The sequence below is a fragment of the Streptococcus infantis genome, from assembly GCF_964243025.1.
GTDB classification, from domain to species: Bacteria; Bacillota; Bacilli; order Lactobacillales; family Streptococcaceae; genus Streptococcus; species Streptococcus infantis_N.
The window spans coordinates 230,686-277,377 of sequence record NZ_CAXTDJ010000001.1 but is presented as its reverse complement, the minus strand read 5'-3'; the positions used below and the strand labels follow the sequence as shown (position 1 = coordinate 277,377).

Here is a 46,692-nt window from a genome sequence, read left to right as displayed (position 1 = left end):
ACAAATGGGAAAAAATTAACGGTTCATGGTATCGTTTTGATGAAACTGGTATCATGTTAAGCAAAACCATTTATAATGGCTATCTTCTTCAGACTAGCGGTGCTATGGTTGAAAAAGATTGGGTAAAAATTGATGAAAAGTGGTACTATGCCACAGAATCAGGAAAAATTATCCGCAACAAATGGGAAAAAATTAACGGTTCATGGTATCGTTTTGATGAAACTGGTATCATGTTAAGCAAAACCATTTATAATGACTATCTTCTTCAGACTAGCGGTGCTATGGCTGAAAAGAACTGGGTAAAAATTGATGAAAAGTGGTACTATGCTACTGATTCAGGTAAAGTCGTTCGTAATAAATGGGAAAAGATTAATAGCTCTTGGTACTTATTTGACAAAGACGGGGTCATGTTGAGTAGTCAATGGAAAGATAAATACTACCTAAAAGATAGTGGCGCCATGGCTCAAAACGAATGGTTCTTTGATAAAAAATACAATAGTTGGTTCTACTTAAAATCAGATGGTTCTTATGCTGAAAACCAATGGCAAGGGTCCTACTATCTCAAATCATATGGTTATATGGCCAAGAATGAGTGGATCTTTGATAAGAGTTACAATGCTTGGTATTATCTAAAAGAAGATGGACTATATGCTACTGGAACACTCAAAATCAATGGGAAAAATTATAGCTTTGAAAATAACGGGAAGTGGATCTCTAATCCATCTAGTTATTATAAAGTAAAACCAATAACAGCCTATGTTTATAGTGCTTCTGGAGCTAGACTTAGCTATATTTCTCAAGGTACTATAGTTGCTGTTTCTGACACAGAATCTCAAGGTGACAGACTCCCAGTCCAAATTTCTGGACTTTCAGGTTTTATGAATAAGAGTGACCTTGTAGCTGTTAACACTAATAATGAGTTTATCCCTCATTACACAAGCGATGGTCGTTATCTTTATCACGAGTTATCACCTTATACCAGTATTCGTGTAGCACCTCATAGTTCATCGATGGCTATTGGTACAAAATACTATTCAGCAGATGGCGTTAACTTTGAGAACTTTAAAGTTGAGAACCCATTCCTCTATAGAGACCTAAGAAAGCCAACCAATTATACAGCAGCTGAACTAGATAAGGTTTATTCTCTTATGAATATTCAGGGTAGCCTCCTTGCAGGTAAAGGAGAGGTCTTCAAAGAAGCGGAGAAACGTTATCAGGTCAATGCACTCTATCTCATGGCTCACAGTGCTCTAGAAAGTGCATGGGGACGTAGTCAGATTGCTAAGGATAAGAATAACTTCTTTGGTATTGCTGCCTATGATACAACTCCATATGATTCAGCAAAGAGTTTTGACAATGTCGATAAGGGAATTTTGGGGGCAGCTAAATGGATCCGAGAGAATTATATTGATGAAGGTAGAACCCATCTTGGTAATAAATCATCTGGAATGAACGTTCTATACGCTTCTGACCCATATTGGGGAGAAAAGATTGCAAGTATCATGATGACTATCAATAGTAAACTTGGTGAAAAGGACTAAAATATTTTAAAATCGATGACTCTAAAATGGTTATCGATTTTTATTTTTAATCATACAAAAAGGATTTACTTTTTAAAAGTAAATCCTTTTTGAGCTTCTAATCAAACCTAATCTCTAATTTAGAATTAGTCTTTTTTTGATTTATGTAGAAATGCTACCAAAATAATGGATGAAATTAAAGTTACAAAACCAATGATAGTAACTAATGTTCCTTTACCTTCTCCAGTTTTAGGAAGTCCAGGTTTTTCTTCTGTTGTTGTGTTTTCAGTTGTTACTACTGTACTTGGTCCTTCAGTTGTTGTTGTAACAGTTGTAGGAGCTTCCGTTGTTGTCGTAACAGTTGTAGGTGCCTCAGTAGTAGTTGTTACTGTTGTAGGAGCTTCCGTTGTTGTCGTAACAGTTGTAGGAGCTTCTGTTGTAGTAGGCGCTTCTGTTGTTGTAGGAGCTTCTGTTGTAGTAGGCGCTTCTGTCGTTGTTGTAACAGTTGTAGGTGCCTCCGTCGTTGTTGTAGTTGTCTCTTCTTTTGAATTCACAATTGTTTTTGTTACAGCGTGATCAGTTCCAAAGTCTTCAATATTTACGACAGTGTCAGCATCTTTAATAACGAATCCTGCAGGAGCTTCTGTTTCTGTCAAAATATATTTATCTTTTAATAATGCATTAACAGTAATATTACCATTTTCATCAGTTTCGTATTCACCAATTACTTGATTGTTTGCTTCACGTACTACTTTAAATTTAGCGCCTTTGATAGGTTGGTTAGCGTCATCTACTTTATGGATATTGATTGAGTAAACATAACCAAGACCAGCACCACCAGCAATTTGAACTGCAGCACCATTAATTATGCTGTTACTTTCAATACCAACACCTTTAAGAGTTGCTTCATTTTTCAATAACTCACCATCAACAGGGTCATAATTTAGACGAACGTTATAAGAAATACGATATTGGTCTTCTTCTGTAATGTCCCCTAATTCGACAACGAAAGATTTTCCATCTTCACTAACTGTAATCTTGTGTTGGTCTGTCACATCAACGCGGTTTGAGAATACCCATTCACCAGTTTCGAAAGAGAATTTACCTTTGATAACCTTAATGCTATTTTTTACATAAGAAGCATTTGTAAATTGCAAGTGGTCCTCAATCGTTACACCTTTGATGTTTTGTTTTGTACGATTGACTGAAATAGTATATTGGACCTCTCTTTTATCACCTTCATTAACCCAACTAGTCTTTGTTAAAACTTTTGGATTTCCGTCTCCGATACCAGCAAATGAAACTTTACCACCAATTTTTGTTTCTTTGTTAATGGTGATTTCTACCGGAATTTCACCTTTTTGTGGGTGTTTTTTGAAATCTATACGAGCGTAAAAGAAGAAAGATCCGCTTGTATCAGAGTGCTTTTCGACATAATCTGTATAAGTTAAAGAAATGGACTTGTTATCTGCATTCACTTTGGCATGTGCGATAATTTCATTTGTATTGATATCTTTAACATCGAATGATTGTGAAGTAATCATCAAAGCATCCGGTACAGATATAACAGTAGTATCTCCTGCTTTGACATTTTTTCCAGCTAAATCAAAATCTGCATTGATTCGGAAAGTTGCCCACTGTTGCAAGTCCCAGTCGAGAACTCCACCTTCATTATTTGATACTTTAACATTTTGGATTGTATCCACAAATTTCCCTGATACTGAAACCTCAGGAGTTTCAGCAAAAGTTTTATTCAAACTAAAAACGAAAATAGTCGTCAATACGCATATCAAAAATGAGAAAATACTAAACTTTTTCTTTTTGTTCATCATATACATCCTTCTTATAAATTTAAGATAGTTTCTAAATATACTATAAAGTAGCGTCAATCACTAATTGAAAGACGAGTTAGTCATATAGGTTCATTTTATAGACAAACTTTAACCAAGCCTCCTCCTAGTCTAACACTAAAACTTCCCTACAACGTGAATTATATCACAATGAAGAATGTAAGGCAAATAATAATATAAAATAGTAACATATTTCCGACAAATTTCTAAAAAAATAAAAAGATTGTTCATTTTTTACAAACTTTTTAAACAATTTAACCTACACTGAGTTAAAAATTTAGTTAGGATATGAACTAAGTTTCAGAAATAAGATGTTCAATATGATATACTTAGAGCTAAGGATTGTGAAGATATTTTAACAACCATTATTTGGAAACTTTAGGATACTATACTTATGACTTATAATTTTCTACTTTTCGACCTCGACCATACCTTGCTCGATTTTGATGCTGCCGAGGATGTGGCCTTAACGCAACTTTTAAAAGAAGAAGGTGTTACCGATATTCAAGCCTATAAAGATTATTACGTTCCAATGAACAAGTCTCTCTGGAAGGATTTGGAGCTTAAAAAGATTACAAAACAAGAACTAGTCAACACACGTTTTTCAAAATTGTTTTCGCATTTTGGAATTGAAAAGGATGGCGTATACTTAGCTGAACGTTATCAGTTTTATTTAGCTCAACAGGGGCAGGTATTTTCTGGGGCCATGGAACTCTTAGATAGCCTTATTGATCTTGGTTATGAACTCTACGCTGCCACCAACGGGATAACTACAATTCAGACAGGTCGTCTGGCTCAATCAGGTCTGGCTCCCTATTTCAACCAAGTCTTTATTTCAGAGCAGTTGCAAACTCAAAAACCTGATGCACTATTTTATGAAAAAATTGGTCAACAGATTGCTGGATTTGATAAAGAAAAGGCCCTGATGATTGGAGATTCCCTAACAGCTGATATTCAAGGTGGCAATAATGCTGATATTGACACCGTCTGGTACAACTCACATCATTTAGAAAATAAAACGAAAGCTCAGCCGACTTATGAAGTTGACTCTTATCAGGCTCTGCTAGAACTCTTAGATAAACTGTAAAAAGTGGTTTCCATAGCCACTTTTTGCTATAATAGAGGCAGTAAAAACGAAGGAGTTGGCTATGCAACACTCATCTTGGCACGCCTTGATTAAGGAGCAATTACCGGAAGGTTATTTTGGGAAAATCAATCACTTTATGGAACAGGTTTACGCTCAAGGAACTGTATATCCTCCTAAAGAAAAGGTTTTTCAGGCTCTTTTGACAACTCCTCTAGAAGAGGTTAAAGTGGTGATTCTTGGTCAGGATCCTTATCATGGTCCTGGTCAGGCTCAAGGTTTGAGTTTTTCTGTTCCAGATAATATCCCAGCACCTCCTTCCTTGCAAAATATTCTTAAAGAACTTGCTGCTGACATTGGAGTTAAATCATCCCATGATTTGACAGCTTGGGCTGAGCAGGGAGTTTTACTTCTCAATGCTTGTCTTACAGTTCCGGCAGGACAGGCAAATGGTCATGCTGGGCAGATATGGGAGCCTTTTACAGATGCTGTAATTAAGGTTGTTAATAATCTTGATAGACCAGTAGTATTTGTTCTCTGGGGTGCTTATGCACGTAAGAAGAAGGTATTGGTAACAAATCCTCAACATCTGATTATTGAATCAGCTCACCCGAGTCCTCTTTCCGTTTACAGAGGATTTTGGGGTTCCAAGCCTTTTTCCAAGGCCAATACATTCTTAACAGAGACAGGACAAGAGCCGATTGATTGGCTTAGATAAGGAGAGAATAATATGCCCCAGTTAGCGACGATTTGCTACATTGATAATGGAAAAGAACTGCTCATGCTTCATCGCAATAAAAAGCCTAATGATGTCCATGAAGGAAAATGGATCGGTGTAGGTGGAAAGTTAGAGCGTGGAGAAACTCCACAAGAATGTGCGGCCCGCGAGATTTTAGAAGAAACAGGATTGAAGGCTAAGCCAGTTCTTAAAGGTGTAATCACCTTTCCTGAATTTACACCAGATTTAGACTGGTACACCTATGTGTTTAAAGTAACTGAGTTCGAAGGTGAGTTGATTGACTGTAATGAAGGGACTTTAGAATGGGTTCCTTATGATGAGGTTTTAAGCAAACCAACCTGGGAAGGAGACCACACCTTCGTAGAGTGGCTTTTAGAGGACAAACCCTTCTTTTCAGCTAAGTTTGTCTATGATGGTGATAAATTATTGGATACCCAAGTGGATTTCTACGAATAAAGGAGAAAGCAGATGTTACTAATCAAAAATGGTCGAGTAATGGATCCTAAGTCTGGTTTGGATCAAGTGTGTGATGTCTTGGTTGAAGACGGTAAAATTGTCAAAATTGCACCACAAATTAGTGAGAAAGATGCAGAGATCATTGATGCAACTGGTCTTGTAGTTGCACCCGGCTTGGTTGATATCCATGTTCATTTCCGTGAACCTGGTCAAACTCACAAGGAAGATATCCATACAGGAGCCCTTGCAGCTGCTGCTGGTGGATTTACAACTGTAGTTATGATGGCTAATACCAATCCAACCATCTCAGATGTTGAGACTTTGCAGGAAGTACTTCAATCTGCGGCAAAGGAAAAAATTAATGTTAAGTCTGTAGCAACAATTACCAAGAACTTTAATGGCCAAGACTTGACTGACTTTAAGGCGCTTTTAGAAGCTGGAGCCGTTGGTTTTTCTGATGACGGTATTCCTCTTGAAAGCAGTAAAGTTGTCAAGGAAGCCATGGAGGAAGCCAAAAAGCTTAATACCTTTATTAGTCTTCATGAGGAAGATCCCGGTCTGAATGGTACGCTAGGTTTCAATGAAAACATTGCTAAAGAACACTTCCATATTTGTGGCGCTACAGGAGTTGCAGAGTATGCAATGATTGCACGTGATGTCATGATCGCCTATGCAACCAAGGCTCATGTTCATATCCAGCACTTATCCAAGGAAGAAAGTGTTAAGGTTGTGGAGTTCGCTCAAGGTTTAGGAGCAAATGTAACTGCAGAAGTAGCACCCCAACATTTCTCTAAGACTGAAGCGCTTCTCTTGACTAAGGGAAGCAATGCTAAGATGAATCCACCACTTCGCTTGGAGTCTGACCGCCGTGCAGTTATCGAAGGACTCAAGTCAGGTGTCATTTCAGTAATTGCGACAGACCACGCGCCTCACCATGCTGATGAAAAGAATGTCGAGGATATCACCAAAGCTCCTTCAGGTATGACAGGACTGGAAACTTCATTGTCACTTGGTTTAACTTACTTAGTCGAAGCTGGTGAGCTAAGATTGATGGAATTATTAGAAAAAATGACTGTAAATCCAGCAAAATTGTATCATTTTGAAGCAGGTTATTTGGCTGAAAATGGTCCAGCTGATATTACCATTTTTGATGATAAAGCTGACCGAATTGTAGACACACATTTCGCTTCTAAAGCAGCTAATTCACCATTTATCGGTGAAACTTTAAAAGGGCAGGTAAAATACACTATTTGTAATGGACAGATTGTTTATAAAAACTAGATGAAATACTGCTCTATAAAATTTAAATTTAGAGAGAGTCTGTATGTATCCAACCCATCATTTTAAAGACAAGTTCATTTTATTTCTTAAGATTTTCTTCCCTATTTTGGTTTATCAATTCGCAAATTATTCGGCTTCCTTTGTCGATACAACCATGACCGGCCAGTATAATACTATTGATTTAGCTGGTGTATCAATGGCTACTAGCTTGTGGAATCCTTTCTTTACTTTTTTAACAGGTATTGTTTCTGCCTTAGTTCCTATAGTTGGGCATCATTTAGGACGTGGGAAAAAAGAAGAAGTGGCTTCTGATTTCTATCAGTTTCTTTATCTTTCGCTTGGCTTATCCATTTTTCTATTTGTTTTAGTTTTTCTGGTTGCTCCTCTAGTTCTAAATAATATGGGATTAGAAGCAGCGGTAGCAAATATAGCAGTTCGTTATCTATGGTTTTTAGCAATAGGGATTATTCCTCTCTTACTCTTTAGTGTAATTCGTTCGTTACTGGATGCACTTGGATTAACAAGGTTGTCCATGTATTTGATGCTTTTATTACTCCCTCTCAATAGTGGTTTTAACTATTTATTGATTTATGGTGCCTTTGGTTTTCCTGAGTTGGGAGGAGCAGGAGCGGGACTTGGGACCTCTATGGCTTATTGGGCCTTGTTGGGTATATCTATACTAGTCCTTCTTAAACAAGAAAAATTAAAAGAACTACATTTAGAAAACCGACTACCTTTAGACAGGAATAAAATAAAAGAAGCGATAAAACTGGGGTTACCTATTGGTGGAACTGTATTTGCAGAAGTTGCTATTTTTTCAGCCGTTGGCTTGATTATGGCGAAGTTTTCATCCTTGATAATAGCTAGCCATCAGTCTGCCATGAACTTTTCATCTCTTATGTACGCCTTTCCTATGAGCATTTCAACAGCGATGGCTATTGTTGTTTCTTACGAAGTTGGTGCTAAACGTCTAGGGGATGCTAAAAAATACATAAAAATTGGACGACTATCAGCTATGGCATTCGCAATTTTAACACTTTCTTTTCTGTATGTTTTTAGAGAAAATGTTGCCAGTCTCTATGGTCATGATCCAGAGTTTATTCAACTAACTGCTAGTTTTATGACTTATAGCTTATTTTTCCAGTTAGCTGATACATTTGCGGCACCATTACAAGGGATTTTACGAGGCTACAAAGATACTGTCATACCTTTCTACCTTGGTCTCCTTGGATACTGGGGAGTTGCTATCCCTCTTGGTTTGTTTCTAGATTATTCAACAAATCTCGATGCTTATTCATATTGGATAGGTCTTATCGTAAGTTTAGTTGTCAGCGGATTACTCTATCAGTGGCGTTTACAAGTTATTATGAAAAGATTCAAATAATTTGTTGAAAATATCCATGGAAATCAGTTTGTGAAATAGCCGTTTTACATAAAGAAAAGTCTTGATTTCATTGACTTTTCTTTTTTTATATTGTGAAAAAATATCAAGCATAATCTTTGACTATAGTTAACCTATAAGTTAGAATAGAACTATAAGAAATTAAACTTAGAAAGGCAAGATTATGTCAACTTTAGATAAAAATCTTTTGCTTGAGATGTTCCGTAAGATGGAAGAAATTCGTCGTATGGATTTAAAAATTGCTCAATTAGTAAAAAAAGGTAAAGTGCCAGGTATGACGCACTTTTCTGTTGGTGAGGAAGCTGCAAACGTTGGGGCTATGTTAGCTCTAAACGAAGACGATCTCATAACATCGAACCACCGTGGTCACGGACAAGCCATTGCTAAAGGAATCGACCTTAATGGTATGATGGCTGAAATCCTTGGTAAGTATACTGGAACTTGTAAAGGTAAAGGTGGATCAATGCACATCGCCGACCTAGATGCGGGTAACCTTGGTGCTAACGGTATCGTAGGTGGTGGTATGGGAATCGCAGTAGGTGCAGCCCTTACTCAACAAATGAAAAACACTGGTAAAATCGTTGTCTGCTTCTTTGGTGATGGAGCGACTAATGAAGGTGTATTCCACGAAGCTGTTAATATGGCTTCAATTTGGAATCTTCCGGTAATTTTCTACTGTATCAATAACGGTTATGGTATCTCTGCCGATATTAAGAAAATGACAAATGTCAAGCATATCCATGAGCGTAGTGCTGCTTACGGTATTCCTGGAATGTTTATCGAAGACGGTAACAATGTTATCGATGTCTACGAAGGATTTAAGAAAGCAGTTGACCATGTTCGTTCTGGTAAAGGTCCTGTCTTGATCGAAAGTGTAACTTACCGTTGGCTTGGTCACTCATCATCAGACCCTGGTAAATATCGTACACGTGAAGAAGTCGATGAGTGGAAAGAAAAAGATCCAATCGAAAACCTTCGCAAGTACCTTGTTGAAAATAAAATTGCTAGTGCAGAAGAACTCGAAGAAATTCAGGCTCAAGTCAAGGAAGCAGTGGAAGCATCTGTTAAGTTTGCAGAAGAAAGTCCATTCCCTCCACTAGAATCAGCTTTTGAAGATATTTACGCAGACTAAGGAGAAGTAGAGAAATATGGAAACAAAATTAATGTCTTTCCGCGATACCATTATCCTTGCAATGTCTGAGGAAATGCGTCGCGATGAAAATGTACTCTTGATGGGTGAAGATGTCGGTGTCTTTGGTGGAGACTTTGGTACATCTGTAGGTATGCTTGAAGAATTTGGACCAGAACGTGTTCGTGACTGTCCGATTTCCGAAGCAGCTATTTCTGGAGCAGCTGCTGGTGCTGCTATGACTGGACTTCGACCAATCGTTGACATGACTTTCATGGACTTTTCTGTTATTGCCATGGATAATATCGTCAACCAAGCAGCTAAAACTCGTTACATGTTTGGTGGTAAAGGTCAAGTACCAATTACAATCCGCTGTGCCGCTGGTAACGGAGTAGGTTCTGCAGCACAACACTCACAATCATTGGAATCATGGTTCACTCATATCCCAGGATTGAAGGTTGTAGCTCCAGGTACACCAGCTGATATGAAGGGACTTCTTAAGTCTTCTATCCGTGACAACAACCCTGTTATCATTCTTGAATACAAATCAGAATTTAACCAAAAAGGTGAAGTTCCTGTTGATCCAGACTATACTATCCCACTTGGTGTCGGAGAAATCAAACGCGAAGGAACTGATGTAACAGTAGTAACATACGGTAAAATGCTTCGTCGTGTTATGCAAGCAGCTGAAGAATTGGCTGAAGAAGGCATCTCAGTAGAAGTAGTAGACCCACGTACTTTGGTTCCACTTGATAAAGACATCATCATTAACTCAGTTAAGAAGACTGGAAAAGTAGTTCTTGTCAACGATGCCCACAAGACAAGTGGTTTTATCGGTGAAATTTCAGCTATTATCTCAGAATCAGAAGCATTCGATTATTTAGATGCACCTATTCGCCGCTGTGCAGGGGAAGATGTACCAATGCCTTACGCACAAAATCTTGAAAATGCAATGATTCCAACAGTTGAAAGCATCAAAGATGCAATCCGTAAAACTCACAACAAACAATAATACATAAAATAAATTATGTAAAAAAATAATCAGACGAGAAGCTTTGTATCTAATAGATGCAAAGTTCTCTACGTCCTTGATATCTTAGATTAGAGCACGGGCTAAAAGCTCGGAAAAAAGATAAATCTCCTTGACTTCATCGAAGTCTACGTTGATTTCCTATTTTTCGGTCGCTTTTAAACGCCCTTTGCATCATAAATAGAATAGGAGAGGTCATGGCTGATGATAAGCTAAGAGCGACTCCTGCAGCTAGAAAATTGGCGGATGATTTAGGAATTAATCTCTACGATATTTCTGGCTCAGGCGCAAACGGTCGTGTCCACAAAGAAGACGTGGAAACATTTAAAGACACTAATGTGGTTCGCATTTCACCACTTGCAAAACGAATTGCCCTTGAACATAACATTGCATGGCAGGAAATCCAAGGAACTGGTCATCGTGGCAAGATTATGAAGAAGGATGTTTTAGCTTTCCTTCCGGAAAATATTGAAAACGATACGATTAAGTCACCTTCTCAGATTGAAAAAGTGGAAGAAGTTCCAGATAACGTAACTCCTTATGGAGAAATCGAGCGTATTCCAATGACACCGATGCGTAAGGTTATTGCTCAACGTATGGTTGAGTCATACTTGACTGCACCAACCTTCACGCTTAACTACGATGTCGATATGTCTGAAATGCTTGCCCTTCGTAAGAAAGTTCTTGATCCAATCATGGAAGCAACTGGCAAGAAAATTACTGTTACAGACTTGCTTTCACTTGCGGTTGTTAAGACTCTTATGAAACACCCATACATCAATGCTTCATTAACTGAAGATGGTAAGACAATTATCACTCACAACTATGTCAACCTTGCGATGGCTGTTGGAATGGATAATGGATTGATGACACCAGTTGTTTACAACGCTGAAAAACTCAGCTTGTCTGAGTTGGTAGTTGCATTTAAAGACGTTATTGGACGCACCTTGGATGGTAAATTAGCTCCTAGCGAATTGCAAAATTCAACCTTCACCATCAGTAACTTGGGAATGTTTGGTGTTCAATCATTCGGTCCAATCATTAACCAACCGAACTCAGCAATCCTTGGGGTTAGCTCAACAATTGAGAAACCTGTTGTTGTTAATGGTGAAATCGTGATTCGTCCAATTATGAGTCTTGGTTTAACAATTGACCACCGTGTCGTAGATGGTATGGCTGGTGCTAAGTTTATGAAAGACTTGAAAGCTTTAATTGAAAACCCAATCTCAATGTTGGTTTAGAGAATTTATTTTTAGAAATATAGATAAAGGAAGTAAGATATGGCCTTAGAAGTAATTATGCCAAAAGCCGGCGTGGATATGACAGAAGGACAAATCGTCCAATGGAATAAAAAAGTCGGAGAATTTGTAAAAGAAGGAGAAATCCTTTTGGAAATCATGACTGACAAAGTCAGCATGGAATTGGAAGCAGAAGAAGACGGTTACTTGATCGCTATCCTGAAAGGGGACGGCGAGACTGTTCCTGTTACTGAAGTTATCGGTTATCTTGGTGAAGAAGGGGAAAATATCCCAACAGCTGGAGCAGCTGCACCAGAAGCTAGTCCAGCACCTGCAGCAAGTGCTTCGAACGATGATGGTAAGAGCGATGATGCTTATGATATCGTTGTTATTGGTGGTGGACCTGCTGGCTATGTATCTGCTATTAAAGCAGCTCAATTAGGTGGTAAGGTTGCTCTTGTTGAGAAATCTGAACTTGGTGGAACTTGCTTAAACCGTGGATGTATCCCAACTAAAACTTACCTTCACAACGCCGAAATTATCGAGAATATCGGTCATGCAGCAAATCGTGGTATCGTAATTGAAAATCCTAATTTCACAGTTGATATGGAGAAACTTTTAGAAACAAAATCTAAAGTTGTCAATACCCTTGTAGGTGGTGTTGCAGGACTTCTTCGTAGCTATGGAGTTGATGTTCATAAAGGTATCGGTACTATTACTAAAGATAAGAATGTCTTGGTAAATGGTTCTGAATTGCTTGAAACTAAGAAAATCATCCTTGCTGGTGGTTCAAAAGTAAGCAAGATTAACGTTCCTGGAATGGAATCATCACTTGTTATGACTAGTGACGATATCCTTGAAATGAATGAAGTACCAGAAAGCCTCGTTATCATTGGTGGTGGAGTTGTCGGTATCGAACTCGGACAGGCCTTCATGACATTTGGTTCAAAAGTTACTGTTATCGAAATGATGGACCGTATTGTCCCAGCAATGGATGCTGAAGTATCTAAGAACCTCCGTTTGATTCTTGAGCGTAAAGGTATGACTATCTTGACAGGTACTAAACTTCAAGAAATTATTGAAGAAGATGGCAAACTCCGTATCAAGGTTGAAGGAAAAGATGATGTCATCGCAAATAAAGCCCTTCTTTCAATCGGTCGTGTTCCAGATCTTGAAGGAATCGGAGAAGTTGAGTTTGAGTTAGACCGTGGTCGTATCAAGGTTAACGAGTACATGGAAACCTCTGTTCCTGGTATTTATGCACCAGGTGATATCAATGGTACTAAGATGTTGGCCCACGCTGCCTTCCGTATGGGTGAAGTAGCGGCTGAAAATGCCCTTAAAGGAAATCACCATGTTGCTAAATTGAACTTGACTCCTGCAGCTATTTACACACTTCCAGAAGTAGCAGCAGTTGGTTTGACTGAAGAACAAGCTCGTGAGAAATATGATGTCCAAATCGGTAAATTCAACTTTGCCGCAAACGGACGTGCAATCGCATCAGATGCTGCTCAAGGATTTGTTAAAGTCATTGCAGACAAGAAATATGGTGAAATCCTTGGTGTTCATATCATTGGTCCTGCAGCTGCTGAATTGATCAATGAAGCGTCAAGCATCATCGAAATGGAAATCACTGTTGAAGAAATGCTTAAGACAATCCACGGTCACCCAACATACTCTGAAGTTATGTACGAAGCATTTGCTGATGTTCTTGGAATGGCTATCCATTCACCTAAGAAAAAATAAAAATAGATAGACTAGACTGGAATTATTTTTCCAGTCTCTATCGTATTAGAAGGTATCTTATGAAATACATTATCAATCATTCAAACGACACTGCTTTTAATATCGCTTTAGAGGAATATGCTTTTAAACACCTTTTGGACGAGGATCAAATCTTCCTTCTTTGGATTAACAAACCATCTATCATTGTAGGTCGTCACCAAAACACCATCGAAGAAATTAACCGTGACTATGTACGCGAAAACGGTATCGAAGTAGTCCGTCGAATCAGTGGTGGTGGAGCTGTTTACCATGATTTGAACAACCTTAACTATACCATCATTTCGAAAGAAGATGAAAACAAGGCCTTTGACTTCAAGAGCTTCTCTACTCCAGTTATCAATACTTTGGCTGAACTTGGTGTTAAAGCTGAATTTACAGGCCGTAACGACTTAGAAATCGACGGTAAGAAATTCTGTGGAAATGCACAAGCCTATATCAATGGCCGTATCATGCACCATGGTTGTCTTCTCTTTGACGTGGATTTGTCAGTCCTAGCTAACGCACTTAAAGTGTCTAAAGATAAGTTTGAATCAAAAGGGGTTAAATCAGTCCGTGCTCGAGTAACTAATATTATCGATGAGTTGCCAGAAAAGATCACTGTTGAAGAATTCCGTGATTTACTTTTGGAATACATGAAAAAAGAATACCCTGAGATGACTGAGTATGTCTTCTCAGATGAAGAATTGGCTGAAATCAATCGTATCAAAGAAACTAAGTTTGGAACTTGGGACTGGAACTATGGGAAATCACCAGAGTATAACGTCCGTCGTGGAACTAAATTCCCAAGCGGTAAGGTTGAAATCTTTGCTAATGTTATTGAGTCAAAAATTCAAGACATCAAGATTTACGGTGACTTCTTTGGCATCGAAGACGTAGCAGCAGTAGAAGATGTCCTTCGTGGCATTAAATACGAACGTGAAGATGTTCTTAAAGCACTTCAAACTATTAACTTAGGCCGTTACTTCGCAGGAATTACTGCAGAAGAAATTGCTGAAGCTGTTGTTGAATAAAGTAAAAGATATCCATGTTAAATGGATATCTTTTATCTTAGACTTGATATTCAAAAATAATGAGAGTAGAATAAAGAGGAAATCTGAACAAAAAAGGGGATCATATTCGATGATGAAAATTCCAGTGGAAAATCTTGGTCTATTTGAACAGTTAGATCGTATAGTAGTGGCTTTTTTTAGCAAGCAACAACCTCCAAGTCCATATGATTTGAATATCAGTATTACACAAGAACACCTTGACCAGAAAAAGCAAGAGCTAGAACCATTAGGCTATCAAGCTGTCCAACTACCATTAGGAATGGCTTTAGATAATGTCATCCAGCAACCTCATTATAAAAGTTTAATCATTGGTGGTCTTGCTCCTGAGGAAATCATCGTAAGCAAAGAAGCGTTAATGCCAATGAAAGACATTGTTGATTGTTTTTGTATTATGTATGCTGCAGCTAATAACCGCCTTGAAAATAGTAAAGCTTATGAATTAATGAAAGATAAAACGGTCTACTTTATTGGAAAACTTCTTACTGACATTCCTCAAAAAGGTGATGAATTTGCTTATATGGGTATTAATCGTACAGCTAGTGACGGTACGCCATATGAAGCTGTTAAATGTTTTTTAACGAAAGAAAGTGCTGAGAAGTACAATGAAGAAAAAAGACCCGTAACCCCTGCGAATCTGGCTTATATAAAGTCATTTTGGGGAAAGCCAGTCATAATTGAGCCACACAGAAATTATTGGATCGAATTTTTATAGAAAGAATAAAAGAGCGTAAAAATCTACGCTCTTTTTCTAACATAAAAATAGTTTACATAATTCTCGTTATGTAATATCACAAACTATCCAAGGCATTCTTTTGCTCATCATTAATGATATGGGTATACAAGTCGGTAACTTGGGTGCTAGCATGTCCTAGCTGGTGACTGACCAGAACCTGTGATTTGGTCGCATCATAGAGACGAGTTGCAAGGGTGTGGCGTAGTTTGTGGGGCGTCACGCGGACTTTAAAGTCTTCCGAATACTTAGCCACCATTTTTTCAACGCTAGAAGCATCAATACGGTTTGGAACACCTCGATACAAGGTTAGAAAGAGGGCTGTATCAGTCTTTTCTGTCTTGTAACGTTTGTCTCGAATGGCAAGATATTGCTCCAGATAAGGCTTCGCAAAGGCAGCAACATTGACTGAGTCGCGTTTTCCACCTTTTCGAATGACATCAATCACCATCATCTTGAGATTAAGGTCTCGAAGATCCAAATTTACTGCCTCAGAGAGACGGACGCCAGAGGCAAGAAGGAGTGCTATAATGGCTAAATCTCGCTCTTTATTCTTATTAAATGAAGATAGGGCGCGATTTGAGAGAGTTTTGGGGTATTCCTCATCGATATAATTTAAAAATCCCTCTGTTTCATCCCCTAAAAAGAGCTTTTGCTTGATATTTTCAGCTCGAGCCGCCAAGGTTTCTTTCTTTTTCTTAGTTGCAACCTTCTTCATAACATTGCGATAGAAATAAGGTTCCCCGTGCTCGTTTTCCACCTCCTCAGTCAAATACTTATAAAGGCTAGAAAGTGCTGATAAAGTTCGATTGATTGTTGTCTGAGAGACACCTTGCTTAGTTGTATTGGCGTTGAGCAAAGGACGTTCACGTAAGTAAAGAATAAAAGATTCCATGTCTTTCTTAGTCATGTTCTCAAGTACATCTAAAGGTATATTTGCCATGGTGTCAGCATTCGATATACCAGATTCTAAAACCCAGCTGAAAAATCGATCGTATTCCTTCAAGTATTCGTACAAGGTTGTAAAACTGTAGGGAACAGCTAGTTTTGATTGATAGTATTCCAGGACATACCAAGGCATAACTTGTTTGAGTTTATCGATACGTTCTAATAAGATTTCGCGTTTCATGTTTTTTCTCCAAATCTTTCTATACTAGTAGTATAGCATAGCCAGATATATTTTTCAAGAAAATTATAGTTTTTCGGAAAGATGTTATAAGTGTTTGATAAATTCTAGAAAAAAAAAGACCTGATTCTGCAATCATAAGAAACAGGTCTTTTGTGTGTATGTAATCCGGCAATATGTTTATATTTCAATTTCTCTAAAATATTGCAATTGCCATTTTTGTGTTGCTCGAGCTGTTGTATTTAAATTTGAGCACCAAGGAGGATAAAATCGCATAGACATTTTTCCATTGCTATCTTTTGTCGACAGAATGTTTTTACGAATAGCCACCTCGTTTGGAATAATGAATAGTCCCCTCTTATCATTATCAATGATAACGATTATAAGTTCATTTCCTAAGTCCTCATTGGTATAAGGAATGTTCTTGTTGTTTTGGTCTTTTTTCCAAAAAACTGTAAAATATCCTTCTTTTTTTGGTGTTCTTTTTGCCAAGCGGCATCTTTTATACCCTTGCTCTTCCTTTATATTGATAAGAATACCTTCGTATTTTTCATTGTATTTTTCTTCAATGAAATCAAAATCACCATAAAGATTATATAAAACATCGAGTATTTTCATTATGATGTACGTCCTCCTTAGCAAATAACTTTTCCAAAGAATAATACTGTTTCCAACAAAATCAGCTACCGACTATGCATATCTTTTTTATGTACTACCATATAGCAGGATAGCAAGATGACGAAGATTTTAAGCAGGTAGGTTTCGTATCGATCAGTGTCTATGGTTAGCTGAGACAAGACGTTAATGATCGAGTGTGTCATAACGCAAATCCAGAGATTCTTTGTTTTGATATAAAGAGCTGAGAGTATGAAAGAATTCGTCAGCAATCCAAATAAAAACGGTAGAATTTGCAGAGTTGCTAGGGAACCATCAATGTAAAAAAACAACAGATGCCAAATCGCCCAGCTGAAAAAGGTTAGGATTGTTGAGTAAAAATATGGCAACTTTTCTTGTAAAATTGGTTGAAAAACATATCGCCATCCAATCTCTTCTATACCGCCAAAGACAATAAATTTGAAGAACATCAAAAATGGGAGATACCAGCTAAATTCTACTATTTGCCCACCAAACATTAGAAAAGAAAAATCAAGGACAATAAGGAAAAAAGATAATAAATAATGTTTGTAACTGGTATGAATGTTAAAAAAATCGTTAACGATTTTCTTAAAAGGAATATGAGAATAGTGATTTGCAACAATTATTCCCCAAAGCGTTGAAGAAATCCCACCTAGAATGATTCCTAAAATAGTTAATAGATTGGAATGAATAGAAAAATGATTCAAGAGAAAGAAAAGGAGACAAACTGATATCATTTGGCTAAATGTGCCTAGCAAATATACTGCAATTGCCTTATTTCTTTTCATTGAGAATCCTTTCAATAATATTTTACGTAAAATAAATTATGTAAATAGAGCTTATAACAACAAATCTTTCACTTTTCCAATTTCACTTTTTGGAATCACGAGATGAATCATATCACCTAGATACATCCTTGTAGATCCATTAACTGTCTTACTTTTACCATTATGTACTTGGGTTGTGATGAGTACGTTGTGTGGTAAATTGAGTTCATGTACTTGCTTACCAGCTATTTTGTCTGATACTGGAATTTCAATTAGGGTAATTTCTCCATCATTAGTTGCTGTTTCAGGTAACATTTTTTCTAGCATGGCTTCATAGACGGGCGCCCCTTTGAGCAGATCCATAACAATATAGGCAACTAGGGTCACCATACCTAAAGGCATGAGATTACGTATATCACCGACCATCTCAGTAACAAGAATCATAGCTGTCAAAGGTGCTTTTGAGATAGCACCAAAATACCCACTCATTCCAAGAATCACAAAGATAGGAAATTGCTGTTGGCTAACAAGGCCAAGATTGACACAAATAACGCCTACTAGAGCACCAAGTAAAGATCCTAAAGCCAAAATAGGTAAGAAAATACCACCTGGTAGTCCACTTCCGTAACTGATCATGCTCCAGATAAAGCGAATGATAAAGTAAATTAAGAGAATTTGGAAGCTAAAATCTTGTTCCGTTAATGATAAGACAACCTGATTTCCCCCACCAAGTATTTGAGGTAGGAATATTCCCACAGGAATAATCAGGATAAAAGCAAAAATTGGATGATAAGCTTTGTCAATGTGAACCTTTTTCCCAACCCAATCATATACTTTTTCGACATTCAGAACGGCTTTCTCATATAGATATCCAGAAACTCCAAGAAAAATCCCCATCACCAGATAAATCCAATATTGACTAAGACTCATTTGAGGAATATTATCAGGCATATCAAGCACAGGTGTTAAGCCAAAGATGAGAAGGGAAACAAAGTTTGCTACTAGACTAGCAGCCAAGGTAGAAACCCAGAAGAATCGTGAAAAATGGTGATAGACTTCTTCTACTACAAATAATAACCCCGCAATCGGTGCATTAAAGGCTGCAGCAAGACCAGCCGCAGCTCCGCTAGCAATCAAAGAACGCTCCTCAACAGGGCTAGACTTGAGCCATTTAGCAATTCCTTTTCCTCCAGCGGCACCTAGCTGAATACTGGGACCTTCACGCCCTAACATGAGTCCACTAGCAATTGCTAAAATACCAAGAATATATTTCTTCCAGAGGACACTCCACCAGTTGAGAGACATGAGACCTTTTAACTCGGCTTCAACTTGAGGAATACCAGAACCTTTGATATCTTTTTCTGACCGCGTTAACTTGGCACTAAGCCAGCATATGAAAAGATAAAGCAATAAAATAATCAATAGATTTCGAAGTAGATTTTCTTGCTCTTGATAAAGTCCTTGAACGATATGAAAGCCTTTTTCGATCAAAAATCGAAATGATCCTACAATAATTCCTACGACTAATCCGACAATAATACCTCGCCCTACTTGAGCTAAGATCGTACTGGACGCGAAAGCAAATTCTTTCTTGGAACTAAGTATTTCCGATTGTTCCTCCATAATTCTCTCCTTTAATTATCTTTTACTAGTTTCTGAGACGATCGTTTTAATCGGTTCAAAACTGGTGCGATGAATAGGTGTGACACCGTGCTTTTCAATTCCTTCTAAATGCTTAGCAGTTCCATAGCCAGCATTTTGAGCAAAATCATAGCCAGGAAATTCTTGGTCATAGTTAGCCATGATCTTATCTCTGGTAACTTTAGCTATAATCGATGCTGCTGCAATAGATAAGGAGTTGGCATCCCCTTTGATGATGGATGTCTGAGAAATCGGTAAGTCCAACTTCATAGCATCAATCAGAAGGTGTTGAGGTTTTGGTTGAAGTTGCGAAACAGCGTCATTCATGGCTAGTTTTGTCGCTTCGTAGATATTGACTTGGTCAATGACATGATTGTCCATAATCCCGATACCGATTGCTAGGGCATTCTCTTTGACAACCTGAAAAATCTCCTCGTGTTTTTTCTTAGGAATTTTTTTGCTGTCATTTAAACCTTTAATTTTACAATTTTGAGGTAAAATCACTGCAGCAGCAACCACTGGACCAGCTAGCGGACCACGTCCAACCTCATCTACACCTGCAATTAGAGATATCCCTTTACTATATAGATCTTTTTCATATCGAAGCATGGCTTCTAAGCGAAGATTTTCATCAATTTCTACTTGGATGGCCTTTTTACGCTTTTCAATTTCCTTTTGTACACCTGAACGAGAATCTTTTTCAAATTCCTTGAACAAGGGACTTTCAAGATTAGTTATCTTTGCTAATTCTTCTTTGATTTCTTTAATCGTTGCCATTGAGATCATCCAATGTATCTAAGGTATAGTTACCAAGTTTTCCATCACGAACTTCTTTGACAAAGAGGTTGTAAAAACGGTCGTAATCATCACGGAAACCAAGGATACGCGTCATATCCATGATAATTTCTGGAGCCTCATCGTCCAGATTCATTTGTTTAAATCGTTCTTGAAGCTTTTCAGGATAATGCGTTTTAAAGTAATTGAGACCGAAAATCGTTACCTCATCCATTGGAAGTAACTGATCCTTGATTGCTCCCGTAAGAGCTAGTTTGAGTGCAACAGTTTCATCTTCAAATTTTGGCCAGAGAATCCCTGGAGTATCCAAAATTTCTAAATCCTTATTGGTTTTAAGCCATTGCTGACCTTTTGTCACCCCAGGCTTGTTTCCAACTACAGCAATTTTCTTACCAGCTAAACGGTTCATCAGAGTCGATTTACCAGCGTTTGGAATCCCGATAATCATGGTACGCAAGGTCTCAATTTGAATTCCACGTTCTTTTTGACGAGCAATCTTATCTGCCATGAGTTTCTTAGCAGCATCCGTTACGACTTTTACTGTTATTTGTTCCTTAGAGTTAATAGCAAGTGTCTGAATACCTTGTGATTCAAAGTACTGACGCCACTCTTTTGTTAATACTGGGTCCGCAAGGTCTGCCTTGTTTAGAATCAATAGCCTTGGTTTGTCCCCGATGATTTTAGTCAGCATCGGATTTTGACTAGACAAGGGCAAACGTGCATCTACTAAAACTGTCACAAAATCAACAAATTTTAAATTTTCCTGGACCTGACGACGCGCCTTGGACATATGCCCAGGAAACCATTGAATAGTTGCCATTTTATTTCCTTTTCTTCATACAAACTTATTCTATAAAACATAGATGATTACTGACTATTTTACCATATTTTGGCTATTTTTGCAGATGAATGATATTTTAATAAAAAGGAAATCCCCCTTTACCAAGAGGAAAAGAGGGATACCATTCTTATTGATGAACAGCTTGTGCTGCCGTAATTAGAGTTAATTTGTAAACATCGTCAGAGTTACATCCACGAGAAAGGTCATTTACTGGTTTGTTAAGACCTTGCAAAACTGGTCCAACTGCAGCAAATCCACCTAGACGTTCTGCCATCTTGTAACCAATGTTACCTGCTTCAATACCAGGGAAGATAAAGACATTAGCTTGTCCAGCTACGTTGCTTCCAGGAGCTTTAAGAGCCGCAGTTTCAGGAACAAAAGCAGCATCGAATTGTAATTCACCATCGATTTCAAGGTCAGGACGCAAGTCGTGTGCGATTTTAGTTGCTTCAACAACCTTATCAACACTTTCGCCAAAACCTGAGCCTTTAGTTGAATAGCTAAGCATAGCAATCTTAGGTTCAATACCAAACATTTTAGCAGTGATAGCAGAGTTAATCGCGATTTCAGCTAGGGCGTCAGCATCTGGGTTGATGTTGATAGCACAGTCACCAAACAAGTAACGTTCAGTGCCACGAACCATAAGGAAGGCACCTGATGTACGGCTCACATTCGGACGAGTCTTAATGATTTGAAGAGCTGGACGAACTGTTGAAGCTGTAGAGTGAATAGCTCCTGAAACCATACCATCAACTAAGCCCATATAAACTAACATAACACCAAAGTAGTTAACATCGTTGATGAGTACTTCTCTCGCTTCTTCTTCTGTCATTTTTCCTTTACGACGTTCAACAAGTGAAGCTACCATATCTTCAAATTGTGGGTAATGTTCTGGATCGATGACTTCGTAACCCTCTGTAATTCCTTCGATTTCGAGATAGATTTTAATTTTGTCAGGGTTTCCTAGGAGTACAGGGATAACTTCTGTTTCTTTAACCAAACGCTTCGTTGCTTGTAGGATACGTGGTTCTTCACCTTCAGGTAGAACGATTCGTGCATTTTTACCAACTAGGTTGGCTTTCAAACTTTCAAAAACTTCCATGAGTTTTGACTCCTTTTAAGATAAATTATTATTTGATAACTGTGTAATAAGTGTGTCGAAATCATCCGGCAGTGGGCATTCTAGCTCTAACTGCTCTTCTAAGAAAGGATGATAGAACGATAAGTAATGGCAATGTAGAGCCTGGCGCTCGATGCCATGTTCTAAGCTTCCCCCATAAAGATCATCTCCAAGTAATGAAAATCCAATATGCGAGAAATGAACCCTAATCTGGTGAGTTCTCCCAGTGTGGAGACGAATATCAACTAAGTGAATATTCCCATAAGATGCCACGATTTGATAGGATGTATGGGCATATTTTCCACCCTTTGCTACTCGTCGAGTGATGATAGAATCTTCATCTCGGGCTATCGGAGCGATGATTTCTCCCTGAGGTTCCAGATGACCATCTCCCTTGACTAAGGCATAATAACGCTTTTCAATAGCCTTTTTTTGCAATTGTTTGTCTAATCTGGCATGCGCATAGCCGTGTTTAGCAAAAAGCATCAATCCAGAGGTATCTCTATCAAGCCGTGTCACAATGTGAACCTGCTGATTCTCATAATTTTGGTTTACATAGTAGCCCTTAATAAAGTTGGCAATGGTATTGGAATGATTGACACTAGGGATTGAAGCGACTCCAAAGGGTTTGTTGATAATCAAGAAATGATCATCTTCAAATAGAATATCTAGAGGATAATCAATTGCTTCAAGTGTCTCGAATCCTTCCTCTGGCGGAATATCAATGACGACTTCATCTCCGATATCTAAGAGATAGGTTGCATTTTGCGGATGCCCGTTTACTCGAATATCACCACCTCGAAACTTAATCTTGGCAAGTAACCCTTTTGAAACTTCATGTTTTTTCAAAAAGGTTTTGACCTTGACATGTTCGTCGGCAATAAACTGAAACCTCATTCGTCCACCTCACCAATAAAGGCATCTTTGACACGATTCCAAAAACTGGTGTGGCTTGGCGTGGCTACAAAATGAATCTTGTGGTGATCAATCTGATACTCTATTTTCTCAATATTTCGGAAAGAATAAATACTATTATCGATTGAGATTGTGTGATAGTCATTTCGAGTCGGTATCAATTCAATCTTGTCTTTTTTAGGAACAATAATTGAAGAACCCAGCGTACGATAAATACGATTGTTCAGGCTAGCAATTTCAGCCAATTGTAATGCTTCTATCGTTGGATGTAGGACTGCTCCACCAAGTGATTTATTATAAGCAGTACTTCCAGTCGGCGTTGAAACTGTTAGGCCGTCACCACGAAAGCGTTCGAAGGGAACATGGTTAATAATGACATCAGCAACCATAGTTCGATCCGCTCGACGAATGCTAGCTTCATTTAGTGCTCGGAAGGACTTGACTTCACCATTTTCGAGAAATATTTTGACACTTAAGAGTGGATAAGACACTTGAGCTCCATTATCCAGCTGTAAATTTGTAACCAATTGGTCCAACTCAAAATCACGATAATCCGTATAAAAACCTAAATGTCCTGTATGAACCCCAACAAAACGAACCTTATCCAGTTGGTTTTCATACTTATGAAAAGCAGACAACAACATCCCATCTCCACCAATAGAGACGACGATATCTGGATTTTTATCATTCAGGATAAAATTATTCTTTTTTAATCGTTCTTTTAACTCGAATAGAACTTTCTGACTCTGAGGCTTACGGTTGGCAATTAGGTCAATTCGCTTACCTGTATTCTTCATCGGTATCGTCACTGTTTCCTACCCCGTCATTTAACTTTCTGTGCAAAGGATCAAAGAGCGCTTGCGCTTCCTGGATATCAGCACGTATTTTACTCATTTCTTCGTCTAGCTGATGTGAAATTCTGGCTGTAATTTCAAGTCGTTCCTTGATTTCCTCTGGGAAATCTCCTTGATATTTATAGTTGAGTGAATGTTCGATTGTAGCCCAAAAGTTCATAGCCAAGGTACGAATTTGAATCTCAACTAGAATGGTTTTTGCACCGTAAATCGTATCAACCATATACTCAATAATCACATGATAAGAACGATAACCCGATGCCTTTCGATGAGTAATGTAATCACGTTCTTGAACAACTCTCATATCCTGTCTTTTACGAAGGATAGAAACAACCTCGTTTACGTCGTCTACAAATTGAACCATGACACGTAAACCTGCAATATCTTGCAAATCCTGTTCAAGTGTGTCATAGCCAATACCCCGGCGTGCCATTTTTTCTTTGATACTTTCAATCGGTTTAACCCGACCCGTGACAAACTCAATTGGAGAATGTCGGTTTTGTTTTCTATATTGTTTTCGGATTCCTCGGAGTTTTATTTTTAATTCTCCGACAGCTTGAATGTAAGGATCTAAAAATTCTTCCCATTCTGTAATCATATAACTCTTACGTCCAATTCTCTATGCAGTTTCATTTATCTAGTTTTTGATTTTCTCATGAAAATCATATACAATAAATACAATGCTTATTATACCATAAATCGCTTTCAAATATAAAGAAAAGGTTGTAAAAATGAAACATTTAGAAATAGAAATGAAAACACTTCTCAGTAAAGAAGAATATAATCGATTGCTAGCTCAATTTTCAGAAGTCACTCCTATTACACAAAAAAATTACTACCTAGATACGCCTGGTTTTTACCTTCGTCAACATAAAATCGCTATGCGCATTCGTACGTTCGATTCAAGCGCCGAACTGACTATTAAGATTCCTCAAGAAGTCGGAAATATGGAATACAACCAATCCCTTACTCTTGAGGAAGCAAAATATTGTCTTGAAAATTGTAAACTCCCTCAGGGAATGATTCTAGAAGAACTAACTAGCCGTGGACTTTCAACAAGTGGTTGGGTGGTTTTAGGTTGCCTAACTACTGTTCGTTACGAAAAAGAAACAGCTATTGGACTCATGGCGCTTGATCAAAGCCGCTACTTCGATATTGTAGATTATGAACTAGAGCTAGAAGTTGAGAATGGTGACCAAGGAAGTCTTGATTTTCAGGAGTTTTTACAAGTAAATGAGATCCATTACAAGAAAGCTCCTTCTAAATTAGTGAGATTTATAGAAAATATGAAAAAAAACTGAAATTCTCTTCTTTTTTTGATAAAATAGAAGAGATAAAAAATAATAGAATCTGTGAAAGAAAACACTTTCCTTTAAAAATGTTTTTTCACCGATTTACTTAGTTTATAGAGGACGGTTTATCAATGTCAGATACAAAAAATATGAAGCTTTTTTCTCTTTCATCCAATCATGAAATAGCTCAAAAAATTGCGGATGCTGCAGGTGTTCCACTTGGAAAGTTGTCATCACGTCAATTCTCCGATGGTGAAATCCAGGTTAATATCGAAGAAAGTGTTCGTGGATATGATGTTTATATCATCCAATCAACCAGCTACCCTGTAAATAATCACTTGATGGAACTATTAATCATGGTTGATGCCTGTGTTCGTGCTAGTGCAAATACCATTAACGTTGTGCTTCCATACTTTGGTTATGCTCGTCAAGACCGTATTGCTTCTTCTCGAGAACCACTTACTGCAAAACTGGTTGCAAATATGTTAGTAAAAGCTGGGGTTAGCCGTGTATTGACACTGGACCTTCATGCTGTTCAGGTACAAGGTTTCTTTGATATTCCTGTAGATAACCTCTATACAATTCCGCTATTTGCAAAACACTACATTGATAAAGGTTTAACTGGTCCAGATGTGGTTGTTGTCAGCCCTAAAAACTCAGGTGTAAAACGTGCTCGTAGCCTTGCTGAATACCTTGATGCTCCGATTGCTATCATTGACTATGCTCAAGATGATTCTGAACGTAGCCAAGGTTACATTATCGGAGAGGTTGAAGGTAAGAAAGCGATCTTAATCGATGACATTCTTAATACAGGCCGTACTTTTTCTGAAGCTGCTAAAATTTTGGAACGCGATGGTGCTACTGAAATCTACGCGGTATCCAGCCATGGATTGTTCGTCAACGGTGCTGCGGAGTTGTTAGATGAAGCTAATATCAAGGAAGTCTTGGTTACAGATTCTGTATTGACAGAAAGTAAAAAACCTAAGAATGTACAATATATTACCGCAAGCGAACTAATTGGTGATGCCATGGTTCGTATTCATGAAAGAAAACCAGTTAGTCCACTATTTAAATTTAAATAGAAATTAGGTGAGTTTTTGATTTATTTAGATAATGCTGCTACGACACCCATGTCATCTGCAGCTATCTCAGCAATGACTCAAGTCATGCAGGAGACTTATGGCAATCCTTCTAGTATTCATGGTCATGGGCGTCAAGCAGGAAAATTATTACGTGAAGCCCGTCAAGAGTTAGCAGGTTTACTAGGTACAAAGCCCCAACACATTTTCTTCACTTCTGGTGGTACAGAAAGTAATAATACAGCTATTATCGGCTACTGTCTTCGTCATCAAAATCGCGGAAAACACATTATTACTACTGCTATCGAGCATCACGCTGTGCTTGAACCAATTGAATATCTGGTGGAAAATTTTGGGTTTGAAGTGACTATTTTAAAACCCGACAATCAAGGAATCACTGCAGATCAAGTCAAAAATGCACTGCGTGAAGATACTATTCTCGTTTCAACTATGTATGTTAACAATGAAACAGGTACTCTTTTACCAATCGCTGAAATTGGTCAGATTTTAAAAGGACATTCAGCAGCTTATCATGTAGATGCTGTTCAAGCTGTCGGGAAGCTAGAGATTCTTCCTGAAGAACTAGGGATAGATTTCCTCAGTGCTTCTGCTCATAAATTTCACGGTCCAAAGGGTATCGGTTTCCTATACGCTGCTTCTACAGATTTTGATCCTTATCTACATGGTGGAGATCAAGAACAGAAAAAAAGAGCAGGGACAGAAAACCTTCCCGCAATTATTGGTATGGTTGCAGCACTTAAGGACGATATAGATCATCTAGAGGCTAACTTTAATAAAGTTCAAAAACTACAGAAAGTTTTTCTAACTGAGATGACTGGATCAACCTATTATCTCAATCAAGGTAAAGAGCAACTCCCTTATGTCCTAAATATCGGATTTCCGGGACAACGCAACGATCTACTACTACTTCGTTTAGACCTTGAAGGTATTTCTATTTCAACAGGTTCTGCTTGTACAGCTGGTGTTGTTCAGGTCAGTCATGTTCTTCAAGCCTTCTACGGAGAAGAATCACCTCGCTTACACGAGTCTGTACGCGTCAGCATTTCACCTCAAAATACAGAACAAGAAATGATAACTCTTGCTAAAACTCTTAAAAATATCATCGGAGGATAAACTTAATGGCATTTGAACAAACGATTAAACTTAAAAATTGTCGTTACGAATACACACTTAGTCCAACTGTTAAAAAATTTACGCTTAAAGATAATACTTTTTTTGAAACTAAAGTTGGGAACTATGAATTAACGCGTCTACTTGAAAAGGTTCCAAATAGCGGAGAAGGATTCCAACTTAAGATTATCATCAACAAAGACTTAACTGGTGTAAAAATCAATATCACTGATAAATTTGGTCTACGTTTAGTTGATATCTTCAAATCAGAAGAAACTCATATCCACCAAGAGAAATTTTACTTTTTGATGGATAGCCTGGTTGAACGTGGCGTATTTACAAAAAGTGAAAGATAGAAGGTCATTATGTTTCGATTAACTTACAAGGACTCCTATCAAGTAGAGCGTGTGCAAGAATATGAAGACTATGAAGCTCTTATGCTCTCTCTATCGGGTTGTGTAACTCTCCCTGATACTACTCATATTACTTCATTAACACATGATGGAGTTGAAATCTATCAAGGGCTTCTAGGTAACCTCTACCGCTTTTTAAGAACTTACCACGAAACGAAGATAAACTAAGATTTTTTCTTAGTTTTTTTTCGTTATTGTTGCAATTTTCACAAGCTTTCTATAAAATAGTAGATAGAAAGGTTGTGATTTTGTGAAAGAAAAACAGTCTGCTATTCCTAAAGCAACAGCAAAGAGACTTTCTCTCTATTACCGTATTTTTAAAAGATTTAATGCCGAGAAAATTGAAAGAGCTAATTCCAAACAAATTGCAGAAGCGATTGGAATTGATTCTGCCACTGTTCGTCGTGACTTCTCTTACTTTGGCGAACTTGGACGTCGTGGATTTGGCTATGATGTCAAAAAGCTCATGAACTTTTTCGCTGATCTTTTAAATGATAATTCTATTACCAATGTTATGCTGGTAGGTATTGGAAATATGGGGCATGCCCTCCTCCACTACCGCTTTCATGAGCGTAATAAAATGAAAATCATCATGGCTTTTGACCTAGATGATCATCCTGAGGTTGGTACCAAGACACACGACGGTGTTCCAATCTATGGAATCTCTCAAATAAAGGACAAAATTAAGGATAGTGATGTTAAAACTGCTATTCTTACTGTTCCTAGTGTTAAATCTCAAGAAGTTGCGGAACTTTTGGTTGATGCTGGTATCAAAGGTATCCTCAGTTTTTCTCCTGTTCACCTACATCTTCCTAAAGACGTAGTTGTTCAGTATGTCGATCTTACTAGCGAACTTCAAACCCTCCTCTATTTCATGCGAAAAGAGGATTAGAAAGCGAATTGATTTATGAAAAAACCAGTTATTGGGATTACAGGAAACGAAAAAGCCCATCCAGACGATGAGCTTATGATGAGTTATGCTGCCAAAGGCTTTGTTGAAGGAGTTAAGGAAGCTGGAGGTATCCCCATTATCCTACCGATTGGTGATGAAGAAATGGCCGGTTACTACATTAGTTTAATTGATAAACTTATTTTAACTGGTGGACAAAATGTTGACCCTAAATACTATGGTGAGCCAAAAGCTATTGATAGCGACGATTACCACCTTCAACGTGATATTTTTGAGTTAGCCCTCATTAAAGAAGCAATCAAGCAAAAGAAACCTATTTTTTCTGTCTGTCGTGGTACTCAACTTTTTAACGTAGCCATGGGTGGGTCTCTTTATCAAGATATCGAAGATCATTGGCAAGATACTTCCGCTGAATACACTACTCAGCGGCTTGTCACTGAACCAGATACTATTCTAAGAGAAATCTATGGTGAAATCTCTCATATTAATTCTTTCCACCATCAGAGCATCAAAGATTTAGCTCCTAATCTTAAGGTTGTAGCACATGATCCTAAAGATGGTATTATCGAAGCTGTTACAACTACAGACGGTTTCCCTTATCTTGGTGTTCAATGGCATCCCGAATTTCTTTTTGAAAATCGCCCCAAAGATAAAACACTTTTCGACTATGTCGTCAATGAATTGTAATTTCGATAAATTAGCTAATTAATTATGAATGAACTTAGTCCCCTTCTACTCATGAGCTTTTTAGAGATTTAGAAGTTAATGTTTTCTCATCTGTTAAGAGCAAGGAAATTGACCATTTCTCAACCTATAAGGAAAAGAAAATAGAAGTTTATTTTCAACTTTCTAATCTATATAGTCTTTTAACGGCAGAAAGTTACCAATCATTTTCTAAGAATAAAGAGTATCTCGACAAACTCTCACTAAAAGACAAACAAAAAGAACTGAAAGAAATGTCTAAAAAGGCAAAACCATTTTGTAAAAAGGCAGATGCTAAATTTAAAGGCAGATTTCGTTCTTCGCTTGTTTTTTACAGAGATATCTTGATCCACTCAAAAAAGTATTATAAAATTGAAGACTTCAATGCTATTATTGACTTTATCGTACAAGAAAAGTTGCTAATACCTACAATAGATCCTCTTCCTAAAATTGATATGAACGAAGTTGAGTCCTATGCTTTACAAGCGATTGAGCAGGGTCCCCTAAACTTCAAAAAATAATCCTATATCAGGTCCGTCTTCTCGCGGTAACTAAAATAATCAGAATGAGAGACGATTAAATGGTCCAATAAGACCAATCCCATTAATTCGCAGGCTTCTTTAACAAGCTTCGTAACATGGTCATCATTGGGGCTAGGAACTACTGCTCCTGATGGATGATTATGAACCAGAATCACAGATGTTGCCATATGCTTCAAAGCGTAGTGGAGAATTTCTCTGGGTTCAGCAATGCTTCTCGTGGCAGACCCGATAAAAATAGTCTGCTGGTGAATGATTTGATTTTGAGTATTTAGATAGAGCGCCACTAGGTGCTCTTGTTTTTTATCTCCAAGCTCAGACTGCATCTTTTTAGCTAATTTACGACTGCTAAGAATACTCTCCATTTCCACTGTTTCCCTTTTATGGATACGGTATCCTAATTCAATAACGGCTTGTAATTCGATAGCCTTTACACGTCCAATACCTGATAGAGTCTGCAATTCCTGCAGGCTCATTCTTTTTAGGTCAGTTAAACAAGTCAGCTGATTTAAGACCTTCTGTGCTATTTCAAAAACATTGGCCTGTTTTGTACCTGTCCTTAGTAATATTGCCAGTAATTCTTGGTTACTGAGTGCTTCTACTCCTTCTTTTACTAGTCTCTCTCTTGGTAAAAGCGAATCTTCTTGAAACGAAATACTATACATAAAAATCCTCCTCACTTTATTATTCGTGAGAAGGATGCTTAATTTCATAAAAACTAGTTATTTTTAGATTTTTTCAAGTGCAAGACGCAAATCTTCAATCAAATCATCAGCATTTTCAAGACCGATTGAAAGTCGGATTTGATTTTTAGTTACTCCTGCTGCTTCTAAGTCAGAATCAGACAACTGAGCATGCGTTGTAGTTGCCGGATGAACGACTAATGATTTGGCATCTGCTACGTTTGCAAGGTTTGAAAAGATTTCTAAGCTATCAATCACCTTACGAGCTTCTGCTTCTCCGCCTTTAACATGGAAGGTAAAGATTGAACCAACACCTTTTGGTAAATATTTCTCCGCCAAGGCATGGTAAGGGCTATCAGCTAATTTTGGATAATTAACTTTTTCAACTTTTGGATGGTTCACAAGGAAATCAACGATTTTCTCAGCGTTTTGCACATGACGTTCAACACGGAGAGATAGTGTTTCAAGACCTTGTAGGAGCAAGAATGAGTTAAATGGTGAAAGGGCAGCTCCCATATCGCGAAGCAATTGAACACGAGCAGCGACGATAAAGGCTGCAGCACCTACATCACGAGTATAGCTTAAATTATGGTAGCTTGGATCTTCATTGACGAATTGAGGGAATTTCCCTGAAGCAGCCCAGTCAAACTTACCGCTATCAACAATGACACCGCCAATAGTTGTACCGTGTCCACCGATAAATTTAGTTGCCGAGTGAACTGAGATATCTACACCGTGTGAAAAGACATTAATGAGATATGGTGTTGCAAATGTATTGTCAGCAACCAAAGGAATTCGATGTTTATGAGCAATTTCAGCTATTTTTTCAATATCAGGAATGTTGATAACTGGATTACCCAAAGTTTCAATCAAAACAAGTTTGGTATTATCTTTAATCGCTGCCTCTACTTCTTCTAGATTATCGATATCTACAAATGTTGTGGTAATTCCGTATCGAGGAAGAGTTTCTTTCAAAAGGTTAAAGGTCCCACCGTAGATAGTTGAAGCTGCAACAACGTGATCTCCTGCATGAGCAAGTCCAAGGATAGTATAAGTAAGAGCTGCCATACCAGAAGCTGTGGCAAGTGCACCTACTCCGCCTTCAAGAGCTGCAATACGCTCTTCAAAGGCTGAAGTTGTTGGGTTAGTGATACGAGTATAGATATTTCCAGCTTTTTGAAGGGCAAAAAGGTCTGCACCCTCTTGTGTATCTTCAAATACAAAAGATGTTGTTTGATAAATTGGTACAGCACGAGACTTGGTAGTAGCATCTACCACTTGTCCTGCATGCAATTGTAGGGTTTCGAATTTAAATTCACGAGTCATCATCAGACCTCCAAAGATTTCATTAAATTAATTGTATCATCTATGGCAGTCAGTTACAAATACAACTTTGTTATATATTGGCATAAGAAATAGCTATGGCTATTATTAAAATTGTAGAACTTTTTTCAGAAAGTTTAAAAAGTTTGTTTTCACTTCTCCCATACTTTATAATGAATATAAAGGAGAAGAATATGTCAAAAATTACACATGAAATTGATACAAACTTCGCTGGTCGTTTAAATATTCTACGTGCTGGTGTGCTCGGAGCCAACGACGGGATCATTTCCATCGCTGGAGTTGTTATCGGGGTTGCCAGTGCAACCAGTAATATCTGGATAATCTTTCTTTCAGGTTTGGCTGCCATCTTAGCGGGTGCCTTCTCTATGGCTGGAGGTGAATATGTTTCAGTATCCACTCAAAAAGACACTGAAGAAGCCGCTGTAGCCCGTGAGCAATTACTTTTGGATAAGGATATCGAGGCTGCAAAGAAATCTCTCTATGCTGCTTATCTTCAAAATGGTGAGTGTGAAACTTCAGCTCAACTTTTAGTCAATAAAGCTTTTTCTTAAAAATCCACTTAAAGCTTTAGTTGAGGAAAAATACGGAATCGAGTATGAAGAGTTTACCAATCCTTGGCATGCTGCAGCATCTAGCTTCATCGCTTTTGTTCTTGGTAGTTTACCACCAATGCTTTCCATCACCATCTTTCCAAGTGACTATCGAATCCCTGCTACTGTTTTTATCGTTGCGATTTCTCTATTGATTACAGGTTACACCAGTGCCAAACTCGGGAAAGCCCCAACTAGAACAGCTATGATTCGTAACCTCTGTATCGGTCTTTTAACCATGGGAGTGACCTATCTATTGGGTCAGTTGTTTAGTATTTAAAAAAGATACCTTAAGGTATCTTTTTTTTTATCTAAACATAAACAATTAAGTAAAACTACCAAAACCAACCTTTATCATCATCATTAATTGGTTCAGCTTCTTTAATCTTACGTGGGCCAGTTCCGTACATATCAGCTTCGATATCTTCTTTTGTTGGCAAGATAGAGGCCAGGATGATGTAGATGATGATTCCAAGTCCGAAGTTTGCGATTGTAAAGATAGCAAAAATGAAGCGCACAAGAGTAACATCAAGGTCCCATTTATCAGAGAGTCCAGCAAGTACTCCTGATATCATACGATTTCGTCTCATTTTGTAAAAATTTTTATTCATAGTTTGTACCTCTTTCGGTATTCTTGAAATAAGTATAACATGAAATAAAAACTTCTTGCATCAGTCCTTAGGCGGATTTTGCAAAATGAGTTTGCCACGACAGAGACCACAACGATAACGTTTGGTATCAATTCGTCGCTTTCGTTGATAGGTTTGGCGACAAGTCTGACAAATATAGACTAGAAGTGGTGTTTGACTGACACTTGATAAGGGAGGAACAAAGCGGAGCCCGTCTACTTCTTTTAACAGTTTCTTAAAGGCTACATCTTTATGTTTATACCCCTTGCCCTCATAGTATAGATGATAATGACAGAGTTCGTGACGGACAATTTTCCGAAAAACCTCTAAACCAAGTTCTTGATAGACTTTGGGATTAAAATCCAAATGCCCATCCTTGGGAAAGAATCGCCCACCTGTCGACCGTAGACGAGAATTCCATTGAGCTTGGTGTTTGAAAGGTTTCCCAAAGTCTTCTAAAGAGACTTGTTTAATGTAATCAGTTAGATTCATCTGGGGCAAGGAGCGACAGATTTACTTTTTCGCGTTGGACATCAATCTTCTTCACCCAAACGGTTACTAAATCACCAACTGAAACGACTTGACTCGGATGTTTTATGAATTTCTTGCTCATGTGAGAGATATGAATCAGGCCATCCTCGTGAATACCAATGTCAACAAAGGCACCGAAGTCAACGACGTTACGGACAACGGCCTCAAGCTTCTGGCCAACTTTCAAGTCTTTGATATCCAAGACATCCTGACGAAGGACTGGAGCATCAAAAGAATCACGGAAATCACGACCCGGTTTTAAAAGATCTGCAATAATATCTTTAAGGGTTTCCTGACCGAGGTCTAATTCTTGGGCCATTTCCTTGATTGAAATAGATTTGAGTTTGGCTTGCGCTTCTTCATTTAGGTCTTTAATGTCCAAACGTTTGAAGAGTTCCTTAACAGCAGCATAGTTTTCTGGGTGAACACCTGTGTTATCAAGGATATTGCTACTTTCAGGGATACGGAGGAAACCGGCAGCCTGTTCAAAGGCTTTTGCTCCTAAACGAGGAACTTTCTTGATTTGGGCGCGTGAAGTGATTTTTCCTTCTTCTTCACGGTACTTCACGATATTTTCAGAGATTGTTTTGTTAAGCCCAGCTACGTGTGAAAGTAAGGCTGGACTAGCTGTATTGACATTGACACCAACTTGGTTAACTACTGTATCTACGACAAAGTCCAGACTTTCAGACAGTTTTTTCTGACTAACATCGTGCTGATATTGACCGACACCTATGGATTTGGGATCAATTTTAACCAATTCAGCAAGTGGGTCTTGCAAGCGACGAGCAATCGAAATAGCAGAACGTTTTTCAACAGTTAACTCTGGAAACTCTTGACGAGCAAGTTCACTAGCTGAGTAGACAGATGCACCGCTCTCATTGACAATGACATAGCTGACGTCTGGAAATTCTTTAAGTACTTCAGCGACAAAGGCTTCACTCTCACGACTAGCAGTACCATTACCGATGGCAATGATTTCCACACCATATTGGCCAATCAAATCTGCCAAATCTCTCTTTGCTTCTTCAATCTGACGGGCAGAGGCTGGTTTGACGGGATAAATGACCTGGGTCGTCAGCATCTTCCCAGTCGCATCAACAACTGCAAGCTTGGCACCCGTACGAAAGGCAGGGTCAAATCCAAGAACTACACGCCCTTTAAGAGGTGCAACAAGGAGAAGATTTCGAAGGTTTTCTGAGAAGAGTTGAATGGCTCCTTCTTCTGCCTTTTCTGTTAGTTCAGTACGAATTCGACGCTCAATAGCTGGTAGTACTTTTTTCTTGACAGATTGCTGAATAACTTCGTCAATATAAGCATTCTTAACTTTAAAACGAACACTAAAGAAAGATAGAATACGATCAGTTGCATGCTCAAAGCCAATTTTCAAAATGCCTAGCTTCTCACCACGATTAAGGGCAAGCGTACGGTAACCTTGCATGTTTGCAACTGTTTCTGAGAAATCGTAATAAATCTGAAAGACTTGTTTTTCATCAAGACTCTCATCTTTGACTTGAGAAGTAATCTTAGAGCGTCTAAGTACCTCTTGATAGGTCATTGAACGTAAATGAACATCCTCGGATAGTGCTTCAACCAAGATGTCTACAGCCCCAGCCAAAGCTTCTTGAGGAGTTTCGAAACCTTCACAGACAAATGTTTCTGCTTCTTTTTCTAGGTTCGAAACATTTTGTAAAATCAAGCGAGCAAGTGGAAAAAGTCCAGCCTCACGCGCAATCGTTGCCTTGGTCCGACGTTTCTCCTTATAGGGAAGATAGAGTTCTTCTACATCTGCAAGTTTTTCAGCTGCTATAATAGCTTCTTCCAATTCTTTTGTTAGCTTGCCTTGCTCTTTGATTTTTGCTAAGACCGCTTCCTTACGATCATTTAGAGCAGTTAAACTCTTATCGAGGTCGATAATAGCCTTAATGGCTACCTCATCTAGACTTCCTGTCATATCTTTCCGATAACGGGCGATAAATGGGATTGTTGCTCCTTCTGCTGTCAAAGACAAGACAGTATCAATCTGCTTTAAAGTTACACCCAAATCTTGGGAAATTTTTTCATATTTTTTATCCATGAAACTATTATACCATAAGGAAGAAAGCTTGTTTTCATTAATTTGTTGCTTTCATTCAACTTTATAAAGATAAAAGCCATGTTTATTTTAAAATCCAAACATTTCTCAGAAATAATAGTATAATAGTGTTAACTAAAAGAATCGAGGTATGCCTTATGGCTGTTAAATTTACAAAAACTGATGACTTAGATAAGATGTTCGAAGAATTCGCTAAACTACCTGATTTAAAGCAAGTAACATTTCCAGACGACAAAGAAAAGAAAGATAAGGCAGAAAAGAAAAAATAGATGACACTCTTTCAAAGTTTACCTTTTAGTGTGCTACAAGCTGGAGCCATTTTTCTTTCAATTATCATTGAAGCTTTACCCTTTGTCTTAATTGGTAGCATCATCTCTGGTGCCATTGAAGTCTATGTGACTCCTGAGAAGGTTTATAAATTTCTCCCTAAAAATCGCCTGGGGAGAATCTTTTTTGGTAGCTTCATCGGTTTTCTCTTTCCCTCTTGTGAGTGTGGAATCGTTCCTATTATCAATCGCTTTTTAGAAAAGAAGGTTCCTAGCTATACAGCAGTACCTTTTCTAGTAACGGCTCCTATCATCAATCCTATCGTACTTTTTGCGACTTATTCAGCCTTTGGTCATTCAATTCAAATGGTTCTCCTAAGAGCTTTGGGAGCGATTCTAGTTGCTACTATATTGGGTATCTTTTTTGGTTTTGTCTGGGAGGGACCTATCCAAAAAGAAAATAGATTGGCTTGTCATGAGCATGATTTTTCTCACTTGAGTAAAAGTCAAAAAATCCTTCAGGTCTTTATCCAAGCTATTGATGAATTCTTTGATATGGGGCGTTACTTGGTCTTTGGCTGTTTTTTTGCCAGCATAGTCCAAGTCTATGTTCCAACTCGTATACTGACATCTATCAGCGCAACACCACTACTTGCGATTGTTCTTCTGATGGTCTTATCCTTCCTACTATCCCTCTGTAGTGAAGCTGATGCCTTTATTGGATCTTCACTTCTTTCTAGTTTTGGTTTTGCTCCAGTGCTTGCCTTTTTGGTTATAGGTCCCATGCTTGATGTCAAGAATCTCCTCATGATGAAGAATTATCTCAAAACTCGCTTTATTTTGCAATTCATGACAATTGTAACTCTTATTGTTCTTGTCTATTCTTATCTAGTCGGGGTGATGCTATGATTCGATTTTTTATCTTATTTGGCTATTTTATCTTAACCCTTTATCTGCACCTATCAGGTAAGCTCAATCAGTATATAAACCTCCACTACTCATATCTGGCTTATATCACTATGTTTTTATCTTTGCTACTAGCCATTGTTCAAGCCTATATTTGCTTCAAGCGTTTGAAAGAACATAGTCACTTACATAGTTTTTCAGCCAAGCTTGCTAGTTTTGTCCTCTTAAGTTTACCCTTGTTAGTTGGATTTACCTTTCCAACTGTCACTCTGGATTCACAAACAGTATCGGCAAAAGGATATTATTTCCCTTTATCAGAAGGAACTGACAAGGCAATCCAAGCAAGTGAAGGAACGAGCAGTCAGTATCTGAAGCCGGATACCAGTCGCTTTTATTCACAAACAGCTCATGAAAATATTATTCGGAAGAGTGCTGATAAATACTTAGCTCAATCTAGTATAGTTATCAATGATGCAAATTACTTGGAGGTCATGGAAGCTATCTATGATTATCCAAATGAATTTGAAGGCAAGGAAATCGAATTTATTGGATTTGTCTACAACGATCCAAATCATACCAATAGTCAATTTGTTTTTCGCTTTGGTATTATGCACTGTATCGCTGATTCAGGAGTCTTTGGACTTTTGACTACTGGAAACACCAATCAGTACGAAAATAACACCTGGGTGAAAGTTAAAGGTAAGATTAGCAATCACTATCACAAGGAACTCAACCAAGTCCTCCCAACCCTTGAAGTCCAGTCCTTCATAAAAGTAGACAAACCCGAAAATACTTATGTTTATAAAGAGTTTTAAAAAAGTAGCCTGAGGGGGCTACTTTTTTTGTTTAATAAGGTTGAATGATTGACATATTCAAAATATTAGATTTCTGTATTTCAGAATTCTAATACTGTCTGTTTATCTATTTTTTTCTTATAGGATTTAAACATCCAAGCTTAATTGTTGCCATTAACTCTAAATGAATGTTCAGAGATCCATTTGGTGTAGCTAGCTAACCTTTCATCTGTTAAGGATTCTACTGCGATAGTTACACACATATCTACCGCTTCTTCAACTGTTACAAAAAAACGATAACCATTTAACTGTAGAAATTTCACCAAAACAAAGAAAGCAGTTCGTTTATTAGCATTGGCAAAAACATGCTTCTTGATCAATTGGACAAATAGTATCGTTGCCTTATCAAAAATTGTTGTATAAAGAGGTTTACCGAAGACAAATTGTTCTGGTAAATTGACAATCATATTTAAGGCAGAAGGACTAACTGTTTGAATTTTTTCATTAGGTGAATACCGTTGAATTGCTAAAGCATTGATTTTTTCAATTTGCTTTTCTGTCAGATAGACTGTCATTTTTCCACCAAAGCTTTGAAAACATCATCGTATTCGTCAAAAATTTTGTCCAAATTTAAGTCAAAGGCATCATCAGATACATAAGAAATCTGATGTCCAGACTCTTCGGGAGTAAAGATAATTTCACCACTTGGTAACAATTTTGCTTCGTATTTAACACCACTTGGAATATTGAATTCACTTGGAATGGTAATGGTGATTGAATTTCCTTGTTTTCTTGTTTTTACTACCATCTGATTTCCTCCTTTGAAGTATTATAACAAATAATTACCGTAATTACAATGACAGAATATCAGTTAAAATAATTCAGCTTGAGAAATTTTTGCTAAGAACTCATCCGAGTAGACCGAATAAGCATTTGGATCAGGCGCTTGGTGGTCGTTCATTGCTTGCCCACATCTACAAGTCCATTTTCCCATAATTAACTTCAGTCACTACTTAATTCTTCGATGAAAAATTGATTGAGAGTACCCCAATCTCTTTTATCCTTTTTCCACTATGTTCATTTTATCAGATTTCTAATACTTTATCAAAAATTAATATAGTATATAAACAAAAAGCCTCCAAGAGGCTTTTTGTCATTTCACGATATCTTTATACATATCTGGTCTTCTATCTCTAAAGATACCCCAATTCAGGCGCTCATTCGCTCCCTTGTCAAGGTCATAAGTGGTTAAGAGGATTGCTTCATCTTGTCGTTCGGCTTGACTTAAAATAGCTCCTGTTTCGTCGGTCATGAAGGATGAACCGTAGAAGTTTAGACTGGAACTTTGTCCCCCATTTTCTTCACAAGGAGTGACTTCTTCCAAACCATAACGATTAGCAGCAATAACTGGCACAATATTTGCCGCTGCATGTCCTTGCATGGTACGTTGCCAATGACCACAACTATCTGTATCCAAAATTGGCTCTGAACCAATAGCTGTTGGATAAAAGAGTAATTCTGCACCATTTAAAGCAAGGCAACGGGCAGTTTCAGGAAACCATTGATCCCAACAGATCCCGATACCAATCTTGGCATAGCGAGTATCCCAGACCTTGAAACCAGTATTTCCAGGAGTAAAGAAGAATTTCTCCTGATAATAATGGTCATCTGGGATATGAGTCTTCCGATAAACGCCAAGCACTTCTCCATCAGCATCAATGACAGCAATAGAATTGTATAAGACATTACCATCTTTTTCATAAAAACTGATTGGTAAAACGACCTTTAGTTCCTTGGCAATCACTTTAAAATGCTGAATAGCCGTATTTTCTGATACTGACTGGGCATACTGATAGTAGTCATACTGACGCTCCTGACAGAAATAGGGACGTTCAAATAATTCAGGCAAGAGAATAATTTGGGCTCCTTGCTCAGCAGCTTGTCGAACTAAACGCTCAGCTGTTTTGATATTTGTATCCACATCCTTAGCGCATTGCAACTGAATGGCTGCAACCGTTACATTTCTCATTTTTTTCTCCTATTCTGGAATTTGTTGGGTAATACAGTGGATATTTCCACCACCTAAAAGAATATCTCTTGCAGGAATTCCGACAACATCACGGTCTGGGAAACACTGGCTTAGAATATTCAAGGCCACTTGGTCGTTAGAGTCCTGAAATTGCGGCACTAATACAGACTTATTAGCAATGTAAAAATTCACATAGGAAGCTGCTAGTCTTTCACCTGCATAACGCTCCTCTTCGCCTTCTTCATAAGTATAGCCCGGCAAATCCTCCTCTGTAACTACTTGATGAATAGCTGGGATTGGAAGTTTATGAATAGTGAAACTCCGGCCTTTTGCATCAGTTTCCTTCTCTAAAAGAGCTAAATCAGCTGCAGACATAGCATACTGGGGATCATCTTGGTCGTCCGTCCAAGCTAAAACAACCTCTGCAGGACCAACAAAGGCTGCAACATTGTCGACGTGTTCATTTGTCTCGTCTTGATAAATACCATAAGGCAACCAGATAACTTTTTCAGCACCAAGACTCTCTAGTAAGGTCTCTTCAATCTCCTCTTTAGTCAGGTGAGGATTACGACCCGGACTGAGCAAACAGCTTTCTGTGACAAGAATGGTTCCTTGACCGTCACTGTGAATAGCTCCACCTTCCAGTACAAAAGGTTTGGCATCATAAACAGGCATTTCCAACGCCTCAGCAAAACGACTAGCTACTTGGTCATCTGCTTCATAGTCTTGGTAAAGACCGTCAACAGCACCACCCCAGGCATTGAAAGACCAATCTACCGCCAACTTTTCCTTTTTATCATTAAGAAGAATGGTCGGACCTGTATCACGAGCCCAGGCATCATTTGTCTGAATATCTAGATAAACAACATTGTCTCCAAGATAAGATTGTGCTTCAGATAGATAGTCTTGCTCCACCAAAAGGTAAACTGTTTCCCCCTGAGCAATCGTTTTGATAATCCGGCTAAAAGCAGCTTTAGCGGCCTTGCCTTCAAATGGCCAAGACCCTGGTCGAGTAGGCCATATCATGAGAGTCCCATGATGGGGTTCATACTCTGCAGGCATACGATAGCCTAATTTCTTTGGACTGTCCATCATGATAATCTCTCCTTAAAGTCTTGGTATCCAAATGCTTTGACTAGACTGCACTCACCCTCTTTATCCATGAGATACAAACTTGGAAGTCCAATACCGTTAAAGGTATTATTTTTGACAAAGGAGTAGATAGCCATGTCTTCAAAATAGAGTCGATCGCCGATTTCAATCGGTTTTTCAAAGCTGTAATCCCCAATGATATCACCTGTTAGGCAGGTATTGGAAGAGAGTCTATAAGTATAAGGTTTTTCTTGGGCTTCAAATCCATCTCTCAATGGGGGGCGATAAGGCATCTCAAGGACATCTGGCATATGACAACTTGCTGAAGCATCTAACACCAAGGTCTCAATTCCATTTTCAACAAGATCCAAGACTTCTGTTGCTAGATAACCCGCATTAAGGGCAATAGCTTCACCTGGTTCGACATAGACATCAAGGTTATAGGTTTCTCGAATGCGTTTAATCTCAGAAATCAGTAAGTCCACATCATAGTCATCTCTCGTAATATGATGACCACCCCCCATATTGAGCCATTTAACGTGATGCAAATAGGTTCCAAACTGGTCTTCTACTGCTTTCAAGGTTGTCTCTAAATCATCTGCCCCTTGCTCACAGAGAGTATGAAAATGAAGTCCGTCAACCAATTCCAATAAATCACTTGGTATCTTGTCCAAAGTTACTCCAAAACGAGAGCCAGGAGCACAAGGGTCATAAAGCGCGTGGTCACCCTGCGTTGAACATTGAGGATTGATGCGAAGACCGACACTGATACCAACTTCACGACAACGTTGACCATATTTTCGTAGTTGTCTCTCTGAGTTAAAAACAATATGATCCGATATTTGTAGTAGCTCTTCCATATCTGATTCCTTGAAAGCAGGTGCAAATACATGGACTTCCCCTGGGAATTCTTCTCTAGCTAACTTCGCTTCATAGAGTCCACTAGCCGTTGTACCAGATAGATACTGGCTAATTAGGGGATAGGTTTTATAGAGAGAATAAGCCTTTTGAGCTAGCAAAACCTTACAACCTGCCTTTTCCTGAACCTGTTGCAGAATGCTACAATTTTCTTCTAGCTTTGCCAAGTCAATGACATAGGCTGGCGGTGGTACTTGTTCTAACTTCATTAGTCCACCATTTGTGGATTTTCAACCACAACCCATGGCAAACCGTATTTATTTAAAGCTTCCATGAATGGGTCTGGATCCAACTCTTCAAGGTTATAAACTCCTGGTTGTTTCCATGTACCATCCATCACTAATTTTGTCCCAATCATGGCAGGAACACCTGTTGTGTAAGAAATGGCTTGTGAACCAACCTCTGCATAGCACTCCTGATGGTCGCAAACATTGTAAATGTAGATTGTCTTTTCAACGCCATCTTTAACACCAGTAAAGATACAACCGATATTTGTCTTTCCAACAGTACGTGGGCCAAGGCTGGCAGGATCTGGAAGCAAGGCTTTCAAGAATTGGATTGGTACGATTTCTTGTCCGTTAAAATTAATAGCATCTGTACGAAGAAGCCCAACGTTTTCCAAGCATTTCATATGCGTCAGATAAGATTGGCCAAAAGTCATAAAGAAACGAATACGTTTGACACCTTGAATGTTCTTTGCTAATGATTCGATTTCTTCATGGTGAAGGAGATACATGTCTTTTTGCCCAACTTGAGGGAAATCATACTCACGTTTGATAGACATAGCTTCGACTTCTACCCATTTTCCATCTTCCCAGTAAGAACCTGGTGCAGAGACCTCACGTAGATTGATTTCTGGGTTAAAGTTTGTTGCAAATGGATAACCATGGTCTCCACCATTACAGTCTAAAATATCGATATAGTGGATTTCATCAAAGTAATGTTTGAGTGCATAAGCTGAAAAGACGCTGGTTACACCTGGGTCAAAACCAGATCCAAGTAGAGCAGTCAAGCCTGCTTCCTTGAATTTTTCTTGATAAGCCCATTGCCATGAGTAGTCGAAGTAGGCAGTAAATCCAAGTTCCTTACAACGTTTCTCATAAATAGCACGCCATTCAGGGTCTTCTGTGTCCTCAGCCTCATAGTTGGCAGTATCGATATAGTGCACACCTGTTGCCAAACAAGCATCCATGATGGTCAAGTCTTGATAAGGCAAAGCTACGTTCAAAACAGCTTCTGGTTTGTAGCTTTCAATCAAGGCAATCACTTCTTCTACCTTGTCAGCATCAAGAGCAGCTGTCTCAATCTTAGTATTTGTTTTGCCTTCTAATTTAGCCTTCAAGTCATCACATTTTGACTTTGTACGGCTAGCAATCATAATTTCTTTAAACGTTTCGCTATCTTGGCAAATCTTTGAAATAGCAACTTGGGCAACTCCCCCACATCCAATAACTAGTAAACGACTCATTTTTTTCCTTCCTCTTCTTCTAAAATGTCTTCTACATACTTAGGCAACATAAAGGCTCCCACATGTAAGTTTGCAGTGTAATATTCCGTAAATAACTGGCGTTTTTTCCAGCCTTCCTTGTCAAAATCTTTGACAGGGTGATATTTTTTCGATGCAAATCCAAACAACCAATAGCCAGCAGGACTAGTTGGGATATGTGCTTGGTAAACCCGGCTAATTGGAAAGGCTTGATTGACCTTGCGGTGCATGCTTCGGCATGCTGACTCATCTTCGTCAAAGAAGGGACTACCATGCTGATAAATCATGATTCCGTCTTCTTTCAAGGCTCTATAGCTATTGCCGTAAAATTCCTTGGTAAAGAGCCCTTCTGTATGGCCAAATGGATCTGTCGCATCGTTGATGATGATGTCGTAATCATCTTCACAGTTTCTCAAAAATCTCAGTCCATTTTGGTAGTAAATGGTGACGCGAGGGTCATCAAGTCCTGCAGCAAAATCTGGGAAATATTCTCGACAAACCTCAACCAGCATCTCATCTGGTTCTACAATATCGATTTGTTCCAATTCTGGATAGAGAGTTAATACTTGGGCAACACCACCGTCACCACCCCCAATAACCAAGACTTTCTTTGGATTAGGATGGACAGCCATGGGAACGTGGACGGTCATTTCGTTGTAGACGAAATCATCCGCATCTGAGAATAAGACATGCCCATTTAAAATCAATATCTTCCCAAAAGCTGGTGTATCTAATACTTCAATATCCTGCCATTCGCTTTTTCCAGCGTAGAGTTGCTTGGCAGTTCTCAGGGATAGTTTCACGTCTGGAGTATGAACTTCAGAAAACCATAAATCCATCTAGTTCTCCTATCTCTCAATAACATTGATGTGATTGACCTCTGGATCTTCAGTACCTTGGAGGGAACAACCACGTTCTTTAGCGAATTGTATATAATCGACAATTTCTCGTGTAATCCGTTCACCTGGCGCTAGGATTGGAATTCCTGGAGGATAACACATGACAAATTCCCCACAGACCTGGCCAATGGACTCGCCTAATGTTAAGCTTCTTCTATCTGCATAGAAGGCTTCCTGAGGAGATAGCACCAACTCAGGCTGGATATATTCTCCAGCAATCAAGTCCTTCCCATCTCGCGAGTAGAGTCTCTTGATATCAGCCAAAGCACCTACCAAGCGTTCAATGTCTTGGATACGGTCACCAATCGAAATATAAGCTAAGATATTGCCGATATCACCAAACTCGATCTGAATGTCATATTCATCCCGTAAGAGGTCATAAACCTCAATCCCTGTTAGACCAATCCCCTGAGTGTAGACTGACAACTTAGTCACGTCAAAATCACAAACTGAGACACCCTCTACTAGCTCTTTTGAGTAGGCATAGTAGCCACCGATGGCATTGATTTCACGACGTGCGTACTCAGATAACTCAATAACTTTCTCAAAGGAATCTTTGCCACGAAGGGCTAGGTTTCTACGAGAAACATCTAAACTAGCCATTAGCAAGTAGGATGCTGATGTTGACTGTGTCAGGTTAATAATCTGACGTACGTACTCAGGATTCATCTGATTGCCAACTAAAAGAAGGGAACTTTGAGTCAAGCTGCCACCGGACTTATGCATGGATACAGCTGACATATCCGCTCCTGCGTCCATAGCAGACAGAGGAAGTTTATCTGTAAAGTGCAGATGAGCACCGTGTGCCTCGTCTACTAAGACTTTCATTCCTGCGGCGTGTGCCATCTCTGTTAAACCCTTAAGATCTGAACAAATCCCATAATAGGTTGGATTGTTTATTAGGATAGCCTTGGCATCCGGATGGTCCTTAATAGCTTGCGCTACACGCTCATTTTCAAGCCCCAAAGCAATACCGATTTTTGGATCCACACTCATCTCGATATAGATGGGAATAGCCCCGCATAAAACGAGAGCATTAATAGCTGATTTGTGGACATTTCGTGGAAGTATGATTTTATCACCTGATTTACAGGTAGAAAGAATCATGGTCTGCACGGATGAAGTTGTCCCACCAATCATCAAAAAGGCATGAGCAGCACCAAATGCTTCTGCCGCTAGTTCTTCCGCTTCTCTGATAATCGAAATAGGATGCCCTAGATTGTCCAAGGGCTTCATAGAATTGACATCAATCCCAACGCATTTCTCACCCAGAAGTTCAACCAACTCTGGATTCCCACGGCCACGCTTATGACCAGGTACATCAAACGGTACAATTCTTTTTTTTCGTAACTTGACCAGTCCCTCATAAATAGGAGCTTGGTTTTGATTTAACATTATAGAGACATACTCCTTTATCATAGTTTTTTTCACCTTGTATAAGGCTCTAAAGGATACTTATGAAAAAAGAGCAGGTTGGCACCTGCTCTACAATCTACTGACGTGTTTATGTTTGTTTCTTTTGAGTATGTCTGTTCCTGATGTTTCCTAACTCTCTAGTAGCAAATATTACGTACTTTATTGATCGTTTCACAAGATGACGTGTGCTTTCACCACACTAACAAATCTATACGAATTAGGACAAGTGTCCTAACATCAACTTATAAAAGTAGGCTTTTAACCCTATCAATAATGTGGCTTTTCAACCACGCTTCGGCATTCAACCCTGCCTGTCCGTAGGCATTTTTTACTCGGGTTTATATTTGCTAGAAAACATCATCTCATTTTCTAAGCTTCATTACTATACCATGATTTCACAATCTTGTAAAGTATTTTTAGAACTTTTTTTAAATAATTTAGTGTTTAGTTCGTGTAATTTATTCAACCAATAAATAGAAATCGTTTTACATTTAAATCAAAAAACAAAAAAGGAACTAAATAAATTAATTCCTTTAGATAGGCATAAGCAAATCAACTATTCAAAATCGTATTACTCATCACGCGCTACTTTGGCAGCTAGTTCAAAATCAGTCATCAAATAATTTTCATCTAGACGGATAAGACTATAATACTCATTCCAAAATAGAGAGTCACTGTTACTTGACCACTGTAATCCATACCACAATTGAGTGACATCACTTGTATTTGATGGGGGGATTGACCATAGATGCTTTTTAAAAGTTTCTTGAACAAGGGGGATATCCAGTCGACTAGTCAAGTCGAGTTCATCCAATTTCAAAGTAATAGAATGTTTCTTAGCTGCTTCAATACTGTCCTTGTTAAATCGAACCTGAATAATCTTAGAATCTTCTAAAGCCACATTCTGGTCCTCAGCACCGTAAAAAGTAATACTGCCCAGCACTATACCATTTTTTGCTA

At 38.4% G+C, this 46,692-nt stretch carries 48 protein-coding genes and 2 pseudogenes (1 of these 50 only partly in view); 24 read left to right on the top strand and 26 right to left on the bottom strand.

The window, feature by feature from the left end; all coding sequences use genetic code 11:
- The coding region (locus tag ACESNQ_RS01355) for a glucosaminidase domain-containing protein (RefSeq protein ID WP_373074417.1) at positions 1 to 1,541 on the top strand (1,541 nt) is incomplete at its 5' end.
- Positions 1,542 to 1,666: 125 nt separating this feature from the next.
- Here ACESNQ_RS01355 and ACESNQ_RS01350 read toward each other — a convergent pair.
- Positions 1,667 to 3,349 (bottom strand): Ig-like domain-containing protein, encoded by a 1,683-nt coding sequence (locus ACESNQ_RS01350; protein WP_373074415.1) that lies wholly within the window; start codon positions 3,347 to 3,349, stop codon positions 1,667 to 1,669.
- Between the two features lie 415 nt (positions 3,350 to 3,764).
- Here ACESNQ_RS01350 and pynA point away from each other — a divergent pair, with 415 nt between their 5' ends.
- The 11 genes from pynA (at position 3,765) to ACESNQ_RS01295 (ending at position 15,275) form a co-directional block, all read left to right on the top strand.
- Entirely contained in the window at positions 3,765 to 4,457 is a 693-nt protein-coding gene (gene pynA, locus ACESNQ_RS01345) for a pyrimidine 5'-nucleotidase PynA (RefSeq protein ID WP_373074413.1), read from the top strand.
- Positions 4,458 to 4,518: 61 nt separating this feature from the next.
- Positions 4,519 to 5,172, top strand: coding sequence for a uracil-DNA glycosylase (locus tag ACESNQ_RS01340; protein ID WP_373074411.1), 654 nt, complete (start codon positions 4,519 to 4,521; stop codon positions 5,170 to 5,172).
- Between the two features lie 12 nt (positions 5,173 to 5,184).
- The gene (locus ACESNQ_RS01335) at positions 5,185 to 5,649 is read left to right on the top strand and encodes an NUDIX hydrolase (protein WP_001135775.1); all 465 of its coding nucleotides are present in this window, start codon (positions 5,185 to 5,187) and stop codon (positions 5,647 to 5,649) included.
- Positions 5,650 to 5,661: 12 nt separating this feature from the next.
- Entirely contained in the window at positions 5,662 to 6,930 is a 1,269-nt protein-coding gene (locus ACESNQ_RS01330; RefSeq protein ID WP_373074409.1) for a dihydroorotase, read from the top strand.
- A 43-nt stretch (positions 6,931 to 6,973) separates the two neighbouring features.
- Positions 6,974 to 8,314 (top strand): MATE family efflux transporter, encoded by a 1,341-nt coding sequence (locus ACESNQ_RS01325; RefSeq protein WP_314943751.1) that lies wholly within the window; start codon positions 6,974 to 6,976, stop codon positions 8,312 to 8,314.
- A gap of 181 nt (positions 8,315 to 8,495) precedes the next feature.
- Entirely contained in the window at positions 8,496 to 9,464 is a 969-nt protein-coding gene (locus ACESNQ_RS01320; protein WP_036757432.1) for a thiamine pyrophosphate-dependent dehydrogenase E1 component subunit alpha, read from the top strand.
- Between the two features lie 16 nt (positions 9,465 to 9,480).
- Positions 9,481 to 10,473: an alpha-ketoacid dehydrogenase subunit beta gene (locus tag ACESNQ_RS01315; RefSeq protein WP_006152177.1), complete on the top strand. Its 993-nt coding sequence runs from the start codon at positions 9,481 to 9,483 to the stop codon at positions 10,471 to 10,473.
- 215 nt (positions 10,474 to 10,688) lie between these two features.
- A complete protein-coding gene (locus ACESNQ_RS01310; RefSeq protein ID WP_006151524.1) occupies positions 10,689 to 11,732 on the top strand; it encodes a dihydrolipoamide acetyltransferase in 1,044 nt (347 codons plus the stop codon).
- A 39-nt stretch (positions 11,733 to 11,771) separates the two neighbouring features.
- Complete coding sequence (lpdA, locus tag ACESNQ_RS01305) at positions 11,772 to 13,475, top strand: dihydrolipoyl dehydrogenase (protein ID WP_061863051.1); 1,704 nt, start codon at positions 11,772 to 11,774, stop codon at positions 13,473 to 13,475.
- Between the two features lie 59 nt (positions 13,476 to 13,534).
- Positions 13,535 to 14,524: a lipoate--protein ligase gene (gene lplA, locus ACESNQ_RS01300; RefSeq protein WP_004253729.1), complete on the top strand. Its 990-nt coding sequence runs from the start codon at positions 13,535 to 13,537 to the stop codon at positions 14,522 to 14,524.
- Between the two features lie 109 nt (positions 14,525 to 14,633).
- On the top strand, positions 14,634 to 15,275 hold the full coding sequence (locus tag ACESNQ_RS01295) for a hypothetical protein (protein WP_373074405.1): 642 nt from the start codon (positions 14,634 to 14,636) through the stop codon (positions 15,273 to 15,275).
- 76 nt (positions 15,276 to 15,351) lie between these two features.
- On the opposite strand, the gene xerS is transcribed toward ACESNQ_RS01295, so the two are convergent.
- From xerS to yjbM, 10 genes are all read right to left on the bottom strand, one after another.
- Positions 15,352 to 16,422: a tyrosine recombinase XerS gene (gene xerS / locus ACESNQ_RS01290; protein ID WP_373074403.1), complete on the bottom strand. Its 1,071-nt coding sequence runs from the start codon at positions 16,420 to 16,422 to the stop codon at positions 15,352 to 15,354.
- Positions 16,423 to 16,599: 177 nt separating this feature from the next.
- The gene (locus ACESNQ_RS01285; RefSeq protein WP_373074401.1) at positions 16,600 to 17,037 is read right to left on the bottom strand and encodes a MepB family protein; all 438 of its coding nucleotides are present in this window, start codon (positions 17,035 to 17,037) and stop codon (positions 16,600 to 16,602) included.
- A 65-nt stretch (positions 17,038 to 17,102) separates the two neighbouring features.
- Positions 17,103 to 17,843: a CPBP family intramembrane glutamic endopeptidase gene (locus ACESNQ_RS01280; protein ID WP_373074399.1), complete on the bottom strand. Its 741-nt coding sequence runs from the start codon at positions 17,841 to 17,843 to the stop codon at positions 17,103 to 17,105.
- 51 nt (positions 17,844 to 17,894) lie between these two features.
- Entirely contained in the window at positions 17,895 to 19,445 is a 1,551-nt protein-coding gene (locus ACESNQ_RS01275; protein WP_373074397.1) for a ClC family H(+)/Cl(-) exchange transporter, read from the bottom strand.
- Between the two features lie 15 nt (positions 19,446 to 19,460).
- Positions 19,461 to 20,240 carry a ribonuclease HII gene (rnhB, locus tag ACESNQ_RS01270; RefSeq protein WP_373074395.1) on the bottom strand — a complete coding sequence of 260 codons (780 nt, stop codon included), beginning with the start codon at positions 20,238 to 20,240 and terminating at the stop codon, positions 19,461 to 19,463.
- Positions 20,227 to 21,078, bottom strand: coding sequence for a ribosome biogenesis GTPase YlqF (ylqF, locus tag ACESNQ_RS01265; RefSeq protein WP_373074393.1), 852 nt, complete (start codon positions 21,076 to 21,078; stop codon positions 20,227 to 20,229). The genes rnhB and ylqF overlap by 14 nt, the downstream gene beginning before the upstream one ends.
- A gap of 148 nt (positions 21,079 to 21,226) precedes the next feature.
- Entirely contained in the window at positions 21,227 to 22,201 is a 975-nt protein-coding gene (gene pta / locus ACESNQ_RS01260) for a phosphate acetyltransferase (RefSeq protein WP_049496230.1), read from the bottom strand.
- A gap of 15 nt (positions 22,202 to 22,216) precedes the next feature.
- On the bottom strand, positions 22,217 to 23,116 hold the full coding sequence (locus tag ACESNQ_RS01255) for an RluA family pseudouridine synthase (RefSeq protein ID WP_373074391.1): 900 nt from the start codon (positions 23,114 to 23,116) through the stop codon (positions 22,217 to 22,219).
- On the bottom strand, positions 23,113 to 23,931 hold the full coding sequence (locus ACESNQ_RS01250) for an NAD kinase (RefSeq protein ID WP_004252947.1): 819 nt from the start codon (positions 23,929 to 23,931) through the stop codon (positions 23,113 to 23,115). The genes ACESNQ_RS01255 and ACESNQ_RS01250 overlap by 4 nt, the downstream gene beginning before the upstream one ends.
- Positions 23,915 to 24,586, bottom strand: a complete 672-nt coding sequence (gene yjbM / locus ACESNQ_RS01245) for a GTP diphosphokinase (protein WP_004252944.1) — start codon at positions 24,584 to 24,586, stop codon at positions 23,915 to 23,917. The genes ACESNQ_RS01250 and yjbM overlap by 17 nt, the downstream gene beginning before the upstream one ends.
- Positions 24,587 to 24,719: 133 nt before the next feature.
- Here yjbM and ACESNQ_RS01240 point away from each other — a divergent pair, with 133 nt between their 5' ends.
- From ACESNQ_RS01240 to ACESNQ_RS01205, 8 genes are all read left to right on the top strand, one after another.
- Entirely contained in the window at positions 24,720 to 25,289 is a 570-nt protein-coding gene (locus ACESNQ_RS01240; RefSeq protein WP_373074388.1) for a CYTH domain-containing protein, read from the top strand.
- Between the two features lie 122 nt (positions 25,290 to 25,411).
- Positions 25,412 to 26,362 (top strand): ribose-phosphate diphosphokinase, encoded by a 951-nt coding sequence (locus ACESNQ_RS01235; RefSeq protein WP_049496220.1) that lies wholly within the window; start codon positions 25,412 to 25,414, stop codon positions 26,360 to 26,362.
- Positions 26,363 to 26,377: 15 nt separating this feature from the next.
- Complete coding sequence (locus tag ACESNQ_RS01230; protein WP_373074386.1) at positions 26,378 to 27,493, top strand: cysteine desulfurase family protein; 1,116 nt, start codon at positions 26,378 to 26,380, stop codon at positions 27,491 to 27,493.
- Between the two features lie 5 nt (positions 27,494 to 27,498).
- The gene (locus ACESNQ_RS01225) at positions 27,499 to 27,846 is read left to right on the top strand and encodes a DUF1831 domain-containing protein (protein ID WP_004252935.1); all 348 of its coding nucleotides are present in this window, start codon (positions 27,499 to 27,501) and stop codon (positions 27,844 to 27,846) included.
- A gap of 9 nt (positions 27,847 to 27,855) precedes the next feature.
- A complete protein-coding gene (locus tag ACESNQ_RS01220) occupies positions 27,856 to 28,071 on the top strand; it encodes a DUF4649 family protein (protein WP_004252933.1) in 216 nt (71 codons plus the stop codon).
- 82 nt (positions 28,072 to 28,153) lie between these two features.
- On the top strand, positions 28,154 to 28,795 hold the full coding sequence (locus ACESNQ_RS01215; RefSeq protein WP_373074383.1) for a redox-sensing transcriptional repressor Rex: 642 nt from the start codon (positions 28,154 to 28,156) through the stop codon (positions 28,793 to 28,795).
- A 15-nt stretch (positions 28,796 to 28,810) separates the two neighbouring features.
- A complete protein-coding gene (locus ACESNQ_RS01210) occupies positions 28,811 to 29,500 on the top strand; it encodes a gamma-glutamyl-gamma-aminobutyrate hydrolase family protein (protein ID WP_373074382.1) in 690 nt (229 codons plus the stop codon).
- 269 nt (positions 29,501 to 29,769) lie between these two features.
- Positions 29,770 to 30,036: a hypothetical protein gene (locus ACESNQ_RS01205; protein WP_373074380.1), complete on the top strand. Its 267-nt coding sequence runs from the start codon at positions 29,770 to 29,772 to the stop codon at positions 30,034 to 30,036.
- Positions 30,037 to 30,038: 2 nt separating this feature from the next.
- Here the strand turns inward: ACESNQ_RS01205 and radC are convergent, their stop codons facing one another.
- Both radC and ACESNQ_RS01195 read right to left on the bottom strand, forming a co-directional pair.
- Positions 30,039 to 30,719 (bottom strand): RadC family protein, encoded by a 681-nt coding sequence (gene radC, locus ACESNQ_RS01200; RefSeq protein ID WP_373074378.1) that lies wholly within the window; start codon positions 30,717 to 30,719, stop codon positions 30,039 to 30,041.
- Positions 30,720 to 30,782: 63 nt separating this feature from the next.
- The gene (locus tag ACESNQ_RS01195; RefSeq protein WP_373074706.1) at positions 30,783 to 32,063 is read right to left on the bottom strand and encodes an O-acetylhomoserine aminocarboxypropyltransferase/cysteine synthase family protein; all 1,281 of its coding nucleotides are present in this window, start codon (positions 32,061 to 32,063) and stop codon (positions 30,783 to 30,785) included.
- Positions 32,064 to 32,254: 191 nt separating this feature from the next.
- On the opposite strand from ACESNQ_RS01195, the pseudogene ACESNQ_RS01190 reads away from it, so the two are divergent.
- Positions 32,255 to 32,951 (top strand): annotated as a pseudogene (locus ACESNQ_RS01190) (VIT1/CCC1 transporter family protein).
- A gap of 55 nt (positions 32,952 to 33,006) precedes the next feature.
- On the opposite strand, the gene ACESNQ_RS01185 reads toward ACESNQ_RS01190, so the two are convergent.
- From ACESNQ_RS01185 to ACESNQ_RS01175, 3 genes are read right to left on the bottom strand one after another with little or no spacing between them, the layout of a single operon-like run.
- A complete protein-coding gene (locus ACESNQ_RS01185) occupies positions 33,007 to 33,282 on the bottom strand; it encodes a PspC domain-containing protein (RefSeq protein ID WP_373074376.1) in 276 nt (91 codons plus the stop codon).
- Positions 33,283 to 33,342: 60 nt separating this feature from the next.
- Complete coding sequence (locus tag ACESNQ_RS01180) at positions 33,343 to 33,792, bottom strand: SprT family protein (protein ID WP_373074374.1); 450 nt, start codon at positions 33,790 to 33,792, stop codon at positions 33,343 to 33,345.
- The gene (locus ACESNQ_RS01175; RefSeq protein ID WP_373074372.1) at positions 33,779 to 35,908 is read right to left on the bottom strand and encodes a Tex family protein; all 2,130 of its coding nucleotides are present in this window, start codon (positions 35,906 to 35,908) and stop codon (positions 33,779 to 33,781) included. The genes ACESNQ_RS01180 and ACESNQ_RS01175 overlap by 14 nt, the downstream gene beginning before the upstream one ends.
- A 155-nt stretch (positions 35,909 to 36,063) precedes the next feature.
- On the opposite strand from ACESNQ_RS01175, the gene ACESNQ_RS01170 reads away from it, so the two are divergent.
- Genes ACESNQ_RS01170 through ACESNQ_RS01160 form a run of 3 tightly spaced genes read left to right on the top strand, consistent with a single transcriptional unit; the run spans position 36,064 to position 37,913 of the window.
- Positions 36,064 to 36,195 (top strand): SPJ_0845 family protein, encoded by a 132-nt coding sequence (locus ACESNQ_RS01170; protein WP_000268695.1) that lies wholly within the window; start codon positions 36,064 to 36,066, stop codon positions 36,193 to 36,195.
- Positions 36,196 to 37,101, top strand: a complete 906-nt coding sequence (locus ACESNQ_RS01165) for a permease (protein ID WP_373074370.1) — start codon at positions 36,196 to 36,198, stop codon at positions 37,099 to 37,101. It begins immediately after the preceding gene.
- A complete protein-coding gene (locus tag ACESNQ_RS01160; RefSeq protein WP_373074368.1) occupies positions 37,098 to 37,913 on the top strand; it encodes a TIGR03943 family putative permease subunit in 816 nt (271 codons plus the stop codon). Before ACESNQ_RS01165 ends, ACESNQ_RS01160 begins: the two co-directional genes overlap by 4 nt.
- A gap of 140 nt (positions 37,914 to 38,053) precedes the next feature.
- Here the strand turns inward: ACESNQ_RS01160 and ACESNQ_RS01155 are convergent, their stop codons facing one another.
- From ACESNQ_RS01155 to ACESNQ_RS01115, 10 genes and pseudogenes are all read right to left on the bottom strand, one after another.
- Complete coding sequence (locus ACESNQ_RS01155; protein WP_373074366.1) at positions 38,054 to 38,467, bottom strand: type II toxin-antitoxin system death-on-curing family toxin; 414 nt, start codon at positions 38,465 to 38,467, stop codon at positions 38,054 to 38,056.
- The gene (locus tag ACESNQ_RS01150) at positions 38,464 to 38,700 is read right to left on the bottom strand and encodes an AbrB/MazE/SpoVT family DNA-binding domain-containing protein (RefSeq protein ID WP_000260607.1); all 237 of its coding nucleotides are present in this window, start codon (positions 38,698 to 38,700) and stop codon (positions 38,464 to 38,466) included. The genes ACESNQ_RS01155 and ACESNQ_RS01150 overlap by 4 nt, the downstream gene beginning before the upstream one ends.
- Before the next feature lie 84 nt (positions 38,701 to 38,784).
- Positions 38,785 to 38,886: pseudogene (locus tag ACESNQ_RS08675) on the bottom strand (DUF8617 domain-containing protein); the annotation flags it as partial.
- 159 nt (positions 38,887 to 39,045) lie between these two features.
- On the bottom strand, positions 39,046 to 39,921 hold the full coding sequence (gene aguB, locus ACESNQ_RS01145; RefSeq protein WP_373074364.1) for an N-carbamoylputrescine amidase: 876 nt from the start codon (positions 39,919 to 39,921) through the stop codon (positions 39,046 to 39,048).
- A 9-nt stretch (positions 39,922 to 39,930) separates the two neighbouring features.
- The gene (aguA, locus tag ACESNQ_RS01140; protein WP_373074362.1) at positions 39,931 to 41,016 is read right to left on the bottom strand and encodes an agmatine deiminase; all 1,086 of its coding nucleotides are present in this window, start codon (positions 41,014 to 41,016) and stop codon (positions 39,931 to 39,933) included.
- Entirely contained in the window at positions 41,013 to 42,140 is a 1,128-nt protein-coding gene (nspC, locus tag ACESNQ_RS01135) for a carboxynorspermidine decarboxylase (protein WP_373074360.1), read from the bottom strand. The genes aguA and nspC overlap by 4 nt, the downstream gene beginning before the upstream one ends.
- Positions 42,140 to 43,399, bottom strand: coding sequence for a saccharopine dehydrogenase family protein (locus ACESNQ_RS01130; RefSeq protein WP_373074358.1), 1,260 nt, complete (start codon positions 43,397 to 43,399; stop codon positions 42,140 to 42,142). Before ACESNQ_RS01130 ends, nspC begins: the two co-directional genes overlap by 1 nt.
- Positions 43,396 to 44,256: a polyamine aminopropyltransferase gene (gene speE, locus ACESNQ_RS01125; RefSeq protein WP_000366713.1), complete on the bottom strand. Its 861-nt coding sequence runs from the start codon at positions 44,254 to 44,256 to the stop codon at positions 43,396 to 43,398. Before speE ends, ACESNQ_RS01130 begins: the two co-directional genes overlap by 4 nt.
- 9 nt (positions 44,257 to 44,265) lie before the next feature.
- Positions 44,266 to 45,711 carry an aminotransferase class I/II-fold pyridoxal phosphate-dependent enzyme gene (locus ACESNQ_RS01120; protein ID WP_373074352.1) on the bottom strand — a complete coding sequence of 482 codons (1,446 nt, stop codon included), beginning with the start codon at positions 45,709 to 45,711 and terminating at the stop codon, positions 44,266 to 44,268.
- Between the two features lie 592 nt (positions 45,712 to 46,303).
- Positions 46,304 to 46,692, bottom strand: the final stretch of a protein-coding gene (locus ACESNQ_RS01115; RefSeq protein ID WP_373074350.1) for a hypothetical protein. 628 nt of this gene lie beyond the right edge of the window; only the last 389 of its 1,017 coding nucleotides appear in the window; the start codon falls outside the window, past its right edge; it ends in the stop codon at positions 46,304 to 46,306.

Bases quoted from the DNA above. Each gene is read 5' to 3' on its own strand.
- ACESNQ_RS01350 (WP_373074415.1), bottom strand. From the start codon at position 3,349: ATGAACAAAAAGAAAAAGTTTAGTATTTTCTCATTTTTGATATGCGTA.
- pynA (WP_373074413.1), top strand. From the start codon at position 3,765: ATGACTTATAATTTTCTACTTTTCGACCTCGACCATACCTTGCTCGAT.
- ACESNQ_RS01340 (WP_373074411.1), top strand. From the start codon at position 4,519: ATGCAACACTCATCTTGGCACGCCTTGATTAAGGAGCAATTACCGGAA.
- ACESNQ_RS01335 (WP_001135775.1), top strand. From the start codon at position 5,185: ATGCCCCAGTTAGCGACGATTTGCTACATTGATAATGGAAAAGAACTG.
- ACESNQ_RS01330 (WP_373074409.1), top strand. From the start codon at position 5,662: ATGTTACTAATCAAAAATGGTCGAGTAATGGATCCTAAGTCTGGTTTG.
- ACESNQ_RS01325 (WP_314943751.1), top strand. From the start codon at position 6,974: ATGTATCCAACCCATCATTTTAAAGACAAGTTCATTTTATTTCTTAAG.
- ACESNQ_RS01320 (WP_036757432.1), top strand. From the start codon at position 8,496: ATGTCAACTTTAGATAAAAATCTTTTGCTTGAGATGTTCCGTAAGATG.
- ACESNQ_RS01315 (WP_006152177.1), top strand. From the start codon at position 9,481: ATGGAAACAAAATTAATGTCTTTCCGCGATACCATTATCCTTGCAATG.
- ACESNQ_RS01310 (WP_006151524.1), top strand. From the start codon at position 10,689: ATGGCTGATGATAAGCTAAGAGCGACTCCTGCAGCTAGAAAATTGGCG.
- lpdA (WP_061863051.1), top strand. From the start codon at position 11,772: ATGGCCTTAGAAGTAATTATGCCAAAAGCCGGCGTGGATATGACAGAA.
- lplA (WP_004253729.1), top strand. From the start codon at position 13,535: ATGAAATACATTATCAATCATTCAAACGACACTGCTTTTAATATCGCT.
- ACESNQ_RS01295 (WP_373074405.1), top strand. From the start codon at position 14,634: ATGATGAAAATTCCAGTGGAAAATCTTGGTCTATTTGAACAGTTAGAT.
- xerS (WP_373074403.1), bottom strand. From the start codon at position 16,422: ATGAAACGCGAAATCTTATTAGAACGTATCGATAAACTCAAACAAGTT.
- ACESNQ_RS01285 (WP_373074401.1), bottom strand. From the start codon at position 17,037: ATGAAAATACTCGATGTTTTATATAATCTTTATGGTGATTTTGATTTC.
- ACESNQ_RS01280 (WP_373074399.1), bottom strand. From the start codon at position 17,843: ATGAAAAGAAATAAGGCAATTGCAGTATATTTGCTAGGCACATTTAGC.
- ACESNQ_RS01275 (WP_373074397.1), bottom strand. From the start codon at position 19,445: ATGGAGGAACAATCGGAAATACTTAGTTCCAAGAAAGAATTTGCTTTC.
- rnhB (WP_373074395.1), bottom strand. From the start codon at position 20,240: ATGGCAACGATTAAAGAAATCAAAGAAGAATTAGCAAAGATAACTAAT.
- ylqF (WP_373074393.1), bottom strand. From the start codon at position 21,078: ATGGCAACTATTCAATGGTTTCCTGGGCATATGTCCAAGGCGCGTCGT.
- pta (WP_049496230.1), bottom strand. From the start codon at position 22,201: ATGGAAGTTTTTGAAAGTTTGAAAGCCAACCTAGTTGGTAAAAATGCA.
- ACESNQ_RS01255 (WP_373074391.1), bottom strand. From the start codon at position 23,116: ATGAGGTTTCAGTTTATTGCCGACGAACATGTCAAGGTCAAAACCTTT.
- ACESNQ_RS01250 (WP_004252947.1), bottom strand. From the start codon at position 23,931: ATGAAGAATACAGGTAAGCGAATTGACCTAATTGCCAACCGTAAGCCT.
- yjbM (WP_004252944.1), bottom strand. From the start codon at position 24,586: ATGATTACAGAATGGGAAGAATTTTTAGATCCTTACATTCAAGCTGTC.
- ACESNQ_RS01240 (WP_373074388.1), top strand. From the start codon at position 24,720: ATGAAACATTTAGAAATAGAAATGAAAACACTTCTCAGTAAAGAAGAA.
- ACESNQ_RS01235 (WP_049496220.1), top strand. From the start codon at position 25,412: ATGTCAGATACAAAAAATATGAAGCTTTTTTCTCTTTCATCCAATCAT.
- ACESNQ_RS01225 (WP_004252935.1), top strand. From the start codon at position 27,499: ATGGCATTTGAACAAACGATTAAACTTAAAAATTGTCGTTACGAATAC.
- ACESNQ_RS01220 (WP_004252933.1), top strand. From the start codon at position 27,856: ATGTTTCGATTAACTTACAAGGACTCCTATCAAGTAGAGCGTGTGCAA.
- ACESNQ_RS01210 (WP_373074382.1), top strand. From the start codon at position 28,811: ATGAAAAAACCAGTTATTGGGATTACAGGAAACGAAAAAGCCCATCCA.
- ACESNQ_RS01205 (WP_373074380.1), top strand. From the start codon at position 29,770: ATGTCTAAAAAGGCAAAACCATTTTGTAAAAAGGCAGATGCTAAATTT.
- radC (WP_373074378.1), bottom strand. From the start codon at position 30,719: ATGTATAGTATTTCGTTTCAAGAAGATTCGCTTTTACCAAGAGAGAGA.
- ACESNQ_RS01195 (WP_373074706.1), bottom strand. From the start codon at position 32,063: ATGACTCGTGAATTTAAATTCGAAACCCTACAATTGCATGCAGGACAA.
- ACESNQ_RS01185 (WP_373074376.1), bottom strand. From the start codon at position 33,282: ATGAATAAAAATTTTTACAAAATGAGACGAAATCGTATGATATCAGGA.
- ACESNQ_RS01180 (WP_373074374.1), bottom strand. From the start codon at position 33,792: ATGAATCTAACTGATTACATTAAACAAGTCTCTTTAGAAGACTTTGGG.
- ACESNQ_RS01175 (WP_373074372.1), bottom strand. From the start codon at position 35,908: ATGGATAAAAAATATGAAAAAATTTCCCAAGATTTGGGTGTAACTTTA.
- ACESNQ_RS01170 (WP_000268695.1), top strand. From the start codon at position 36,064: ATGGCTGTTAAATTTACAAAAACTGATGACTTAGATAAGATGTTCGAA.
- ACESNQ_RS01165 (WP_373074370.1), top strand. From the start codon at position 36,196: ATGACACTCTTTCAAAGTTTACCTTTTAGTGTGCTACAAGCTGGAGCC.
- ACESNQ_RS01160 (WP_373074368.1), top strand. From the start codon at position 37,098: ATGATTCGATTTTTTATCTTATTTGGCTATTTTATCTTAACCCTTTAT.
- ACESNQ_RS01155 (WP_373074366.1), bottom strand. From the start codon at position 38,467: ATGACAGTCTATCTGACAGAAAAGCAAATTGAAAAAATCAATGCTTTA.
- ACESNQ_RS01150 (WP_000260607.1), bottom strand. From the start codon at position 38,700: ATGGTAGTAAAAACAAGAAAACAAGGAAATTCAATCACCATTACCATT.
- aguB (WP_373074364.1), bottom strand. From the start codon at position 39,921: ATGAGAAATGTAACGGTTGCAGCCATTCAGTTGCAATGCGCTAAGGAT.
- aguA (WP_373074362.1), bottom strand. From the start codon at position 41,016: ATGATGGACAGTCCAAAGAAATTAGGCTATCGTATGCCTGCAGAGTAT.
- nspC (WP_373074360.1), bottom strand. From the start codon at position 42,140: ATGAAGTTAGAACAAGTACCACCGCCAGCCTATGTCATTGACTTGGCA.
- ACESNQ_RS01130 (WP_373074358.1), bottom strand. From the start codon at position 43,399: ATGAGTCGTTTACTAGTTATTGGATGTGGGGGAGTTGCCCAAGTTGCT.
- speE (WP_000366713.1), bottom strand. From the start codon at position 44,256: ATGGATTTATGGTTTTCTGAAGTTCATACTCCAGACGTGAAACTATCC.
- ACESNQ_RS01120 (WP_373074352.1), bottom strand. From the start codon at position 45,711: ATGTTAAATCAAAACCAAGCTCCTATTTATGAGGGACTGGTCAAGTTA.